This is a genomic window from Haemophilus sp. SZY H35 (genome assembly GCF_018829705.1).
Classification (GTDB): domain Bacteria; phylum Pseudomonadota; class Gammaproteobacteria; order Enterobacterales; family Pasteurellaceae; genus Haemophilus; species Haemophilus haemolyticus_K.
The window spans coordinates 1-57671 of record NZ_JAHKJZ010000001.1; the positions used below are offsets into that span (position 1 = coordinate 1).

Below are 57671 nucleotides of genomic sequence, written 5' to 3' on the forward strand. Positions count from 1 at the left end.
GTATCTGATGTGTTGAATGCAGGTTGGAATTTACAAAACAATGGTGAAGCGAAGGATTTTGTAAAACCTTATGACACTGTAAACTTTGTAGATGGCAAAGGCACTAAAGCAGTTGTTGAATCAGATAATGAAACCAGCAATGTAACGTTTAATGTTGATACTGTTGACATGACTTCAAACCCAAATGGTACAGTTGAGAACCCGATGGGTGGTAATGCTAAACAGTTATTAGACGATTTAGCTGCAGCGAAAAAAGCAGTGGCAGACAATCCTGATGATGAAGCAGCAAAAGCAAAACTTAAAGATGCGGAAGATGCTGTAAATAAAGCAGGTGGCAACAAAATTGCAACGGCACAAAACGTTGCTAACATGATTAACAACTCAGGCTTTACATTAAAAGCGGATAAAGTCGAAGGTGGTGAAAATACTACTGATGGTGATAATGCTAATAATGAAAAACTGACTGAAAAAGGTGAGTTAATCAAACCAGGTTCAACCGTAACGATGAAAGCGGGTAAAAACATGACCGTTAAGCATGAAGCAAACGGCAATATTACCTATGCAACAAAAGACGATGTTGAATTTAATACAGTAAAAGTTGGTAACAAAGAAGACGGCAAATCACCAGTTGAGTTTAAAACTGAAGCGGCTAAGCCAGCGACTAATAATGTTGCTGGAAAACAACCAACAACTGCGTTAAACGTGACTTCTGCTGATGGTAATCCTACACAAATTACAGGTGTAGCTTCATCATTAAATAAAGCGCCAGTAACAACTGCACCAAATGTTAATTTAGTTGACTTAAATTCTCCGAATGTGAATTCAAATGCTGCTGCGACAGTGGGTGATTTACAAAATATGGGTTGGGTTGTTTCAACTAAAGATGGCAATGGGTATATTGCTGATGTGAAGAACGCAAATCATGTTGATTTTAAAGCTGGTCCAGGTATTTCTGTAACAGGTAAAACAACTGACGATGGTATTCGCGAAATTACTATTGGTGTTAAAGATGGTGAAGTAGTTAAACCAAATCAATTTACAGCTAAAGTAAATGGAGTAGATACACCAGTAACCAAAGTAGGAGATGAATATTACAATACAGCTGATATCGATCCGAAAACAGGAAAAGCGAAAGATGGTGTAAACCCTGTTACCCCTGATGCAGGAACTACACCGACTAATGCCGGTGATGGCTATGTAACAGGTAATAAAGTAGCAACAGCGATTCAAAAATCTGGTTTTGTTGTAGGTAAGCAAAAAGAAACATTATCTGCTGCAGACTTCAAAGATGAAGATGAAAAAGTGAATCCTGATGATGAACTTCGTTTTGCAGATGGTAACAACACGAAAGTGAAGTTAGCAACGAAAGAGTCTATTGATAAAGATGGCAATAAAGTAACTACCACGACAGTAAAAGTGGATGTAACAGGCTTACCAGTTCAATATACTGATAAGAATGGCACACCAGTGACTAAAGTGGGTGATAAATACTTTACTGTTGATGATAAAGGTAATCCAACTACAACAGAAGTTGCTCCTGCGGATTTAACTACTAATATGGTTAATCCTGCAGCTGCACCTAATGAAATTGGTGCACCAACGACATTAGGTAATGTTAAATCTAATCTTCCATCTGTAAATGATGAAGATAGAACAGTTACCATGCCAGATGGAACTGTGGTTGATGCAGCACCGGAAAATGTGACTAAAGCACCAATGACAGCAGAAGAAGCAGCGGATATGGTAAAAAATGCAGGTAATAATGCCGCGACTGTATCTGATGTGTTGAATGCAGGTTGGAATTTACAAAACAATGGTGAAGCGAAGGATTTTGTAAAACCTTATGACACTGTAAACTTTGTAGATGGCAAAGGCACTAAAGCAGTTGTTGAATCAGATAATGAAACCAGCAATGTAACGTTTAATGTTGATACTGTTGACATGACTTCAAACCCAAATGGTACAGTTGAGAACCCGATGGGTGGTAATGCTAAACAGTTATTAGACGATTTAGCTGCAGCGAAAAAAGCAGTGGCAGACAATCCTGATGATGAAGCAGCAAAAGCAAAACTTAAAGATGCGGAAGATGCTGTAAATAAAGCAGGTGGCAACAAAATTGCAACGGCACAAAACGTTGCTAACATGATTAACAACTCAGGCTTTACATTAAAAGCGGATAAAGTCGAAGGTGGTGAAAATACTACTGATGGTGATAATGCTAATAATGAAAAACTGACTGAAAAAGGTGAGTTAATCAAACCAGGTTCAACCGTAACGATGAAAGCGGGTAAAAACATGACCGTTAAGCATGAAGCAAACGGCAATATTACCTATGCAACAAAAGACGATGTTGAATTTAATACAGTAAAAGTTGGTAACAAAGAAGACGGCAAATCACCAGTTGAGTTTAAAACTGAAGCGGCTAAGCCAGCGACTAATAATGTTGCTGGAAAACAACCAACAACTGCGTTAAACGTGACTTCTGCTGATGGTAATCCTACACAAATTACAGGTGTAGCTTCATCATTAAATAAAGCGCCAGTAACAACTGCACCAAATGTTAATTTAGTTGACTTAAATTCTCCGAATGTGAATTCAAATGCTGCTGCGACAGTGGGTGATTTACAAAATATGGGTTGGGTTGTTTCAACTAAAGATGGCAATGGGTATATTGCTGATGTGAAGAACGCAAATCATGTTGATTTTAAAGCTGGTCCAGGTATTTCTGTAACAGGTAAAACAACTGACGATGGTATTCGCGAAATTACTATTGGTGTTAAAGATGGTGAAGTAGTTAAACCAAATCAATTTACAGCTAAAGTAAATGGAGTAGATACACCAGTAACCAAAGTAGGAGATGAATATTACAATACAGCTGATATCGATCCGAAAACAGGAAAAGCGAAAGATGGTGTAAACCCTGTTACCCCTGATGCAGGAACTACACCGACTAATGCCGGTGATGGCTATGTAACAGGTAATAAAGTAGCAACAGCGATTCAAAAATCTGGTTTTGTTGTAGGTAAGCAAAAAGAAACATTATCTGCTGCAGACTTCAAAGATGAAGATGAAAAAGTGAATCCTGATGATGAACTTCGTTTTGCAGATGGTAACAACACGAAAGTGAAGTTAGCAACGAAAGAGTCTATTGATAAAGATGGCAATAAAGTAACTACCACGACAGTAAAAGTGGATGTAACAGGCTTACCAGTTCAATATACTGATAAGAATGGCACACCAGTGACTAAAGTGGGTGATAAATACTTTACTGTTGATGATAAAGGTAATCCAACTACAACAGAAGTTGCTCCTGCGGATTTAACTACTAATATGGTTAATCCTGCAGCTGCACCTAATGAAATTGGTGCACCAACGACATTAGGTAATGTTAAATCTAATCTTCCATCTGTAAATGATGAAGATAAGAATGCCAAAGATGTTGCGGGCAATCCGATTGCAGGTAAAGACAACAAGTCTGCGCCGATTACGGCAACTGAAGCAGCTGACTTGTTGAATCCTAAAACGGCAGATGGAAAAGCTAATCCTAAATTTGCGGGTAACAATGCGGCAACAGTATCAGATGTGTTGAATACGGGTTGGAATTTACAAAATAATGGTGAAGCGAAAGATTTCGTAAAACCTTATGACACTGTTAACTTTGTAGATGGCAAAGGTACCAAAGCAGTGGTAGAAACCACACCAAACGGTACAACAAGTAATGTGAAGTTTGACATTGATACAGGCAGCATCACTAATAATGCTGATGGTAGCGTTCAAGGCCCAGTTGTGACACCAGAAATGACTAAAGCATTAGAAGATGCGACAAATGCATTAAATAGCTTGCCACCGACGGCACCAGCTGCAGTTATTGATGCTGCTAAAAAAGCAGTTGCAGATGCGGCAAATAATATTGCAAATGTTGCAAATAAAGTGGCGACTGCACAAGATGTAGCAAATGCAATTAACAAGTCTGGCTTTACATTAAGCACTTCAGCAAATGGTGGAGAGAAAATTTCAGGTACACCAGAAATGATCAATCCAGGTAAGAAAGTTGAAATGGTTGCAGGCAAAAATATGACCGTGAAACAAGAGTCTAACGGTAAAGTGACTTACGCAACTGCTTCTAATGTAACCTTTGACAGTGTTCAGTTTGGTGATAAAGGGCCTAAGATCACTAATAAGGCTGGAAATATCAACGTAAGTGGTCCAGATGGTAAAACACCTACTAAAGTTACAGGTGTGGCTCCAGGTGAAATTTCAGCAACTTCTAAAGATGCTATAAATGGTAGCCAGTTATATGCTGTAGCTGCAGGTATTGGGCATAAACTTGGCGACTTGGATAACAAGATCAACAAAGTTGGAAAACGTGGTGATGCAGGTACTGCAAGTGCATTGGCAGCGGCGAATATTCCGCAGGCTTATACACCAGGTAAGAGCTTAGTTGGTATTGCAGCGGGTAGCTACCAAGGTCAAAATGGTCTTGCAGTAGGGATGTCTCGTATTTCTGATAATGGTAAGATCATCATCCGTTTATCTGGTACGGCAAATAGCCAAGGTAAAACTGGCGTTGCAGCTGGCGTAGGTTATCAATGGTAATTATCTGATAGCAAAAACATAATGAAAAAACACCGCAAAGTGCGGTGTTTTTTTATATCGGCTTTAAAAATATGCTTTAATTAACATTAAAAGAGGGGAAAATATGCCCGTTATTATGTCATACCATTTCACTTGCAATGCTTTATTAAAGATTGTTTAATAAGATTGTTCTCATAATAAGCTTAAAAAAACATAATGAACTAGTTTACTAGTACAAAAAATAAGTGTAGAGTAACAACATAATTAAACACAACATTTGAAAGCAAGAGAGTGATGTATGGCTAAAGAAAAAATTGAAATTGTCGTGGCAAACGATGATACGCGTATTGAGAAAGTCGATCAGGTTTTACCGCCCATTGCCTTATTAGAAAAATACCCCGCTAGTGAATATGCGGCTAAATTAGTAAAACAAACGCGTCATGAAGCACATAATATTATTCATGGTAAAGATGATCGTTTATTAGTGATTATTGGTCCTTGCTCTATTCATGATCCTAAAGCGGCAATTGAGTATGCAAACCGTTTAAAACCATTACGTGAAAAATATATAGATAGCCTTGAAATTATTATGCGTGTGTACTTTGAAAAACCACGTACAACGGTGGGCTGGAAAGGTTTAATTAACGATCCGTATTTAAATGATACTTATCGTTTAAATGATGGTTTACGCATTGCACGAAAATTACTTTCTGATATTAATGATTTAGGTGTGCCATCTGCTGGTGAATTTTTAGATATGATCACGCCACAATATGTTGCAGATTTTATGAGCTGGGGCGCAATTGGGGCGCGTACGACTGAATCACAAGTTCACCGTGAGTTAGCTTCAGGTTTATCTTGTGCTGTTGGGTTTAAAAATGCAACTAATGGGGGAGTGAAAGTCGCTTTAGATGCAATTGGCGCAGCAGAAGCCCCTCATTATTTCTTATCTGTAACCAAATTTGGTCATTCTGCGATTGTTTCTACAAAAGGGAATGAAGATTGCCATATTATTTTACGCGGCGGTGATAAAGGACCAAACTATAACGCTGAAGATGTGGCAAAAGTTTGTGCGGATATTGAGAAGTCTGGTCATATTCCACATGTTATGGTTGATTTCAGCCATGCAAATAGCTGTAAACAATTTAAAAAACAAATGGACGTTTGCCAAGATGTATGCAATCAGATTGCATCTGGTTCTAAACAAATCTTTGGCGTAATGGTGGAAAGTCATTTAGTGGAAGGCCGTCAAGATTTAGTTGATGGTAAAGCGCAGACTTATGGACAAAGTATTACAGATGCTTGCATTGGATGGGAAGATTCTGAAATTCTTCTTAAACAGCTTTCTGATGCGGTGATTGCTAGACGTAAAGTGAAGAGTAATTAATTGAAATATAATCTAGATACTAGATAGAAGTGCGGTTGATTTTCACCGCACTTTTTTATTCGCCTTTAACTACGCAGCCCATTTCATTTTATCGCGACGTTTCATTTGATGAATCGTATTGGTTACGGTGCCGACAATGGGTAAATTCGACCAATCTTTGGTATTTATATTTGGTGTAGTGGAATCCAATGCCATGAAAAGGTAATTGCCGCTATGCGCCATAAATTCATAGACATGAAATTCGTTATTTTCTTCTAGCACAACAAGATCACCTGAATAAAGATCGTCATTTTTTTCAACGACTAGCATATCTCCACTTTCAATCCCCCAAGCTAACATATTTGGATTGGTTACATGAATAAAACAGGTTTGCTTTGGACGTTTGATACAATAAAGATTCAAGTCTAGTTTTTTATTGAATTTAAGGCTGTCATCCATATCACTGAAAAAAGGCAGTGGATTATAAGAAAAATCCATTTCATATTGCGCAGTCAAAGTTTGGTTGTTCATTTTCTTATCTCCTGTTAAATAATATGGATAAATAACCTTTTACCTTGTTTTTTTGTACAGTTAAATTTTACTGGTGTTTCATACAGGGTGTCAATAGCTTAAATAAAAAATTTTTTTATCAGTATGTTTTTAGAAAATATCTAACAAATTTAGAAAAAAGTTCATTTATTGGATGACAAATAACAAAAAATATTTTCTTTCGATAAGAATTTACGCTATCTTTAATCTCCTCATAGGTGGATTGGCGACAATCTGAAGTTAAATTTATTAAAAAGAAAGATAAAAGTATGAACACATCTCGTTTATTTCGTCTGTTATTCCAGGGCAATTTAGTAAAAAGAATTGCAACTGGTTTAGTTCTAGGGATCATTATTGCGCTCGTTGGACCGGCACTTGAAGGTGCTTTAGGTTTTAATATTGCGGAAAAAGTAGGCGTTTTAGGTACCATCTTTGTTAAAGCATTGCGTGCTGTTGCGCCAATTTTGATTTTCTTCCTTGTTATGGCTGCGCTTGCAAACCGTAAGATTGGTACGAAAAGCAATATGAAAGAAATCATTGTGCTTTACCTTCTCGGTACATTCTTAGCAGCGATTGTTGCAGTTATTGCAGGTTTCGTATTCCCAACGGAAGTGGTTCTTGCAACGAAAGAAGATGCAAGCTCAGCGCCACAAGCTGTTGGCCAAGTTTTATTTACCCTTATTTTAAATGTGGTAGACAATCCATTAAATGCGATTTTCAAAGCAAACTTTATTGGTGTATTAGCATGGTCTATCGGTTTAGGTTTAGCGTTACGTCATGCATCTGATGCAACTAAAAACGTGTTATCTGATTTTGCAGAAGGTGTATCAAAAATTGTTCATGTCATTATTTCTTTTGCACCATTTGGTGTATTCGGTTTAGTGGCTGAAACCTTATCTGATAAAGGTTTAGTCGCATTAGGCGGTTATGCGCAGTTACTTGCAGTATTAATCGGTACAATGTTATTTACTGCTTTTGTTATTAACCCAGCATTAGTTTATTGGAAAATTCGTCGTAATCCGTACCCATTAGTATGGACTTGTGTACGCGAAAGTGGTGTAACCGCATTCTTTACACGTAGTTCTGCGGCAAATATTCCAGTGAATATTGAATTAGCAAAACGTTTAAACCTTGATGAAGAAACTTATTCTGTTTCTATTCCATTGGGTGCGAACATCAATATGGCGGGTGCTGCAATCACGATCACAATTTTAACGTTAGCTGCAGTACACACATTAGGTGTGGAAGTCTCTTTTGTTAGTGCGATTTTATTAAGTATCGTCGCTTCTCTTTGTGCTTGCGGTGCATCTGGCGTGGCGGGTGGTTCATTATTATTAATCCCATTAGCATGTAGTTTATTTGGTATTTCTGATGATGTAGCAGCACAAATGATCGGTGTTGGTTTCATTATCGGTATTTTACAAGACTCAACTGAAACCGCATTAAACTCATCAACTGACGTATTATTTACTGCGGCAGTATGTATGGAAGAAGAACGTAAAAATGCAGCATAATGATGATGCAAATAATAGAGCGGGCTATGCCCGCTTTTTTTATGTGATTTTATATGCAAAGTGCGGTCTATTTTGATAGACTTCTGCCACCTTTTATTTCCTTACAAGTAGATAAGAAAAATGAACCACTTAATTATTTTTGCTCATCCTAATTCAGCGCGTAGTTTTGGACGATCGATTGCCAATCGTATTGAGCAAATTAGTGAAGAAAATGGTGTAAATGTATTTTTTCGTGATCTTTATGAAATAAATTTTAATCCAATTTTATCTCATGAAGAATTGCAGAATGCTAACAAAGGTATTATTCCAGAAGATATTCAGCAAGAGCATGATTTTATTCTTCAAGCGGATTTAATTACGTTGGTTTATCCCCTTTGGTGGATGGGATTTCCATCAATTTTGAAAGGCTATTTAGATCGCGTATTAAGTCACGGTTTTGCCTATAAAACTGAAAACGGTGAATCAGTGGGATTACTCAAAAATAAGCAAATGCAGCAATTTATTACCATTGGTAGCAATCTCGATAAATATAGAGAATTTGGTGTGGATAAATCTCTCAACCATTGTTTAATTAATGGATTATTTAATTACTGTGGTATTGAAAATGTCGAGTTTGAATTATTCGGTGATATTCATTTAATTGATGATGAGGCGCGTAAAGCAATGATTGAACTTGCCGCTCAAAAAACAAAAGAAAAATTGACCGCACTTTTAAAGGAAAAAGCGTAATGTCTGAAAAACAAATTAATAATTTTTCATTAATTAGTCGATTATTCGGTAATCTTTTTTATCGTTCTCCTACCGATGAAGTACTTGCAGGCGCGTTTGCTTGGTTACAACAAAAAGGTTTGAGTCAAGTTTGGGCGTTAGATACTGATAAAGAAAGTGAATTAGCGCTGAATAGCCTACAAGCTAAAATTGATCTCGATTTATTGAACGAAGAGTATCAAAAATTATTTGGTACCAATGGTAAAGTTATGACCTCTATTTCAGCTTATGGCATTGATGTTGAAGAATTTATGAATTTTCGCCTTGTACGCAATATGTCAGAAGTGGAAAGTGCGGATCATTTTGCTTTATTATTGCTTACCGCCTCTTGGCTTGAAGATAATTTGGATTCTTTAGTGGCTCAGCAAGAATTCTTTGAAACCTTTTTATTGCCTTGTGCAGCGAAGTTTTTAACTCAAGTAGAAACGCAATCAACATTGCCTTTTTATCGTGCATTAGCCCTTCTTACACGAGAAATATTGGCAGCGATGGCGGATGAATTGGAAGAAGAGTTGGGCAATATCTTGCTTTCCTCTAAGTCTTGAGGAAAGCAAGGAATATTTTATAGATAGGTTACAAAATCTTTTGTATCGATAATTCGGCATTCACGTTCGGCTTTTTCCATGCCTGTGCCAATCATGACTAATGCAATTACACGATCCTGTTCACGACATCCGAAAGCTTCTCGTAATGCAGTGCCATTAACCCATTTCCCTGAAATCCAAACATTATCAAATCCTTGTGCTTGTGCAGCCAGTTGTAACCCATAAGTTGCACAACCTGCACTCAACATTTGTTCCCATCCAGGTACTTTAGCGATAGTTGGATCGATCTTTGCTATGACACCAATAACCATAGGTGCTCGATGTGCTAAATTTTCAGCTTTCTTTAATTTTTCTTCACCTAAATCAAATTCCACAACGGCTGCTTTAAGTAGCGTTTCTAATTTATTTAATCCATCATTTTCCATTACAACAAAATGATAAGGATGTAATTTTCCATGATCAGGTGCACGCATTGCTGCTTGAAAAATTTGTTCTAATTGTTCAGCATTGGGCGCTGGTGCGGTTAATTTTTTATTTGATTTTCTTGTGGTTAAGAGGGTAAGTGCATCCATTGTATTATTCTCTGTCAATAAAAGTGCGGTAGATTATAGCATAGTTTTTGACAAGGCTTTGTGATACGCTAGCGCAAATTTTTTAAAGGTAATTCGTATGTTTCGAGTATTAAAATTATGTTGGAAAGCGCTGTGTTTCATTCGTGATCTCGTGATGAATGTGGTGTTTCTAGGTTTTGTCCTATTGCTAATGGCGATTATTAGCTTTTCAAGTGGTGGAAAAAAATCTACAACATTAACAGAGGAAGGTGGCTTATTGCTAAATTTAGATGGTTATTTAGCGGATAATCGTGATGAAACACTTCGTTGGCAAGATGCGCTAAGTGAATTGAACGGTGAGTATGTACCAAGAAAAATTTCAACATTTGATGTTGTGTCAGCGATTGAGTATGCGCAACAGGATCCTCAAATTAAAGGATTAGTGCTCGATCTTAATCATTTTGAAGGAGCTGATTTACCTGCTTTAGATTTTATTGGTGCAACGATTAATCGCTTTAAAGAAAGTGGAAAACCTGTTATTGCTTATGCAGATAATTATACACAGGGGCAATATTATCTAGCCAGCTTTGCGAACGAGATTTATCTTAATACAATTGGTCAGGTGGATATACATGGGCTGTCGCAAGAGAATTTATATTTTAAAGATATGCTTGATAAATTGGCTGTGACACCACATATTTTCCGCGTAGGAACTTATAAATCAGCGGTAGAACCTTTTATGCGCAACGATATGTCAGTTGAGGCAAAAACGAATATGCAGCGCTGGTTAAATTTAATGTGGAATCACTATACCTCAATGGTAAGCGAAAATCGTCATATTAAATCAAATGAACTGTTGCCTGCGGCGAAACAATATTTAGCTGAATTGAAAACATTGAAAGGGGATTCGACACGCTATGCGCAAAAACGTGGTTTGGTGACCCATTTGACAACACGTTTTGATTTAGAGAAAAAATTAACTGCACTTTTTGGCAAAAATGCAGATGGGGAAGCTAATTTAGTCGCATTTGATGATTATTTAACACAATTCCCTGATCGTTTAACACCACAGGATAATTCGCCAAATAAAATTGCCGTAGTGAATGTGGAGGGCACGATTATTGATGGGGAAAGTGATGAAGAAAATGTCGGAGGAGATACCATTGCGCGTCTTTTACGAAAAGCTTATGACGATAAAGCTGTAAAAGCGGTGATTTTACGCGTTAATTCTCCAGGTGGAAGTGCATTCGCTTCGGAAATTATTCGACAAGAGGCTGAAAATTTACAGAAAATTGGTAAACCTGTTATCGTATCTATGGGAGCAATGGCCGCGTCGGGTGGTTATTGGATTTCATCTACTTCAGATTATATCATTGCCGATGCAAACACCATTACGGGTTCTATTGGTATTTTCGCGATGTTCCCGACTTTCGAAAATAGCATTAAGAAAATAGGCGTGAATGCTGATGGTGTGTCAACTACTGAATTAGCCAATACATCCGCTTTTTCTCCGTTAGCAAAACCTGTGCAAGATATTTATCAAACAGAAATTGAGCATGGTTATGACAGATTTTTGGAAATTGTCAGCAAAGGCCGTCAAATTTCAAAAACACAAGTAGATAAACTTGCTCAAGGTCAGGTTTGGTTAGGCAGTGATGCATTCCAAAATGGTTTAGTAGATGAGATTGGTTCTTTTAATGAAGCAATCAATAAAGCTGAACAATTAGTGAATCAACGTCAAGAAAAAGCAATGGAATCTTTTAGCGTAGAATGGTTGATAGATGATGATAGCAATAGTTTTGTAAAGACATTATTACACGATACGAAAAAAACAACGCAACGTGCTTTTGCTAGCTGGATAGGGATACCAGCTCCAATTCAAAAATTACAAAAGGAATTGAATGTATTAACTAAATTTAATGATCCTAAAGGACAATATTTGTATTGTTTGAATTGTGGAAGCGTGAAGTAAAATTTACGTTTATTATGTTAACAGCACAAGTTTAATACCTGTGCTGTTATTTTTTTGAAGTAAAATTATTCCACGATGCTTCCTTTCAACCACTTTCTCACCCAAGCTCGGTTAGCTGAAAGGTTATGTAATATAGCTTCGCTTATTGGTAATGGCTCGCCATAAATGATTGAAGCTAAGGTTTCACCTAATAGAGGGGCGGAGGTAAGCCCACGAGAACCTAAGGCTGCCGTTAAGAAAAGATTATTAAAATTGGCCGCACTTTGAATAGGTTGTTTACGACGGCGGAGGTTGAATAAATTGTAATAATCCGCTTGTTGCTGCTCAAAATGGGGCACGTTTCCCACCATTGGGGCAAGATCTCTTACAGAGCAGCGGATGCCTACCCGAGCGAGATTACCTGATGTATCCACATCTTGAGTCCAAGCTTGAGCGATATTTTGTTGGAGTTTTTGTTGATTTTCTTGTTGTTCTTGCTCGCTAAAATGGCGATCAACGTTATCACGAACATGGCTTGCTCCGATGCAATGTGAGGTTTTTAATTGATCGGCTGGGGTGAGATAACCATCATAACAAAGCACAGATTTCAGTTTGAGTAAGTTTTCTGATGTTGGAATTTGGCTGACTTGCCCGCGGATAGGATAGAGCGGTAGCTTTTCTGTTTGAACAAAATCAGTAATTTTATATCCATTCGCAAGAATGACGACTTCATGGCAGTATTTTTGACCTTGCGTATTTTCTAGTTCCCAACCATTTTCTTGTTGAGAAAGTGCGGTAATTTTTTGTGAGGTTTTAATGACAACACCCTGCTTTTCAAGAAATGAAAAGGCATTTTGAACAAATTGTCTTGGTGCAAGCCAAGCCCCTTGTTCAATCCAACCTCCTTCGCAATTAAGCGGTAATCCCACTTTTTTACTGAGTTGTTCAGCATTCAGCATTTGGAAGATTTCGTTCGGTAAACCAAGTTGAGAAATTTTTGTTAATTTAACCGCACTTTTTTCGTTGTAAGCACATAGTGCTACGCCACAAAATTCGTGTTCAAACGCTATGTTTTGTTCGATTGCCCAATCAAGTAATTGGCGACCGTAACTGAAAGCGTGCAGGTAAAAATCAACGGTGAGCCCATTATCATCGCTAAGTTGCGGATAAAATGCGCCTTGTTTATTGCCTGAGGCATTGAGTGCGAGCGCGTCATCCTCACAATAAATAGTGACTTTTGCCCCACGTTTTACTAAGGAAATAGCTGCACAAAGGGAAGCAACACCTCCGCCGATAATAGCGACATCTTGTTTTTCCATTTTCGCAGGCTGAGCGAGATACCAAGGTGTCGAAAGTTCGGTCGATTTTGATTCTATTTTTAGCCCACTTAAGCATTCTCGTTTCTTGCCGAAGCCTTTACGTTTTGTCACATTAAAGCCTGCGGATTCAAGTCCTTTTCTGACCGCACTTGCTGCGGTGAAGGTGGCAAAAGAACCATTGGGTTTCGTGAAACGAAACATCAGATTATAGAGATCATCATTCCACATTTCGGGATTTTTGCTTGGCGCAAAGCCATCTAAAAACCACGCATCAATACGTTCATTCATATAATCGCCAAGTTGTGGCAAGTTTTCTGATACATCACCAAACCATAAATCTAACGTTGTCTCTCCAAAATGAATACGATGGCAACCTAGAATCAATGAAGGCCAATAACGTTGCAAATGAACGCTTAAATCTTCAAACTGTGGATAGGCAAGGTGCGCTTGCGAAAGTGCGGTTATTTTTAGCGGATATTTTTCAAAGGAAATAAAATTAAGGCGTTTTAAAGGATGATTCTCGTGTTGCTGGCGAAATTCACGGAATAATTGGGTTACCGCAAAGAAATTTAATCCTGTACCAAATCCCGTTTCAGCGATGATAAAATTAGCTTCTTTGTGTGTTATCCAACGTTCCCAAAGTTGATTACCTTGTAGAAAAACATAATCTGTTTCTGCTAATCCATTTTCGTTAGAAAAATAGACATCATCGAATTGATCAGAGATGGGAATATGGTTTTGATTGAAGTGAATCTCAGCATGTTGGACGCTAAAAGTCATTTTTTATTCCTTCCTTGCCTAATGAAATTTGCATATAATAACGCGATTTTCTGAACTGGTCGAACAAATGAATTATTGCTTGAAATATTTTTATTTCGTAGTAATTTTGAGCCGTTATTTTTATATATAAAACAATAAGGAAGAAGCAATGAGAAGAGCTGTAATTACAGGCTTTGGGATTATTTCAAGTATCGGTAACAACAAAGAAGAAGTATTGGCTTCATTAAAAGCAGGGAAATCAGGTATTGAAGTTGTGCCTGAGTTTGTTGAAATGAATATGCGTAGCCATGTTGCCGGAACAATCAAATTAAACCCAAGCGAGCACATTGATCGTAAAGTGTTCCGTTTTATGGGTGATGCAGCAGCTTATGCTTATCTTTCTATGCGTGAAGCGATTGAAGATTCTGGCTTAACAGAAGATCAAGTTTCTAATGATCGTACCGGTTTAGTGATTGGTGCAGGTACGGGTTCTGCACATAATCAGTTAGTGGCGTGTGATGCAGCTCGTGGTCCTCGTGGTGTAAAAGCGATTGGTCCTTATGCGGTAACGAAAACCATGGCATCAAGTGTTTCAGCTTGTTTAGCTACACCTTATAAAATTCGTGGTGTGAACTATTCAATCAGTTCTGCTTGTGCAACTTCTGCGCATTGTATTGGTCATGCGGTTGAGTTAATTCAATTAGGCAAACAAGATGTGGTTTTTGCGGGTGGTGCGGAAGAATTATCTTGGGAATGTGCTACTGAGTTTGATGCGATGGGGGCTGTTTCAACTAAATATAATGAAACGCCAGAAAAAGCATCTCGTGCTTATGACGCAAACCGTGACGGTTTCGTGATTGCTGGTGGTGGTGCTGTTGTAGTGGTTGAAGAATTAGAACATGCACTTGCTCGTGGTGCAAAAATCTACGCTGAAATTGTCGGTTATGGTGCAACTTCTGATGGTTACGATATGGTGGCACCAAGTGGTGAAGGCGCTGAGCGTTGTATGAAACAAGCAATGGCAACTGTCGATACCCCAATTGATTACATCAACGTACACGGTACATCTACACCAGTAGGGGATGTGAAAGAATTAGGTGCAATCAAAAATGTGTTTGGCGATAAAATTCCAGCGATTTCTTCAACTAAATCAATGACTGGTCACTCTTTAGGTGCGGCGGGTGCACACGAAGCAATTTACACGTTATTAATGTTGGATAATGATTTTATTGCACCAAGTATTAATATCGAAACCTTAGATGAAGCTGCTGAAGGTTGCAATATCGTTACTGAGACGAAAGAAAATGCAGGATTACAAACTGTCATGTCAAATAGCTTTGGTTTTGGTGGTACGAATGCAACATTAATTTTTAAACGTTATAACGGTTAAAATTAACCTATGAAAAAAGCCACTTTCAATTGAACGTGGCTTTTTTGTATAAATTAAAAAGAAAAATTAAGCAACGATACCAAATTGTTCTTTCATTAATGCTTCAAAATCAGTGCAACCACCGATTGGTTTTTCATCAATAAAGATTTGTGGTACGGTTTCTACTGGTTTACCAACAGATTTTGATAAATCTTCTTTAGTAATGCCTTCTGCGTGAATATCCACATAACGATAGTCAAAATCAGCAACTTCGCCTTTTAATTTTTCAGCAAGGTTTTTTGCACGCACACAGTAAGGGCAGCCAGGACGACCAAAAATAACAACGAACATAATATTTCCTTTTTTGAGTTAAAAATTCTAGGCAATTCTACCTGATTTTTATCGTCTACATAAAGTGTTTTTATTCGTGTAATATACGGAACATCGTAGACAATGAGTTAAATATTATGAAATTACTAATGCTTTGCCGCGAACCTCGTCTTTACAGTTGCCAACGCTTAAAAGAAGCTGCGAAACACCAAGGGCATGAGATGGATATTTTAGATCCGAATCGTTGCTTATTAAAACTCTCACAAAATCCACCGCACTTTCAGATTTTTTATCAAGAAAATTCCGAGTCGAAACCTTATTTATTGCCTGATTATGATGCCATTTTGCCTCGATTTGGCACAACGAGTACGCAAATGGGATGTGCAGTCTTACAGCATTTTGAAGGCAAAGGGGCTTTTTGTTTAAATTCATCTCAGGCATTTTTAAATGCGCGTGATAAATGGAAAAGTTTGCAAGTGTTGTTGAATGCAGGTGTTCGAGTTCCCAATTCACTTTTAAGCGGCGGTGAAGTGTTGGCTCAGGCGACGGTATCTCATATCAGTTCACCGACAATTTTAAAAACGCTAAATGGTTCACAAGGAATTGGGGTAATTTTGGCTGAAAAACCACAAAGTGCGGTGAGCATTATGGAAGCTTTTAAGCAAAGCAATATATCTATGTTGCAGCAAGATTTTATCGAAGAAGCGGGCAATGCGGATATTCGTTGTTTTGTGATTGGTGATCAAGTTGTGGCAACGATGCAGAGAATTGGACAAGATGGTGAGTTTCGGGCAAATTGTCATCGTGGCGGAAAAACCGAAAAAATTACCCTAAGCGATGACGAGAAACAGATAGCCATTAGAGCAACAAAAGCTATCGGTTTAGATGTAGCTGGTGTGGATTTAATTCATTCAAAAAATGGATTATTGGTTTTAGAAGTGAATGCAAGCCCAGGCTTAGAAATGATTGAAAAAACAAGCGGGATTGATATTGCCACTCAGATAATTGTTTATGTCGAAACGGCTATAAGCTGTCATGTGAAATAGTATTACTGCTATATTTGATAATAAAAGCGCGTGTTAGTATTCCACGCGTTTTTTATTAGTCAGATAAATTTGCGACTATCATTGCTTGCCCTAAACTCAACCCGCCATCGCCCATAGGGTATTGATGGGCACTTAACACATTAAATTCTGCTAAATTTTCTTTTAATAGTTTGCGTAAGAGTTGATTATGCATCACGCCACCAGAAAGTACGATAGTTTTACAATGATGATATAGTGCTTGTTTCCGTGCTAATTCTGAAAAGCCTTGTGCTAAGGCATAATGGAAAGCAAAGGCTTTATTAGCTTTAGATGTGTCGTAAGCAAGCCAGCTTTGCCAGAAAGTTGATAAATCTAATTGATTATCTTTAATTGCCATTTTAACGGGAATATTCATCGTGCTTTTGTTTTCTTTAATAAAATCAGATTGTGTAGCAAGCGCTTCTAAATGGCAAGCTGCCTCTCCTTCCCAAGAGAGTTTAGTCTCTGTAATCCCTAAACCATAGGCGACCGCATCAAATAATCTTCCTGCTGATGAGATGAGAGGTGAGTTAAGTTTTCGTTGAATGGCGTTGGTAAGGGGCTCCCAAGGTAAATGAGAGCAAGTTTTTGTTGCAAATGTTTGCCAATGAGGAACAAATTGTTGTAAATGGGCGATCCAATTACGCCAAGGTTGAGTTGCTGCAAGATCACCGCCAGGTAACGCCACGGCAGGTAATCCACCAAGATGTTGGCAAGTTTCTCCCTCTACAAGCAAACATTCTCCGCCCCAAAGTTGTCCATTCGCGCCCATACCAATACCGTCTAATGCGATGCCAATAACTTTTTCCTTGCAATGATGTTCGGCTAATACGGCTGTAATATGTGCATGATGATGTAAGACAGTGACATAAGGAATAGAAAATTTTTTTGCCAGATTTTTGCCTACTTTTGATGAAAAGTAGCCAGTATGAGCATCAATCGCAATTAAATCTGGTTTAAATTGATAAATTTGACAAAATAAATCAATGTTATTTTCTAATTGTTGTTGTATCAGTTCATTCGCTGTGTCTCCAATATGTTGGCTGACAATGGCTTTATTTTGTTTGAGTAGGCAAAAGGTATTTTTAAGATCGGAACCCAATGCCAAAATATTTTTTTCAGTTTGGGTATTTAGGACGATTTCATCGGGTACATATCCTCTTGCTCTACGTAAGGTTTCCACACCGTCAAAGGCTACGCGAACTAAACTATCATCTGCGCGTTGTAAAATATCACGATTATGGCAAAGATAGAAATCAGCCAAATGACTTAATTTTTTTACCGCACCTTGGTTATCTAGTACGGGCGGTTCTCCACTCGGATTGGCAGACGTCATTACAAGTGGTTGATTTATCTCTCGTAAAAGTAAATGTTGTAATGGATTACTTGGTAACATAATGCCGATTTCATTTAGATTGGGTGCAATATTTTCTGCTAAATTCGGCACTTTATATTTATTTAATAAGACTATTGGTGCAGCTGTGCTAGTGAGTAATTTAATTTCAGCTGGCGTTAGGTTTTGTAGAAAATCTAAACTAGGCACCATTACGGCAAGTGGCTTGCTAGGTCGATGTTTACGTTCACGTAATAATTGAACGGTATGAAAAGCTTGTGCATCACAGGCTAAATGGAAACCTCCAATGCCTTTTATCGCAATAATTTTACCTTTTTTGAGTAAATCAGCAGTTTGTTTTAGCGCATTTTCATGCATTGAAAGTTGTTGATATTGATTTTGTAACCAAATGTGTGGTCCACAAACGTTACAAGCGTTAGGTTGGGCATGAAAACGACGATCTGCGGGATTTTTGTATTCATGCTCACAATCAGGGCAAAATGGAAAATCAGACATAGATGTATTTTTACGATCGTAAGGGATTTTTTTTATGATCGTAAAACGTGGGCCACAGTGAGTACAATTTGTAAAAGGGTAGTGATAGCGACGATTTTGAGTGTCAAACAAATCAGCGATACAAGCAGAACAGGTTGCTGCATCAGGTACAATTTGTGTATCCATGTCATTATTTTCACTTTCACGGATAACAAATTCTGAAAAGTGCGGTAAATCCTCCCAATATTTTTCTTGCTGTTGGATATCCGTAATTAATGCTAAAGGAGGAAGTTTTGTCTGTAAGTCCTGTAGAAACGCAGTAAGACTCTTTTCCTCTGGTTCGATAAAACGGATGAGTACGCCTTGGCCATCATTATTGACATCGCCTTTTAATCCATATTCATTGGCTATAAGCCATACAAACGGGCGAAATCCCACGCCTTGTACTTTTCCTTTTATACGTAATTCGATTCCTTTCATCATTTTTCCTGATGTGATATTGAGTGTATTTATAGTAACTTGAAATAGAAAAGTGAAATCTGATCTTTGTCAAAATTTGTTATTTTTAAATCCACCACACTGGCAATGCCACCAAATCTTCTGCAAGCCATAATTTTTGCGGATATTGATTAATAATCACGCCGTTCCCTATTTGGATTTCATCGGGCGGGAGATTATCTTTCAAAATACCAAAAGCTTTTGTCATTTTCTTGTTGGGGCTGGCAGTAGTCTTAATTTCGATGGGGTAGAGTGTGCGATTATGTTCAATCAAAAGATCGATTTCTTTTTGATTGGTATCGCGATAAAAATAAATAGGTGGCTCAATGCCGTTATTGTAGAAAGATTTAATGACTTCACTTACTACAAAAGTCTCAAAAAATTGACCGCTCTTTGCCCCTTGTTGAATAGTTTCCGGTGTCAACCATTTAGTTAACCAAGCCATTAAACCAGTATCCATCATATAAACTTTCGGTGTTTTGATTGCACGTTTTAGATGATTATTGTGATACGGCTGAAGCAGATAAATGATGCCTGATGTTTCGAGAATTGTCGTCCAGCGTTTAATGGTATCAACGGAAACACCAACTTCTTGCGCAACATTGCTGTAATTTAGTAATTCACCACTTCGTGCGGCGATAGCGATCATAAATCGCGTGAAATCAGTGATGTTGGTGATATTGGTGAGTGTGTGTACGTCTCGTTCAATATAGGTAGAAACATAGGATGCATAATAAATATCCCAGCTGGTTTCTTGTTGATATAGGCGTGGCATATAGCCTCGATGAATAATTTGCCAAATATTTTCTACAGGTTTAATAAGTCTTTCGCGCGTGTTGAGATAATCCATATTAGGCAGAAAAGGCGAATAAAACACCACTTCTTGAATTTCACGCAGAGAAAATCCTTGTAATTTTAATACTGCAATACGACCCGCTAAGGTTTCGGTAACATTTTGCATCAGTTGAAAAGCTTGTGATCCGGAGAGCAAAAAGAGCCCATTGATTTTTTGTTTATCAATGGCAAGTTTTAAACTGGAAAATAATTCAGGCGCATATTGTACTTCATCAAGGATTAATTTGCCTTGATGGTTGAGCATAAATAAGGTGGGGTCGTTACGTGCTTGAGCGAGCAAGATAGGATCATCAAAGGTAATATATTGATGTTCTTTGCTGATATGCTGTAACAACGTGGATTTTCCTACTTGGCGTGGGCCAGTAATGAGAATTGCTGGAAATTGTTTTATCAAAGTTTGCAATAAAGGTTGTATTTGACGTGAATAAAAATCTGACATGATAAAAATTAAGTTTAATTTAAGATTACATAGTAAATTAAACTAAAAAATAGATAAGAAGTAAAGATAAAATTAGTTTAATTTAAGATTGTGTAGCAAATTAAACTTAAAATTGCCGCACTTTCATATTTAAGTATCGACCTAAATGAAACATTATCAACAGCATTTTAACATTCCATTAATAATTATAACGCTAATTAATTCAATTGCTTACAATCATAACCTATGGAAATAAGAGTCAATCTCAATAATTATTTTACGCATTAAAAAATCGAAAAAATTTATGATCTCAGTCAATAAAACAATTGTTTTACTCTAGTCTGGGTAACTCCGAAGGAGTATCCTTATTTCCAGAGTGGTTATTGGACGTTTGGGTGTAATGCCCTCCACTTACTTTCTGTTTCTATCTATTATAATTTGGGGGAAAATATGAACCGTTTTGTTATAGGTGATCCGAAAGATTGCATTGGATGCAATACCTGTATGGCTGCTTGCAGCGAAGTACACAAAGCTTTTGGATTACAATCCTTTCCGCGGTTACAAGTAATGCGCAACGACGATATTACTGTGCCGATCTTATGTCGTCATTGTGATGATTCACCTTGTGCTACAGTATGTCCTGTGCACGCGATAAAGCATGATAATGACACCATTCAACTCAATGAAAGTTTATGCATTGGCTGTAAACTTTGTGCTATCGCTTGTCCATTTGGGGCGATTACACAGCATGGTAGCGCACCATTAGATGCACCAAACCATTATGACAGTTTTTCTTTCACTGATGCGGTAAAACGTGATATTCGCACTGCACCGAATAATACCGATGTTCACAATATGCTTGCATGGGAACCAGGTGTAAAAGCCATTGCGGTGAAATGCGACCTTTGCTATTTCCGTGAAGAAGGTCCTGCTTGTATGCAAACTTGCCCAACAAAAACTTTATTCTTAATTAGTGATGAGAGTATCGAACAAGCAAATCGCAAAAAACGCGAAATGGCAATGATGGGTTCTCCTGTCGTGCCAAGATAAAAATTTATTGTTTGTTTACTCGTTAATCAATGGAGTGAAATTATGAGTTCTTCAATCAGTTTACTCATCACGTCCTTGTTGATTTATGTCATTGGTGCGTTTATTTCTCTCGCTGTGCGAAAAAATGAACAACTTTCAATCAATATATCCGGCGTGACCGGTGTACTTGGTGGCTTGTTAGGCATTGTTGCCTGCATTCCCGTGCTTATCAGCAACGATACGGTCGTTGATGTGTTTTCAACCCCTTTTGACTTCGCCCAATTTTCAATCCGTATTGACGGATTAGCTTCGTTTATGGTGTGTGTCATTTCTTTAATGGTTATTATCACCGCACTTTATTCCTTTTCCTATGTGAAAGAATACATTGGCAAAGGCGCTGGCACGATGGGTTTCTTTATGAATTTGTTTATCGCCTCAATGGTTGCGTTAGTCACCAGCGATAACGCTTTCTACTTTTTAGTGTTTTTTGAAATGATGTCTTTGGCATCTTACTTCTTAGTACTGACTGAACAAGACGACAACGCAACCAATGCGGGCTTGTTGTATTTCTTCATTGCTCACGCTGGTTCTGTGTTGATTATGATCGCTTTCTTTATTTTCTATTGCTACGCAGGTAGCTTTGAATTTGAAGGCTTCCGTCACACCGAGCTTTCAATGCCTTTAGCCTTTACGGTATTTATTTTGGCATTTCTTGGTTTCGGTGCAAAAGCAGGGATGATTCCATTGCATAGCTGGTTACCAAAAGCTCACCCTGCTGCACCTTCTCATGCTTCTGCAATGATGTCTGGTGTGATGGTTAAAATCGGTATCTTTGGGATTATCAAAGTTGGTATTGATCTACTTGGCGCACACAATATGTGGTTTGGTGTGATTGTGCTTGCTTTTGGCGCAGTTTCTTCTGTGCTTGGCGTACTTTATGCCTTAGCAGAACATGACATCAAAAAACTTTTGGCGTATCACACCGTAGAAAACATCGGCATTATTATGATGGGTGTAGGTGTCGGTATGATTGGTATGGCAATCCATAATCCTGTACTTGCTATTGTCGGTTTACTTGGCGGTTTATATCACTTACTTAACCATGCGATATTCAAAGGCTTATTGTTCTTGGGTGCGGGTTCTGTGATGTACCGTTTACATTCAAAAGATATGGATTTAATGGGCGGACTTGGCAAACTAATGCCATTTACTGCTTTCTGTTTCTTGATTGGTACCATGGCAATTTCTGCATTACCTCCGTTTAATGGTTTTGTGAGTGAATGGTTTACTTATCAATCTTTATTCAGCCTAAGCCAACACAATGATGTGGTATTACGCATTGCAGGCCCTGTTGCAATCATTATGCTTGCTTTAACTGGTGCACTTGCCGCACTTTGTTTCGTGAAAGTGTATGGTATTAGCTTTGGTGGTGCACCTCGCAGCGAAAAAGCAGCACATGCACGAGAAGTGCCAAAACCAATGGTAATTGCGATGGCAATCTTGGCATTATTCTGCGTGCTTTTAGGCGTGGGCGCATCTGTTGTTACTCCAATAATTGCCAATATTGCAACCGCACTTTCTCATAATGACATGCTTAATTTAGCAGAAAATGGCGTAGTGGTAGCAAGCAATACACCGAATACTGCACTTTCTACACCAATGGTGAGCATTATGTTGATTGCATTCTTTGTGTTGCCGTTTATGTATTACGCTTACACCAAAGGCAATCGTATGGCAGATCGTGCAAAAGGCAATCCTTGGGCTTGTGGTTATGCTTACGAAATGGATATGGCAGCATCTGCGGGTAGTTTTACTCGTCCGCTTCGTATTATCTTCAAACCACTTTATACCTTGCGTCAAGTGCTTGATCCTGCGCCTGCTGGTGCAAAAGGTATCAATGCATTAATTTCAGGTGCAACCAAAACAGAACCATTCTGGGAAGAAAAAGTAACAATGCCGATTGCGCATTTTATCCCATGGTTAGGTCGTAAAATTCAATGGCTACAACAAGGCGACTTCCGCGTTTATTGCGTGTACTTCGTGATTGCCTTGGTTGTGTTATTACTTTCCATTGCGTTGATGTAGGAGGAAATTATGATTTCATTACCTTCAGAAATTTCCACTTCCGCTGGAATGTTCCTTTTAGCCATTGTGCAAGCGTTAATTCTTCTCGCTTTAGCACCGCTCTTTTCAGGCATTTCACGGATGATTCGGGCTCGTATTCAATCTCGTCGTGGCCCGGGCTTGTTACAAGATTATCGCGACATTGCAAAATTAATGACGCGTCAAAATATTTGGCCAGATAATGCGGGTTGGGTATCCCGTGTTATGCCTTATGTGTTAATTAGCACAGTCATGGTGGTTGCGATGAGTTTACCCATGTTTACTCATCACTCACCGTTTGGGGCAGGCAGTGATTTAATCACCGTTATTTATTTGTTCGCATTATTCCGCTTTTTCTTCTCAATTGCGGGTTTGGATTCTAACAGTACGTTCTCAAGTTTAGGTGCAAGCCGTGAAGTGACATTAGGCGTACTTGTTGAACCAATCTTAATGTTGGCATTCATTGTGATCGCTTTAATTGCAGGTTCTACAAATTTTGCAGTGATTAGCACCGCACTTTCTAGCCAACCTTGGCAATATCCTGTTGCAACAGTAATTGCCTTAGTTGCCGCTGCTTTTGCGATCTTTATTGAAATGGGCAAAATTCCATTTGACTTGGCTGAAGCGGAACAAGAACTTCAAGAAGGCCCACTTACTGAATATTCAGGCCCGTCTTTCGCCTTATTGAAAGTCGGTTTGAGTTTAAAATCAATGGTGGTTGCCTCTATCTTTGTGAGCGTGCTTTTCCCATTCGGTGCAGCACAAGAGTTCACGGTAAGTGCGGTCATTTTAGGCATCGTTTCTTTCTTTGTGAAATTGCTCGTGGTATTTATCGCCGCATGTGTGTTTGAAAACACATTGGCTCGTACCCGTTTTATGCTAACAGGACGTTTAACTGTGGTCGGTTTCGGCATTTCAGTGTTGGCGTTTGTGTTTTACTTCACAGGATTGTAAGGAGGAAATATGGAACGTTTAGCACTAATTACAATCATTTTGCCGTTTGTCGGTGCGTTTATTGTGGGGTTGAACAAACAATCTTTCCCAAAAATCGCCACAATTTTTGCCGCACTTGCTACCCTTGGCACACTTGCTGTGGCAGCACAGTGGTATGCAAATGGCGCACAATCTGTCACCTATGATTTAGTTAAATTTGGTGATACAGCAATCTTCGGCGTGACCTTAGATGCAGTAAGTACGTTAATTGCCTTTGCCGTTGTGGGTTTAGGTTTCTTAATTTGCTTATATTCTTGTGGTTATTTAACCGATAAAAACCGCGAACATCCGCATAACGGATTACCTCGTTTTTATGCTTTCTTATTGATTTTCATCGGTGCAATGGCAGGCTTGGTGTATTCATCAACTTTAGCGGGTCAGTTGCTTTTCTTTGAAATCACTGGGGGATGTTCTTGGGCATTAATCAGCTATTATCAAAGCCAAAAAGCAATGGCGGCTGCGATGAAAGCGTTGATTATCACTCACGTAGGTTCATTAGGTTTATACCTTGCTGCGGCTTATTTATTTAGCCAATCTGGCACATTCTCTATCACGGCGTTAGAGCATCTTGCGCCAGAAGCGAAAACTATCGTGTTGTTTGGGGTGATGTTTGCCGCATGGGGTAAATCAGCGCAACTTCCAATGCAAATTTGGTTACCAAATGCGATGGAAGCACCAACACCGGTCAGTGCGTATTTGCACGCGGCATCAATGGTAAAAGTGGGCGTCTATATTTTCGCTCGTTCCGTGATGTCAGCTGGTGAAATTCCGCACATTGTGGGTGAAGTGGGAATTGTGATGGCAATGATTACATTGATTTATGGTTTCTTAATGTACTTGCCACAAGCAGATTTAAAACGCTTACTTGCGTATTCAACTATTACTCAACTTTCTTACATTTTCATCGGGCTTTCTCTTGCAGCATTAGGTTCTAAATTAGCCTTTGTTGCAGCGATTGCTTATATCTTTAACCACGCCTTTGCGAAAAGCTTATTCTTCTTGGTTGCAGGTTCATTGAGTTATGCCACAGGTACACGTTCAATGCCTCGCTTACAAGGGATTATGCGCACCATGCCTGTGGTTGGTACAGGATTTGGTATTGCCGCGTTGGCTATTGCTGGTGTGCCACCATTTAATGGTTTCTTCAGTAAATTCCCATTATTTGCCGCAGGTTTCGACCTTGGACAAGAATATTCATGGGTAACTTGGTTAATGGTGATTGCGTTGATTGAATCTACGGCAACATTTGTTTGGTTGCTTTATAAATTTGGTCAATGTGTTATCGGTAAACCATCTGAAGATGTGCAAAATGCGCAACCATTGCCATTCTCTATGACATTTGTTTTAGTGATTTTAATGGTGATGTCTGTGTGTTCTAGCTTTATCGCTGCCTATTGGTTAGGCCTTGCGGGTTAAGGAGAGAATTATGTTAATGATCAATGTATTAGCGAGTTTACTCATCATTACATCGCTTTGTGTCATTATGGCAAAAACCGCAAAAAAATCCGCGTTGTGCTATGGCTTACAGTCTCTTGTATTGGTGGTATTATTCGTTTATTTGGCATTTGAAATGCAAGCTCACGAACTTTATATGTGGTCCATTAGTGCATTCATCACGAAAGTATTATTAGTGCCAGGAATTTTAATCTTTTCTTTACGAAAAATTGACGAAAGTCAAACTCCTGCAGGAATGAATGTCGCTTGGTTGATCCCGATCACATCTATCATCGTTTGCTTATGTTACTTTGTTGTCATTCCAGTGAACTTACCGTTAGTTGAACATTTAAAACCAGCGTTGTCAGTCTCACTTAGCCACTTCCTTTTAGGTTTAGTGTGTATTGTGAGCCAACGCAATATTATGAAACAAGTTTTCGGTTATTGTTTAATGGAAAACGGTGCGCATTTAACTTTGGCTTTACTTGCCAACAATGCGCCAGAATTAGTTGAAATCGGCATTGCCACCGATGCGATTTTTGCGGTCATCATTATGGTGGTGTTGGTGAATAAAATTTACCGCACTTTCAACACTGTTGATGCTAAACAACTTATGAGTTTGAAGGGGTAACGCTATGTATGAACAATGGATAATTGCGTTATTAGTCGCACCTTTAGTCATCGCTTTTGAAAGCTTTGCACTACGCGGAACAAAAAATCGGACAGTTTGTACCGCATTCCATATTACCGGGTTAATTTTGATGTTGTTCTTTTCTGTACAGGTCATTTCTGGCGTGTTGGAAAAAGGCAGTATCAGTGCATTTAACAACTGGGTGTATGTTGATAGTCTTTCTGCCATTTTCTTAGGCTTAATTGCTGTCGTGGGTTCACTTGCTGGGGTGTATTCTATCGGTTATATGAACACAGAATTGGAAGAAGGGCATATTGATTTTAAAACCTATGCTCATTACCACGGTTTTTTACACTTGTTCTTCTTTACGATGATTGTGTCAGTTATCACCAATAACTTAATTTTAATGTGGGTTGCCATTGAAGCGACAACATTAAGCTCTGCGTTTTTGGTCGGTACTTACAAACAAAAAACATCCCTTGAAGCCGCGTGGAAATACATCATCATCTGTTCTGTGGGCGTTGCCTTCGGTTTATACGGCACACTTTTAACCTTTGCTAATGCAAATGGCGTGCTTGCCGATCCAAGCCAAGCGATTTTTTGGTCAGCCGTGAATCAACAAGCCACTGGTTTAAATCCAATGTTGATGTATATCGCATTTGCTTTCGTATTGATTGGTTTCGGCACGAAGTGCGGTCTATTTCCAATGCACACTTGGTTATCTGACGCACACAGTGAAGCACCAAGCCCAGTGAGTGCAATTTTATCAGCGGTGTTATTAAACTGTGCAATGCTTGTGGTGTTGCGTTACTACACATTGGTTTCAAAAGCAGTTGGTGCAGAATTTCCACAAACTTTAATGTTGATCTTTGGTTTACTTTCAGTGCTTGTGGCGGCGTTATTTATCATCGTGCAATTTGATATTAAACGTTTGCTTGCTTACTCAAGTATCGAAAATATGGGCTTAATCAGCTTCGCTTTCGGTCTTGGTGGCCCAATTGGGGTATTTGCAGGTTTACTTCACACCATCAACCACAGTCTTGCGAAAACCTTATTATTCTGTGCATCGGGTAATATTCTATTGAAATATAAAACTCGTGATATGAATCAAGTGCGTGGATTATGGCGTGTTGCACCAGTGAGTGCGGTGCTTTTCGCTGGTGGTGCGTTGGCATTAGGCGGCATCCCTCCATTTAACGTGTTTGTGAGTGAATTTAGTGTTGTGGTCGCGGGGATTACAGCAGGTAAAACTTGGTTAGTTATTTTATGCTTAATTTTACTTACCATCGTGCTTGCAGGACTTGCCTTAATGCTATTAAAAACAGTGCTTGGCAAACAACCTGATAATGTAGAAGCAGGCGAAGTCAGTAAAGTCTCTTTGGCGGCAATGGCCATACTATTGTTGTTAATGTTTGTAATGGGTATCCATATTGCAGAGCCAATCTTGCAGTTACTAAAAAGTGCGGTAGGAATTGTGCTTGGATCTGAACATGTGTCCTTTGGCGATATGCTAGTTTTACCTTGGCAAAGTTTAGCGAAATGATCGACAATTGGGGGAAAAAATGGAATTAACTAAAAATACATCGGTCGATCCGGTAAAAATGCTCGGCAAAAATTATATTGAAGCCGTTAATGCAAAATTTCCGAATACAATTTTAGATGAGGAGTGGTCTACACCAAATCAAGTGACTTTAACGGTGAAAACGAATATGTTACCTGATGTGGTGGAATATCTTTACTATCAACATGAAGGCTGGTTGCCATTAGTTTTTGGTAACGATGAACGTTCAATTCATGGTCATTATGCCGTTTATTACGTGCTTTCTATGGAAGGTGTCGTCAAAACTTTTGTGACGATTAAAGCACTCGTGGATCCTGTCACACTGGAATTTCCTTCCGTGACACCGAAAGTCAAAGCTGCGGTGTGGGGCGAACGTGAATTGTTCGATATGTACGGTTTAAAAGCTGTCGGTCTTCCCGATCAACGTCGTTTAGTGTTACCAGATGACTGGCCAGATGATCTTTACCCATTACGTAAAGATTCTATGGACTACCGTTTGCGTCCAGATCCAACTACGGCAACGGAAACCTATGAGTTTATTAACGAAAAAGGTGAAGCGCGCATTGTGCCTATCGGCCCTCTCCATATTACATCAGATGAACCGGGACACTTCCGTTTGTTTGTTGATGGGGAAGATATTATTGATGCAGACTACCGTTTATTCTATGTACACCGTGGTATGGAAAAATTGGCAGAAACCCGAATGGATTACGATCAAGTCAATTTCTTGGCTGACCGTGTGTGTGGTATCTGTGGTTTTACCCATAGCGTTGCTTATGCTAACTCTGTCGAAAATGCATTAGGTATTCAAATTCCTGAACGGGCACAATGGATTCGTGCAATTTTGTTGGAAGTTGAACGCTTGCACAGTCATTTATTGAACTTAGGTTTATCTAGCCACTTTACTGGTTTTGATACTGGCTTTATGCAATTCTTCCGTGTTCGTGAAAAATCAATGACACTTGCGGAAGTGCTTACTGGTGCACGTAAAACCTATGGTATCAACTTAATCGGTGGTGTACGTCGTGATATGTTGAAGCACCAACGTGAACAATGTATTAAGCTTATTGCAGAAATGCGTGAAGAGCTTAAAACTTTGGTAGATATTTTACTCAATACGCCAAATATGGAACAACGTACTGTAGGCGTAGGAGTGCTTGATCGTCAAGTTGCGCGTGATTTCAGCCCAGTCGGACCGATGATTAGAGGTTCCGGCTTCGCACGTGATGTGCGTAAAATTCACCCCTTCTCTGGCTATGGTGATGTACCATTCAATATGTTCACCGAACAAGGTGGCGATGTCATTTCTCGTGTGAAAGTGCGGGTAAATGAAGTATTTGAATCCATGAATATCATTGATTATATGGTGGATAATTTGCCTACTGGTGCGATTATCACTGAAGGTTTCAATTACACCCCTGGACGTTTTGCCTTAGGTATCACGGAAGCGCCGCGTGGTGAAGACATTCACTGGTCAATGCTTGGTGATAACCAAAAATTATATCGCTGGCGTTGTCGTGCAGCGACTTATGCAAACTGGCCAACTTTACGTTATATGTTGCGTGGCAATACAGTATCAGATGCGCCGCTTATCATTGGTAGCCTTGACCCTTGCTATTCTTGTACTGACCGTGTGACTGTGGTGGATGTACGTAAACGCAAAGCACAAACGGTTTCTTACAAAGAAATCGAACGCTACGGCATTGAACGTAAAAATTCACCATTAAAATAGGGGGCGCACAATGTTTAAATTACTTAAAACCGTATTAAATGCGGGGGATGTTACCACTAAATATCCGTTTAAACCCTACGAAGTTGATCCTGATTTCCGTGGTAAACCAGAACTGAACTCTGATCAATGTATTGTTTGTGCAGCCTGTACAATGGCATGTCCAGCTAATGCGCTTACCATGCGTACCGATCCAGAAACAGGCGAACGTACTTGGTCATTATTTTTAGGCCGCTGCATTTTCTGTGGCCGTTGTGAAGAAGTTTGCCCAACAAAAGCCATTCGTTTAAGCCAAGATTTTGAATTATCAGTCAGCAATAAACAGGATCTTTACCAAGAAACAACCTTCACTACAACGATTTGTCATCAATGTGGTCAGCCTTTTGTTTCTCATAAAGAACTCAATTATGCCGTGGATTTATTTAAACAAACGTTGGATAACGATGAACTGGTAAAACATAAATTAGCGGTGCTCAACACTTGCCCAACCTGTAAACGCCAAAACAGTTTGGAAAAAACCGCCGATATGGAATCCAATATGCGCGTGAAATTGGCGTTATTTGATCACGTTAGGGAGATTGCAAGATGAACACACAAATCCCAATGCCCGTGAATGGTATTTCAACGCCATTTAGTGTGGATGAAAACATTGCGAAAATGAAACAAACTTTGTTGAAAAAGATTCAACGTTCCGCTTATGTTTACCGTGTTGACTGTGGTGGTTGTAATGGTTGTGAAATTGAAATTTTTAGTACCATTACACCAACCTTTGACGCTGAACGTTTCGGGATTAAGGTTGTTGCATCACCTCGCCATGCGGATATTTTATTATTTACTGGCGCGGTAACTCGTGCAATGCGTACACCTGCAATGCGTGCTTATCAAGCTGCACCCGATCCAAAAATCTGTATTTCTTATGGAGCGTGCGGTTGTGGTGGCGGTATTTTCCATGACTTGTACTGCGTGTGGGGCGGTAGCGATCAAATTGTGCCAATTGATGTGTATATTCCTGGATGTCCTCCAACTCCAGCTGCGACTATTTATGGTTTTGCAATGGCACTAGGTTTACTTGATCAAAAACTCAAAGGTAAACAAGAAATTGCCGATCCTAATGCTGAGGCTAAATTACGTTTCCCAAATATTCCATTAGATTTACGTGTGGAATTAGAACGTGAAGCGCGTCGTTTGGCGGGCTATCGACAAGGTGGAGACATTGCTAATCAATTTATGAGTATGATGTCTGAAAAAGATCAGGTTCCATTTGGTGTTCGTCTTGGCGAATTTTTGGAACGTGAAGCGGATCCTCGTTTGAGTGAAATCGTAAACCGATTACATGCAATTAGTATGCCGTTTTCGGGATAGTCTAACGATTGCTAAATAAACTAATAGCTCCGTTTTGATTTCTGCCAAATCTCCCCTTCCCCCTCTTTGCTAAAGAGGGGAATAGGAGCGGTCAATTTCAATCTAGTTTTCGGCACTAACAACAGAAAACTAAAATGAGAGAGACGATACTTTATCGCTAAAGAAGAATCTTCTCTTTAGCAAAGAGAGGAATAAGAGCCTCAACCTCAATCTAGTTTTCTGCATTAACAACAGAAAATTAAAATAAGAGAGAAGACACTTTATTGCTAAATAGAAATCCCCCTCTTTAGCAAAGAGGGGTAAGGGGAGATTTGGCAGTATTGATTAGCGAAGAAATTACTTTACAAGTTTTATAGGACGTACCATGACAACCCAAGTTTTTTTCTATTTACTCAATGAGCGTTTTGTTGAAAACGATGAACAAGTTCCAGAGCAAGCCAAGCAAGTAATGTATTATTCCCTTGCGATTGGTCACCACGTTGGAGTAATTGACTGCTTTAAAAAATTGCTAATTTGTGATTATGCAGATTACCAACGTTTTGTAGATACCTTCCCTGAAGGCGATGCAAAACGTAAATTTGCGGGCTTAATGAAATTTGGTGAAATAGTGATTGATTCAAGTCATGTGAATTTATTGGCTAAGGCACTATATGAAAATAGAGCCAATTTTTCGCCTGAACATCAAAAATGGATCGATATTTTAATGGACACGCTTGCTTCCATCCAGCGTGAACCTGTGATGTATATTATGGTGAAACGTCGTGATGAATGAAAATGTAATCCTAACTGTTGGTAACACAATGATGGGCGATGATGGGGCTGGCCCCTATCTTGCTCAGCTTTGTAGTGAAAATCCGTTGACAAATTGGATCGCACTTGATGGTGGTTCTGCACCGGAAAATCTTGTGCATCAGATCCGTGCCATGAAACCAAAGCGTTTAATTATCTTTGATGCCACAGAAATGGAATTGCCCGTTGGCAAAATTCGTATTATCGACAAAGAACTTATCGCCGAAATGTTCTTCGTCAGCACGCATAATTTGCCACTTAATTTTTTAATCGAGCAATTAGAGGAAGATATTCCTGAGGTTATTTTTATTGGTATCCAGCCCGATCTTGTTTCTTTTGGTTTTCCGATGAGTGAAGCTGTGAAAAGTGCGGTAGAATTTTTCTATGGATTTCTAAAAGAGGATGGTTCGTTAAACGAAATTGCAAGATTATAAAGTACATCTCAACGAAAGTGGGAATTTCACAAATATTGTTGAAATTCCCATAATTCTTAAAGATCATTGTCTAGCATTTTAATTTAATTAAACATAGCTGAAATTGACTCTTCATTACTAATACGACGGATAGCTTCAGCAAGCATTGCAGACAGAGTAAGTACGCGTACGCGACCTAATGCTTTAATTTCCTCAGAAAGTGGGATTGTATCTGTTACAACGATTTCATCAATAGCGCCACTAGCCAAATTTTTCGCAGCAGCACCAGAGAATACAGCATGAGTCGCATAAGCAAATACGCGTTTTGCACCACGTTCTTTTAATGCTTCAGCTGCTTTGCAAAGCGTACCGCCTGTATCGATCATATCATCGACAAGAATACAATCACGACCTGCGACATCACCGATAATATGCATTACTTGTGCTACGTTTGCACGTGGACGACGCTTGTCAATAATAGCCATATCAGTATCGTTTAATAATTTAGCTACCGCACGAGCGCGAACAACACCACCAATATCTGGAGAAACAACAATTGGATTTTCAAGATCAGATTTTTTCAAAATATCGTGAATTAAAACTGGAGAACCAAACACATTGTCTACTGGTACATCAAAGAAGCCTTGGATTTGTTCTGCGTGTAGGTCGCAGGTTAATACGCGGTCAATACCAACAGTTGAAAGTAAATCTGCCACAACTTTAGCGGTAATAGGTACACGTGCTGATCGTACGCGACGATCTTGACGAGCATAACCAAAGTAGGGAACAACAGCCGTGATACGACCTGCAGATGCACGACGTAATGCATCTACCATCACAATTAATTCCATTAGGTTATCATTGGTTGGAGCACAGGTTGATTGTATAATGAATACATCTGCACCACGCACATTTTCATTGATTTGAACTTGGATTTCACCATCACTGAAACGGCCAACAGTGGCATCGCCTAGTGAAATATATAAACGTTCAGAAATGTGTTTTGCAAGTTCTGGTGTTGCATTACCCGCGAAGAGTTTAATGTCAGGCATTTTATAAAACCTCAGGTTTAGATTGTCGATGAGTATGAATTGGTGATAGCTGCTTCAACATTGCGTGCAAGGGAGAAACATTGAGTCCTTTAGCGATAAAGCCAAAAAATTCTTCTGGTTTTTGTCTAAATACCGCTTGTGCTTCTGCTTCATGATCAAATTCAGCAAAAACACATGCTCCCGTTCCTGTTAATCTTGCCGGCGCATATTGTAGCAACCAGTTTAGCGCTTTTTCAACGTTTGAATAATGATTTATCACAACTTTTTCGCAATCGTTTACATAAGGTTCACTCAAAAGTTGTTCTAGGGATTTTTTCGGTGTATTACGTGGTAAATTTGGATCTTGAAATATGACAGCCGTCGATATTGAATCATCGGGTTTTAATACAACAAACCATTTTTCAGCAGGTTCACAATAAGTGATTTTTTCCCCGACACCTTCAGCAAAAGCAGCGTGTCCATGTACAAATATTGGCACATCAGCGCCTAGTGTTAAGCCTAATTTTGCCAGTTCATCAATAGATAAATTGGCTTGCCATAAATAATTTAATGCGACCAATGCGCTTGCTGCATTAGATGACCCCCCACCAACACCGCCTCCCATTGGAAGAATTTTATCTAAATGAATATTTGCACCCAATTGAATATTGGCTTTTTCTTGTAAAAGTTTTGCAGCTCGATAAATTAGATTATCTTCTGTTTTTAGATTTGGAATTTCTGGCGTTAAAACAATTCGATTATCTTCTTCACGGATACTCATTTCTAACCAATCGCCGAAATCTAAAAATTGGAAAAGTGTTTGTAATTCATGATAGCCGTTCGGCAATTTTCCGTTGATATAAAGAAATAAATTCAGTTTGGCTGGGCTAGGGAAGCGCAATGGCTTCCCATTTGATTGCGTTGTATTTTGAGAAAGTGCGGTAGAAAATTGATGTGATTTCATTAATGTATTCATTAGTAAATCCACTCATCTACGCGAATCTTTAGAGTTTGTTTCGTGCTGTCATTTTTTAGTAGAATATTTTCAGGCATCGAATTATTTGAGTGATAAGTTAGATAATCTGCTGTCCATTGAGAACCATCCACATGATAAGTAAATGCGCCAAGTAAATGGTTGGTACCGACTTGATAATCTGCATTTATTGCAGGTTGACCTTTTAACCAATAAGCTAAATGCTCTAATGGCACATCCATGCCAATGATCTCTTGTAATAGTAGTTTAGCATTGGCTGCAGATTGTTGATTGCCGTTGTTATCGGAAATTGTCATTCCACTTTGATGCATTTGAATCCAAAGAGTAGATTTACTGATTAAAGAATAGAGTTTAAGCGTATAAGATTTTGGATTTTGGTATTGCCATTCAAAGCGGCTAGAAAAACGTTCTGTAGGACTGATATAACCAATTTGTCCTTTAGCTTGATAGGATTGAATTTTTTGAATCTTTTGTAAATGCTGTTGCCATGTGGCGTCGGTTTTATCGATATATTGCACGTTAACTGGGCGTTCAGCATCCATCGTACAGGCTGTAAGTATGCTGGTTACAAAAAGTGCGGTGAGAAATTTAAACGTTTTCATATTATTCATCAAGTTAATAAGCTCGCGTATTTTAAGGATTTAGTTGAATTGAGTAAAGTTACTTTTATTTGTTAATTTTTGGGGTAATTTGCTTTTGTTTGTTTAACCGCTAAGATTCTTCGTTTCGTCAATTCATTTCTGATTTCTTGTTTCTCAAATCCATCTGCAATAACTTGCTGGACATCTACTTCATTGGCCGCTTGTAATAATTGATTGACGTAATCTATTTGTGGATAGTCTTTATTTTCAAAACCTGTTCTACCTCGAGTATCAGCTAGACATACTTGTAGAAATTCTTGAAAGCGTTGAGGTTTTCTCCACACATCAAAACGATTAAACAGCGTTATGACGGTTTCAGCTCGAAGCTCAAAGGCCTTGTGAATATGCGTATGAAATTCACAAGTCAGTTCTGCAAGTTCTTGAAAATAACTTGGGACTTTCAAGCGTTTGCACAATGATCTAGTCGGTTTTATGCCAGCTTGTTCATGCCCATAATGATGAGGAAGAATATTTTGAGGTGTAAGAGCCTTGCCAAGATCATGACAAATTGCGGCAAAACGGACCGCACTTTTATTTAGGATAGGGTTATTTTCAGTCAAATTAACCGCTTGTTCTAATACCAACATGGTATGAATAAAACTATCCACTTCTGGATGATGTTTTACTGGATTTGGCACGCCATAAAGGGCATCGATTTCAGGAAATAAAACTCTTAATGCGCCTGTTTTATGTAAGGTTTCAAAATAAATTTCAGGATTTTTTTCGTTTAAGGCTTTTTCTGTTTCTAACCAAACTCGTTCCGCCGTGAGATGTTGTAATTCTCCTGATTGGGCAAGTTCTGCCATTAGGGATATCGTTTCCGATGCAATTTTGAAACCGAGAGAATGATAACGGGCAGCAAAGCGTGCCACGCGTAATACTCGTAAAGGGTCTTCTGAAAAAGCGGGAGAAATATGGCGCAAAATTCGATTTTCTAAATCTTGTTTTCCTCCATAAGGATCGATAATTTCACCGTCTTCGCTTTGAGCCATGGCGTTAATAGTGAGATCTCGTCGAATTAAATCTTGTTCTAATGTAATTGTTGGGGAGAAATCACAAATAAAGCCAGTGTAACCTGCGCTAGATTTACGTTCTGTTCGGGCAAGCGCATATTCTTCTTTTGTTTTAGGATTGAGAAAAACCGGAAAATCTTTGCCTACTTGTTGATAACCGAGAGAGAGTAGCGTAGCGGGGGTTGCATCTACCACAATCCAATCACGATCTTTTACCGGTAAACCCAATAATTGATCGCGAACAGCCCCACCAACTAAATAAACTTTCATTCGTGATTATGCCCAGCCATCGCGACGGCGACGTTTTGGTAAAACATAAGGAATAAGTAAGCCGAAGAGTAAGCCTACGCCCAATACTGAACCGCCATAAATAAACCATTGGATAGCAATTTCTCGTTTACCTGCATCAAGCATCGCTTCTAAATCACGATTTTTATTTTTGGTCATTTCAAGTTCACGTTTCAATTGTGAATTTTGTTCTAAAAGATCTGCACTTTGTTGCTCAGCTTGTTTGGTTCGACGTTGCATTTCGACAGTACGTTGTTGCCAATCGCCATCTAAACGACTAAGTTTTAAAGTTAATTCTTGAACTTGAGCTTTTAATTTTGGATTTTCTTCTTTACTACTTGGCGTGTTGCTTAAGTCTGAATTTAAAATCCAAGCTTCACGATTTTTATTGTCGCGAATGAGTGTGTATTTGCCTTGGCGATCTAATACATTCACCGCTTCTCCAGCTTGAATTGAACCTGCAATTTTAAATTGTTCACCAGCACCACGGCGTAAGAAGGTACTGAGATTTTCAGTAACATATTGCGTTTCTGCATGAGCAGTTGCAATACCTGTACCAAGTAAAGCGCAAGATAAAAGTGTATTGTAGATTTTTTTCATGCTTTCTCCTTAAAAACAAAAACAACAAAAGTGCGGCTAAATAAACCGCACTTTTTGTTGCAATAAATTAATTAAACACCGCACGCAATAAATAGAAGATAATAATTGCGAAGAATGCGCCGGCTGGTAACGTGATTATCCAAGAACTAATGATGTTTCGGATAACCGTTAAATTGAGTGCCGCGATACCGCGAGCAAAACCGATACCTAAAATTGCCCCAACAAGTGTTTGTGTTGTTGAGATCGGTAAGCCTGTACCTGATGCAACTACAACAGTCATCGCAGTAGCAAATTGAGCAGCAAAGCCACGGCTTGGCGTTAAATCGGTGATCCCAGATCCAACAGTCGCCATTACTTTTTGCCCCATAGTAATTAAGCCTACAGCAATACCTAATGCACCTAGTGGTAAAATCCACCAAGTTAAGGCTCCACCTGAAACAATTTTACCGCCTTGTTCAACGATAGATACAACCGCTGAAAGTGGGCCAATTGCATTCGCTACATCATTCGAACCATGAGCGAAAGCCATCGCACAGGCGGTTAATAACATTAAAATGCTGAAGACTTTTTCTACCGCACCAAAAGTCCCTTTGCTTGCAGATTGGGTGAATGTTTTGCTTTTAAAATAGAAGTGGAAAAACAGCATGCCTACAAGGCTAATGACAAGTGAAATGACCAAAGTTTCTTTATTGGAAAGATTTAAACCAACATGTTTTAAACCTTTTGTCATTGTTACGATACACAGTACAAATACGGTTATCCCCATGTAATAAGGACCATATTTTTGTGCGTTTTTCAGAGGATATTCGGTATCAAAAATAAGCTTTTGCGTACTTGCAAAGATTGCATAGGCGAGAATACCTGCAATGACAGGCGTGATGAACCAGCTACCAACGATGCTACCAATATTTGACCAATCTACTGCGCCAGGGCCAATCGTAATGCACGCAAATCCAATAATTGCACCGATGATAGTGTGAGTACCTGAAACCGGCCATCCCATTTTTGTTGCGATAAATAACCAAGCACCAGATGCAAATAAAGCAGAAAGCATACCCAGTGCTAAAATATCGGGCGTATCAACAAATTGCATTGGATCGATTACGCCACTTTTAATGGTTTCTGTTACTTCACCACCGGCTAGATATGCGCCAGCAGATTCAAAAATTAACGCGATAATAATTGCTTGTTTGGCTGTTACAGTACCGGAACCTACGGATGTACCCATTGAGTTTGAAACATCATTGGCTCCAATACCGAAAGCCATAAAAAAGCCGAAGGCTGCTGTAATCCACACCAACCATGAACCATATTGACTAATAACTTCCATAGTTAATTTCCTATGTTTTGTTGATTATGAACGCGCCAGCATTAATTCGATGCGTGAGCCAACACGTTGTGCTTGGTCAGCTAGCACGCCAACCCATTCAATAATTTTATATAAGAACATCACATCAATTGGGTTATAACGGCTTTCGATGGTGTAAAGCATTTTACGCAATTTGATCTGCATTTGGTCGGTATCGTCTTCAATGGCATCGAGTTCTTGAATCATATCGTTAACTAATTTTAGTTCACGGCCTTTAAAACCGGTTTCTAAAAGTTGATCCATTTCTTCGATTACTCGATGTGCTTGGTGAATCGCGTCTAAACTACGTTTTACGTAATGTAAGAATTCTTCCTGCATTTCTTCAGGTATACCAAATTGACGGCCAATCATACGGCCTGCAATATCTTTAGCAAAATTTGCTAATTTATCTTGTTGCGTGACTAATTCTAAGAGATCAGTACGATCAATAGGTAAGAATAAACCACGTGGCAATTTCAAACGAATCTCACGTTTCAAGCTATCCGCTTCACGTTCACACTGAGAGATTTCTAAGCGTTTTTCTTCCGCTTTTTCCCAATCCTTTGAGAAGGTGGTTTCAAAAAAAGGAATTAAAAGATCGCAACATTCAGTGACTTTTTCCGAATGCTTTTGTAATGGTTTTAAAGGCGAATGGGCAAATAATCCGAGAATATTATTCATTGCCATAAGTGATTTACTCCATAAGGGGTTAAAAATTCGTGCGCATATTACCCGATTTTTATTAATAATTAAATGTATTTTAGGGGGCGATTCCTTCACTGAAAAGGAAAAGCCGAATTTTTCATCTTTTCAATGTATCATTAATATTTCTTACAACGCGATGAGCCGTATTTACTACCGCCAGGCAAGCATTCACAGGCTTCACCATCGCGATCTCGATCCAAATGATAAGCATGGTGGTTTTCATAATAGCGTTGTGCTTCTTCTTGTGTATTAAAATCTGAACAACGAACGCCAGCATTTATAGGCAATGTGATGGTTAGAAGCATAGAAAATAGAAACAATTTTTTCATAGAGATCTTTTATTAATTGGTTATTTAAAATTAAGTCAAATTATATCCCTTTATATCTATTTTTTGATGTTTAATTTTAAGGAATATAAAATGCTTGATTTATCTATTTTTATCTGTATATTTAAACAGTTTTAAGTTAAAGGGAGCATAATTTTATGAGTAATGAAATTGAAATTAAATTAGCGGTATCTGACCAAGCGTTTAATGAATTAGAAGAACATTTAAAAAACTTTACTTGTTTAGCGCATAAAAAACAGTTTTTGAGCAATACTTATTATGATTATCCTGATCATTTTCTTGCTAAACAAAAGATGGGATTACGTATTCGTCAGGAAGATCAGGAACTTACATTAACGCTTAAAACTAACGGTGAAGTTGTTGGTGGATTGCATAGTCGCCCAGAATATAATTTACCATTAACCGAAAAAGAAACGCCAACTAATGCCCAATTAAGAGAACTTTATTCTTTTGAACAATTACCTAGTTCTACACTACAACCTATTTTCTCCACAGATTTTAACCGCACTTTTTGGTTAGTTGAATTTCAACAATCCAAAATTGAAGTGGCGTTCGATCAAGGTAAAATTATTGCAGGCGAATCTGAGCAACCAATTTGTGAAATTGAGTTTGAATTGAAATCTGGCAATGTGCAGGATCTTTTTGATTTTGTGGAAACTTTGCCGTTCGAAAGAGATATTTATTTTAGTAGTGCAAGTAAAGCAAAGCGTGGTTATTTGCTGAGTTCAAAACAATTTTTAACAGATTGGTTAAATAAATGGCGTGATTTCTTAAAAGAAGAACGAGAAGAAAGTGCGGTAGATTTTTGTGCAAAATTTAATTCCGTGTTGAAAATGGAACAGAAACTTTTGGAAGAAACCTTATCCTTTTCTCCCGCACTTTTTAGCCAAGATTTTATGAAAACAGTGGAGCGAGTTGGGGCATTTTTTAATCTTTATCATTATTATGATGAAAATGGAAAAATCCTAGAAGTGGTGGCAATAGAGAAACAAAAAGAAGCGCTATTACCAGCTTTGTTAGAAAGCAATCAGAAAATTTTTGCTGAAATTCGCGATTTGATTCGTTTTCATAGTGAAACGAAAGACAATGAAAAAACTATTGAAAAATTGACTGCACTTTTGAAAAGTCGAGTTTATTTTGAGCGAATGATCAAATTAATGAGATTCTCGGCATAATACGAATCAACCGTGCAAATGGGTAAGCTATACTTCTAGGTATTATGTCAGCTTGCCCTGAATAATATAACGATATTTAGCCGTAGGTATATGAATACTCGGTTAAAGAATGAGAAGGATGAAAAATGGCTAAAGCCCCGAAAACAGCTTATGTATGTAACGATTGTGGTGCAGAGTTTTCTCGTTGGCAAGGGCAATGCTCGGCTTGTAAAGCGTGGAATACAATCACCGAAGTGCGGTTAATTTCCACGGCAAAATCAAAAAATGATCGTTTTAGTGGCTACGCGGGGGAAACTCAGGCAAAAATTCAAACGCTCTCTGAAATTAGTTTGCAAGAAACACCACGTTTTTCCAGTGGCTTTAATGAATTAGATCGCGTACTGGGTGGCGGGATTGTACCGGGAAGTGCGATTTTAATTGGTGGACATCCTGGTGCAGGGAAAAGCACCTTGTTATTACAAGTCATGTGTGGTTTAGCGAAAAACATGACCGCACTTTATGTGACGGGAGAGGAGTCGTTACAACAGGTTGCGATGCGTGCAAGTCGATTGGGGTTACCAAACGATCAATTAAAAATGTTGTCAGAAACCTCTGTGGAACAGATTTGTAATTTGGCGGATCAGTTAAAACCGCAAATTATAGTGGTAGACTCGATCCAAGTAATGCATCTGGCGGATATTCAATCATCGCCAGGTAGTGTGGCACAAGTGCGTGAATGTGCTTCTTTCCTCACTCGTTATGCGAAAACCCGACAAGTTGCCATTATTATGGTGGGGCATGTAACGAAAGACGGTACGCTCGCAGGGCCGAAAGTGTTAGAGCATGCGATTGACTGTTCATTACTATTAGAAGGCGAAGCCGATTCTCGCTATCGCACTTTACGTAGTCATAAAAACCGTTTTGGTGCGGTGAATGAATTAGGCGTATTTGGTATGACCGAGCAAGGTTTGCGAGAAGTAAAAAATCCATCGGCGATCTTTTTAAGTCGCGGGGATGAGATTACATCGGGTAGTTCCGTTATGGTACTTTGGGAAGGCACTCGTCCTCTTTTAGTGGAAATTCAAGCTTTAGTGGATCATTCAATGCTAGCAAATCCTCGCCGTGTTGCGGTGGGATTAGAGCAAAATCGCTTAGCACTATTATTGGCGGTGTTACATCGACATGGAGGCTTACAAATGGCTGATCAAGATGTCTTTGTCAATGTCGTTGGTGGTGTAAAAGTCAGTGAAACAAGTGCAGATTTGGCTTTGTTGCTTGCATTAATTTCTAGTTTCCGTAATCGCCCCTTGCCACAAGATTTAGTGATTTTTGGTGAAGTTGGATTAGCGGGAGAAATTCGCCCTGTGCCAAGTGGACAAGAACGTATTAGTGAAGCGGCAAAGCATGGCTTTAAACGCGCGATTGTTCCTTTTGGGAACAAGCCGAAAAGTGCGGTCGAAAATATGCAAGTTTTTACGGTGAAGAAACTTTCCGATGCGTTAGCTGTGTTGGATAATTTCTAAATACTTCCATTAGAGATAATTAATAGCCTCAATGGAAATGAATTATCTAATTCCGTTGTACTGAAAACATTAGCAAAATTTGTTAAAATAAACATACTTTTTATTCAAAGAAAAATAAGAAAATGGAAAAAAAACTGAATAAAGCGCTGGATGCGATTGATATAAAAATTCTTAATGAATTACAACGCAACGGTAAAATTTCTAATATTGATTTGTCAAAAAAAGTAGGGCTTTCACCTACGCCTTGTTTAGAACGTGTGAAACGTTTAGAAAAACAAGGTGTCATTATGGGATACCGAGCTCTACTCAATCCAGAATTATTAGATGCGCCGTTACTTGTAATTGTTGAAATCACTTTAGTACGTGGTAAGCCAGATGTATTTGAAGAATTTAATGCGGCGATTCAAGAGTTAGATGAAATTCAAGAATGCCACTTAGTGTCGGGTGATTTTGATTATCTTCTAAAAACTCGAGTTGCTGATATGGCAGAGTATCGTAAATTGCTTGGTTCAACTTTATTGCGCTTACCGGGTGTAAATGATACGCGCACTTATGTGGTGATGGAAGAAGTAAAACAAACTAATTATCTTGTATTGAAATAATAAACTATATGATTAAACGAATTACAGAACGCTTTACACCAAGACAGTATTTAGCTGAATTATTATTAGCATTAACCGCACTTTTGGGACTTTATTTAATTATTGCTTGGTCTAGTTATACACCTTTAGATAATTCTTGGGCAACGGCTGCATCTCATGATGGAACAATTAACAAGGCTGGAGCATTCGGCGCTTGGGTAATTGATCTCCTTTTTGTCTTTTTCGGATATGTTGCACATATTTTTCCTTTTGCTACGTTTTTAGTACCAGTTTATCTATTAAAAATTAAAGCGGTTAAACAGCTTTCATGTACGCGAATTATTTTACGTAGTTTTGGTTTTTTTACTTTAATCATCGGTCTTTGTGTGATGAGCATGTTGCTTTTATCAAGTAATTCTTTTTATTTGAGTGGCGGTGTGCTTGGTGGTTCACTTGTAGTGAATTGGATTTATCCTGTACTCGGTAAATTAGGTGCAATATTAATTGGGTTGGTCTTTGCTGTCATTGGATTCATTTTTTGTTCTGGTGCCTCATTTATTCGATTGCTTGTGACGTTTTATCATTGGCTTACTATGAAAAATGAACAAACTGAAGATGTTAAACAAGATGAATCGGGAGAGGAATTAGAGCAAATTTTGATTCAGAAACCAGATTTTATTCAAAATATGATATTGCCAGAAGTTGCGGAACAAAATGAACATAATCCAAAACTTGTGGAAGATAAGAATGATCGTGAGCTTGGAGAAAACGAAAAGTTATCTAATGAGCAAATGATAAATATTAGTGGATTAACACAGAATATCGCTATTCAAACAGATTATAACGAACTTAATTCACAAAATATTGATGAACAATTTATTTCTGATTTAGGTATGGAAAAATTGCCTAGTGTTCATATTTCAAATGAATTAAATCATCAAATGCCGAATGAAAATGATTTTGTCCCGGTGTGGATTAATAATAAAAAAGAAAAGGGACAGTTGAATAAATCAGAACATGAAATAAGTGCGGATAATTTTTCAGAAATTTCTTTACTACAAGATGATGAAATCCCAACGGTTTCCTTGCGTGAAGGTTTAGCGCATCAGAATGATGAAGAAAATAATTTTTCACATCTTGCTGAAGAATTTGCAGCTCGTGAAGCAGTACGTTTTGCTCAAGCTGATGAACAAGTTCGTTTAGCGGATAATAATTCAGAAATGATGGTTTCTTTACAGAATGAAGTGACTGAAGAACAAGTTAAAACCACAGAGAATACACCTCATTATCAAGGTTATAGTGGTTCACTAATTCATCCAGCATTCCAACAGCCGACAACTAAACGTGAAAAGCCTAGCACGCCATTGCCAAGTTTAGAGTTATTGTCAAAACATCCAGCAGTGGAACAAAATATTACGCAAGAAGAAGTTTTGGAAACATCTCAACGTATTGAGCAACAATTACGTAATTTTAATGTGAAAGCGACTGTAAAAGATGTGCTTGTTGGCCCTGTTGTGACGCGTTATGAATTAGAATTACAACCTGGGGTGAAAGCGTCAAAAGTCACGAGTATTGATACCGATTTGGCGCGTGCATTAATGTTCCGCTCGATTCGTGTGGCTGAGGCTATTCCTGGCAAGCCTTATATCGGTATTGAAACACCTAATCTTCATCGTCAAATGGTGCCATTACGTGATGTGTTAGATAGTAGCGAATTCCGTGATACTCATGCCACTTTGCCAATGGCTTTAGGTAAAGATATTAGCGGAAAGGCTGTGATTGTTGATTTAGCGAAAATGCCACATTTGTTGGTAGCAGGTTCAACAGGATCAGGTAAGTCTGTTGGCGTGAATACGATGATCTTAAGTTTACTTTATCGTGTTCAACCAGAAGATGTGAAATTCATCATGATCGATCCAAAAGTCGTCGAACTTTCTGTTTATAATGATATTCCGCACTTGTTGACGCCTGTTGTAACAGATATGAAAAAAGCCGCTAATGCGTTGCGCTGGTGTGTAGATGAAATGGAACGCCGTTATCAGCTGCTTTCTGCTCTCCGTGTACGCAATATTGAAGGCTTTAACGAAAAAATTGATGAATATGAAGCAATGGGAATGCCAGTGCCAAATCCAATTTGGCGACCTGGCGATACAATGGATACGATGCCACCTGCATTGAAAAAGTTGAGTTATATTGTGGTTATTGTCGATGAGTTTGCTGATTTAATGATGGTAGCGGGTAAGCAAATTGAGGAACTTATTGCTCGCTTAGCACAAAAAGCGCGAGCTATCGGTATCCATTTAATTTTAGCGACGCAACGTCCTTCTGTAGATGTAATTACCGGTTTAATTAAAGCGAATATCCCAAGTCGTATTGCCTTTACGGTTGCAAGTAAAATTGACTCACGAACTATTCTTGATCAAGGTGGGGCAGAGGCGCTTTTAGGTCGTGGTGATATGCTTTATTCTGGGCAAGGTTCATCGGATTTGGTGCGTGTTCATGGTGCCTTTATGAGTGATGATGAAGTTATTCGTATTGCGGATGATTGGCGAGCACGTGGTAAACCTGACTATATTGATGGCATTTTAGAAAGCGCAGACGATGAGGAAAGTGCGGAAAAAGGAATATCAAGCGGTGGAGAATTAGATCCACTTTTTGATGAAGTAATGGATTTTGTTATTAATACCGGTACAACTTCAGTATCTTCTATTCAACGTAAATTCAGCGTAGGCTTTAACCGAGCCGCGCGTATTATGGATCAAATGGAAGAGCAAGGAATTGTTAGCCCAATGCAAAATGGTAAGCGTGAGATTTTATCGCGTCGTCCAGAATACTAATTTAAAAGGAAAGTAAAATGAAAAAAACAACGTTAAAATTTGCCGCACTTGCCTTACTTGGTTTGAGTAATTTGGCATTGGCTGATGCGGCAAGTGAATTGCAAATGCGTTTAGCTAAAGTCGATGTGTTAAGCGCTGAATTTGTGCAAACAGTGACCTCAGGAAGTGGCAAAAATGTTCAACAAGGAAGTGGAAAACTTCAAATTAAACGCCCGAATTTATTCCGTATGGATACTAAAACTCCTCAAGAAACCCAGATTATTTCTGATGGTAAAACCTTGTGGTTCTACGATCCATTTGTGCAACAAGTGACCGCGCAATGGGTGAAAGATGCGGTGAATAACACACCATTCGTATTGCTTACAAGTAACGATAAAAGCCATTGGGATCAATATTCGGTTATGCAACAAGTGGATACTTTCGTATTGAAACCTAAATCTTCAAAAAGTAATATCAAGCAATTTGATATTCGCGTTGATGCTAATGGCGTATTAAGAAATTTCAGTACGACCGAGAAAGATGGGCAAACCAATCTTTATGTTTTACGTAATATTACGAATCAGACGTTGTCTGACAGCTTGTTCCAATTCAAGCCAGAAAAAGGTGTTGAAGTGGATGACCAACGTAAAAAATAACAAATGATTATTTGAAATAAGGGCGTAGAAATACGCCCTTCAATTTTGTGAGAAATAAACATGTCGAACCTCAACTTTGATTTTGCCGAAAATGATTTTCGTCCACTGGCAGCCAAGATGCGCCCAACGAGTCTAGAGCAGTATTTTGGGCAAACTCATCTTATTGGTGAAGGTAAGCCGCTGCGTAAAGCTATTCAAGCTGGGCATATTCATTCTATGATTTTCTGGGGGCCACCAGGTACAGGAAAAACAACGCTCGCAGAAATTATTGCGCAACGTATTAATGCTGAAGTTGAGCGAATTTCTGCGGTGACGAGTGGTATCAAAGAAATTCGTGAAGCCATTGATCGTGCAAAACAAAATCGTCTTGCAGATCGTAAAACTATCTTGTTTGTGGATGAAGTCCATCGTTTTAATAAAAGCCAGCAAGATGCATTTTTACCGCACATTGAAAATGGAACCGTTATTTTCATTGGGGCGACAACAGAAAATCCCTCTTTTGAGCTAAATAATGCGTTGCTTTCTCGTGCACGAGTGTATGTGATGAAATCACTTACAACGGCTGAAATTGAACAAGTTTTGCAGCAAGCTGTAGAAGATCCTGAACGTGGATTGGGTAAAGAGCGCTTAATTTTAGAAGAGAATTTACTGCAAGTACTTGCTGAATATGTTAGTGGGGATGCACGATTAGCTTTGAATTGCCTCGAATTAATGGTGGATATGGCGGATGAAACGGAAAATGGAAAGAAAATTGACCGCACTTTATTAAAAGAAGTCTTAGGCGAACGTCAAGCAAGATTTGATAAACAAGGTGATCGTTTCTATGATTTAATTTCTGCTCTACATAAATCTGTTCGAGGTTCTGCACCAGATGCGGCATTGTATTGGTATGCACGAATTTTAACGGCAGGTGGTGATCCTTTATATGTTGCGCGCCGATTACTTGCTATTGCTTCAGAAGATGTGGGAAATGCGGATCCTCGCGCTATGCAAGTGGCATTGGCTGCATGGGATTGCTTTACTTGCGTGGGGGCTTATGAAGGAGAGAGAGCCATTGCCCAAGCCATTATCTATCTTGCAGTTGCGCCAAAAAGTAATGCGGTTTATACCGCATTTAACACCGCCAAACAGCAAGCGAAAGATTTACCCGATTATGATGTTCCACCACATTTACGTAATGCACCAACTAATTTAATGAAAGAACTTGGCTACGGTGCTGAATATCGTTATGCCCACGATGAACCTAATGCTTATGCAGCAGGTGAAAATTATTTCCCGCCTGAATTAAAAGACACTCAATATTATTTTCCGACGAATAGAGGTATGGAAATTCAGATTAAGGAAAAATTAGAACGATTACGTGAGCAAGATAAAAGTGCGGTGAAAAAACGGTATAAATAATCTTTATTTAGGATATATAAATGCAAAAAACAAATTCAAAAGCCTTTTTAGTGATTTTACTTGGTGTACTTTCTGCCTTTGGACCATTTGTTGTCGATCTTTATTTGCCATCATTGCCACAGCTTGCACAATTTTTTGATACAACGGCTTCCATGACGCAATTAACGCTCACAACGGCAATGATCGGTTTAGCCGTTGGGCAGCTATTACTTGGCCCGATGAGTGATAAATTTGGACGCAAAATACCGCTGATTATTTCACTTTTAATTTATATCATCAGTACGATTTTACTGATTTTCTCACCGAATATTGAAACGATGATTGTATTAAGAGCGGTACAAGGGCTTTCCTCTGCTGGAAGTGTAGTAATTTCTCGTGCGATAGCGACGGACTTATATCGTGGTCGTGAAATGACACGTTTTTTTGGGCTATTAATGACGATTAATGGTATCGCACCGATCATTTCACCTATTTTAGGCAGCTTATTATTAGAATATATTGGTTGGAAAGGCGTATTTTTCTTTTTAGCAATTATTGGTATTGTTGTATTACTATTTTGTCTTCGTTTAAAAGAAAGCCTAATTATTGAAAAACGTTTGAAAGGTTCTGTACTTTCCACATTCTTTACATTTGGCAAGATTATAAAAAATAGAATGTTTATGAGTTATGTTGGTATTGAAAGCTTTTTGCTTGCTGCCATGTTTGCGTATATTGCCGCTTCACCTTTTATTTTGCAAAGTTTTTACGGATTAAGTGTGTTTACCTTTAGCTTATGTTTTGGAGCAAATGGTGCTGCATTAGTTATGGGAGCAAATATAGGTGGTAAGTTGTCAAATCGTACTGCACTTTCTTTTGGGGTATTAGGTTTTGGGATTGTCGTTCTTTACACCATTTCGACACTTATTATTCAACCTAACTGGTTTTTAGTTGAAATTGGCTTCTTTCTTATGCTATTGATGATGGGGCTTACCTTTCCTGCAATTTCTTCATTGGCAATGGAAAGTGAACGTCAATATGCCGGAAGTGCTTCTGCATTACTTGGTTTTACTCCCTTTTTTCTAGGGGGCGTTGTTTCACCATTAGTCGGTATTGGTAATATTTTCTATGCAACAGCTGTGGTGATTTTAGTTTGTGCTTTCATCAGTTTGATAATTTATTTTTTAATTCGTACTAATATTAAGGCATACACAGAATAAAATTTAAATGCGATTAATTTCAAAAAATTAATCGCATTTTCTTTATTTTTTTAATGTAGGAACAAGTTCAGATAAGTTTTTTATATCCTCTTCACTTAATTGGCTTTTTATCCTATTGCCCGCTCCTTCAATTTTTCCACTTTTTCGCTCAGAAAGTGCGGTATAAATTTCTTGAGGAGTCAGGTTATTGATAATTCTTGATTCTCCCATAGCAGATTTCTCACCAGATTTTCCATGGCATGTAGTGCAGCTTCGTTTGTAGAGTTTTTCGCCTTGGGCAAGATTAGTATCAGCAAAGGCCACTTTAGTTAAGCTAAGGCCGAAAATCATAATCAGAATTATTGGGTTAGTTTTTTTCATTGTTTATCCTTTAAACAATTTATCTAAATCATTAGATGGAATTGCGCCTTCATATTTAGCTTGAATGTTTCCTTCAGGGCTAATAATAAATGAAGTGGGCGTACCCATAAGCTGATAACGCTCTGCGGTAATTTTCATTTGATCTTTAATTACAGGCAAGTGGAGTTCACGTTTAGCCACTACGGCTTTGGTGTCCATTTTATCGCCATCCACATTAATTGCAATGAGCGAAACTTTGCCAGGATTGTCTTCTACGAGTTTTTCAAATTCTTTTAACTCTGCAATACAATGTCCACAGGTTTCTGACCAAAAAACTAATAATCGTGTGCCTTTCCAATTCTCAAGGTTTGCAGGATTGCCTTGAAGATCATAGGCGGCAATATCAGGCGCTTTTTGCCCTACTGAGGCAACTTCATCTTTACAAGAAACAGCACCAAAAATAACCGCACTTATGGCAACTAATTTCAATAGTTTATTTGTTCGCATGATTTTCTTCCTTTACAAATTTTCCGTGATGTAAATAAATAACACGATCGGTGAGTTCACCTAACTCTGGATTATGTGTCACCATCACAATGGTGCGCCCTTGTTGATTTAGTTTTGTGAGCAAATCTAGCACTAAAGATTCGTTTTGTTCATCTAAATTTCCTGTTGGTTCATCAGCAAAGATAACGGGCGGTTGATTAACTAACGCACGCGCAATGCAAACACGTTGTTGCTCGCCGCCTGAAAGTTGGCTTGGTCGGTGATCAATGCGATGGCCTAAGCCTACTTGTTCCAATACCGCTTTGGCGGATGCTTCATCAATCACGCTGTGATAATGTTGTGCCAGCATAACGTTTTCAAGTGCGGTCAAATAAGGGATTAAATGGAATTGTTGAAATACCAAGCCGATTTTTTCAGCGCGGAAACGTTGTCGACCGACTTCATCTAATTGAGCGGCATCCACGCCATCTAAAATGACTTTACCTTCACTAGCGGTATCTAAGCCTGTTAAAATATTCATCAGTGTGGTTTTTCCAGAGCCTGAAGCCCCCATAATCGCCACAAATTCCCCTTGTTTAATTTGAATATTAATGTCTTCCAGAGCGGTAACTTGCCCGAAGCGTTTATATAAATGTTGGGTTTCTATTACAAAGTTGGTCATGGTTTTTCTCTTTTATTATCTAATTTATAGGCGTTTCAGTTTTACTCACCCTTCAACACATTCGCAACATTAATACTCAATGCTCGACGTGTTGGAATAATAACAGCTACAAATGCCACTAATAACGAAAGTACAACCGTAATTGGTAACACTGGTAATCGCATATCAATATAAGATTTGAACACGGTTATTCCTAATACTTGAGCTAATAAATACCCCAAGCCAAGCCCGATAATAATCGCACAAAACGCGATAATTAAAATTTCGGTGCTGATTTGGCGAATGATGTCAAATTTTTTTGCACCTAGTGATTTTTGTAAGGCAAATTCTTTGGATCGTTCACCGACAATTGCAATTAATGTAGTGTTCACACATAAGGTTGCAAGCACCAAAATCACAAGGGAAATTAAGCCCATTAAGCCTTTAATTTTTTCTAAAATTTGTCCTTCTGAGGCGGAAACTTTACGGATCGGGCGAGCGGTTAAATCGGGATATTGTTGCATGATTTTTTCGGCAAATTGATCCACTGTATTAGCGCCTTGCTCATTTTGCACATTGAGTAATGCGTTGTTGACTACGCCTTCTTTATCTAACCAATTTTGTGCAAATTCAACATTCACAATAAGCATATTGTCAGTTGCATCACCAGCTTCTACAATTCCTTTAATGTTAAAACTATGTTTTTCTACGGCATTTTTAGACAGTTGTAGGCTATCTCCCACTTTAACATGTAATCGTTCAGCAAGGGTTTTCCCAATCATTGCATTGCGGTCGTCAAAGTTTACGTTGATTTCGGATCCCGTAACTTGCCAGTAAGGGGCGAGGATGCGCATGGCATCAAAATTTACGCCCATCAGAACAATTTTTTCTAAATCACTGCGTGTGACGCCATAAAGGTAAGGACTGGCAGCCGTGATAAAACCATCTGGTGCTTTTTGCAAAATTGCGTTTAATTCTGCTTGATTCATCATTCCGCCATCGGCTGAACCAATGTAGAAATTTGCTCCGAAAGTACGCAGTTCTTGGCTCATTTTGGTATTGATGTCGAAGTAAACGGCAGCCATTGCAGTGACAATACTTGCGCCCACAGTAAGTGCAGTGAAAATAATCAATACTCGTTGGAGGCGTAGTCGCAATGCGCGGAAAATTAATCGCCAGAACATGCTTTGAGTATTCGCGCTTTTATGCTCTGCCATAAAGCACCTCGACAGGGTAAAGTTTAGCGATTTTATGCGCAGGGAACCAAGTGCCAATTACAGCAATAAGAATGGAGAGTACGAGAACACAAGGTACGACGATCCAAGCAAAATCAAGAGGTGCACCAAATAGTGCAGCACCGATAAATTTGGCTAATCCCCATCCGGCTAAACAGCCAAATATTCCGCCTACTAATGCACTTAACACCGCTTCGCAGTAGAACAGTAAGGTAATTTGCCATTGATAAGCGCCTAGTGCTTTCATTAAGCCAATTTCTTTTGAGCGTTCTATAATTCCTGCACTCATTAAGGAAGCAATACCCATTGCTGCGGCGATTAATGCCGCGAAGGTAACGACCGCTAGTAAGAGTTGGATTTTACCAATCACTACACCTTCAGAAGCTGCAACTTGCCAAATTGGGCGAACCATTGCGCCAGAAATTGCTTCTTCTAATTGATGAGAAATTGAAGAAACATAAGCGGTGCAATACCAACGGTCATAGGCTTCCGCATCTAAGGCATCCGTATTGGCGCGCGCTTTACGGGAAAGATCGTTTTCTGGCACAGTGAGGGCAGATACGCGGACGGATTGCACTTTGCCTTCTAAACCTAGCAAATTTTGCACCGCACTGAGGGGCATCACAAGCTGATTATCTTCTGTTCCCCCCGTACTTAAAATGCCTTTAATTTCTACCGCACTTTGTTGGCTTTCGCCGTTATCGTTTGTGTAGCTTAAGCTAAGTTTATCGCCAATTTTCCAACCATTACTTTTGGCAAGTTGTTCGCCAGCAAGAGCAGGGGCGATTTCTCCAAAGTCATTGTTTAAATCATCAACCCATTCCCCTTCTACTTTCCAGTAAGGGCTAATGATTCGTTGTCCTGTGTGGTAATCTTCTTCATCAGGCACGGCAATATTATGATCAAAGAAGGTACCAAGCACATTAATCGTTTTCGGCGCTGAAAGTGCGGTGGAATTTTGTGAAGATTTTGTCACCTGTACATTTGCTGAAAGCAATGGGGCAAAACCCACGATATTATTTCGCCAGAAAATATCTTTGATATTGGGAAGCTCTTTTTCATCTAAAAAATCTTGGCTAGATAATGAAGCACTATGACTGAGTTCATCAGGCAATGCTGCATTGCTGGCTGGCTCCACCAAAATATTGGCACCGTAAGATTTCAGCTCTTTTGCCATTTTGTCACCAATATCAATGGAAACGGCAAGCAGCGCGGAGACTAAGCCAGCGGCTAAGAAAATAGTGATAATGGCGAGCAATTTACGTTTGATACCAAATCGCCAAGATTGAAATAACATTCGAGCAAGCATTGTTATTCCCCTTTTGGATTTTCGTTTTTGTTAATACCGAGATAGTTATCGGGATTATCGCGGAATAAATCGAGATTTTTTTCGTTCTCAAAGAAATAAGTATGCCCTTCGTGGCTATATTTATATTCAGTTTTAGTGTTTTTGAGTTTGGCGCCACTAATCGGATCTTGCACTTCAATTTCCACAATCGTACTGAATAGATTTAAGCCATCTTCAAGGCTTTTACGAGAAATCACGATTTCATTGTCAGTTTGTTGCCAATTTTCAATCGGTACAGGGTTGCAACCGCCCGGTTTACCGATAGATGGAATAAAGAGATGCACGCCACAACCAACACAGACTACTTGATTGCCTTGCATGACATAGCCTTGATCGCCGCAGAGTAGGCAAGCATCGAATACTGCCGCCATACTGACTTTATTCGGTTGGCGATTGATAATGAAAAAGCGTACGGCTTTGCCATCATCAGCAATCCAAACAAAGCGGTGAAGTTTACCGTCTTTAAGTGGCTCTAGAGCTAAATGCACTTCATTTTTGTCATTAAGTTGTACTGGAACTGCTTCAGAAAGCTGTGGTGGTTGAGAGGCAACTTTTTCCCAATAAAGTTGGCTTGCAGCAACAAATAAAATACCCAATATGCCCCAGTAAATGGTGCGTTTTGATGTTTGTACGAAGGCTAATTTTTTGCGTTTTTCAATCAGATCTTTTTCGGCTTTAGCTTCTCTTAAACGTTTTGAATGTGTTTGAATGGTAAAAATACACAAAACAGCGAGCATTAACACAACACAAATGATATTGAGCCAAGCGGTGATTTCCCCTGATTTTGCCACAAAACTTAACCGCACTTTGGTGAGTTCAATGAGTTGTAATTTCATTAGGGTAAGCAGTAGTTCTGCTACAATCGGAAGAATTAACGCGATAAAAAGTAAAAAGCTGAGTGCTAAAAGTGCGGTAGATTTTCCTTGTGTTTTTTGTTGCTGTTTAAGTAAGAAATAGAGCCATGCACTTGAGGCTAAACTAAAAATTACGCCAAAAATGACCGCACTTATATTTAAAATAAAATCAGTGTTGATGACATCTGTGTTGGTGAGTGCGGTGATGTTTGGATCTTTCGCCCAAGTTGCTCCCGCGATAAGCATTAATGCAAATTGCCAGAATGCGGCAAGGTTTGATGATTTGCTCCATTGGCTGATTGCAAAAAGTAAAAAGATAATTAAAAAGCCGATGGTTAGAATAAGATTGGTGGTTTGTCCATTAGGAATATTTAGTCGTAGGACAACACCCAAAGCCAAGCCAATAAGGCTTAACCAAATAAGCGTTTTAGGCGAAATATTGCCTTTTTTAATTGCCCAAGATGCACCGAGTAAAAGCGAAATTGGCAAAAGAGCTTGCAAAACAAAAATGAAAAAATAAGTCATAGAAAGCGGATTTTTAAATGGTAGGGTGGGCTTTAGCCCACCGTTTTTTTATGTCTGATTGTTAATTGGTGGGCTGAAGCCCACCCTACAGCACTATTATTTTAAACCAGTAAATTTAAATTCATAATTTACATCAAATGGTTTCCACCAACGACCCACGCCAGTTTCTTCGTCAGTGTGGCGGTGCATACCAGCTTTTGGTGGCGGATCGATATGGTAAGTTAATTTGTAGTTACCCACGCCCATCATTTTGATGTTTGCGCCATAGTGTGGGCCATCGCCAGCAACCATTGGCATGAAGGTACCTTCTTGTTTAGCACCAGTATCGGTATTAACTAAGGTATAGTTGATGGTTAAATAAGGCATCCATTCACCTTCACCAAAACCGTTTTTGTTACCTTTCACTGCATGAATGTCTGCTTCTAAGTGAATGTCAGATTTTGCTGCAGGTAAGCCCATGCCGCGAGGTTCCATATCTACTGGTTTTAAGTAAACCGCTGCAATTTCCATGTCATTCATAGTAACTGCTTCACCGATTGGATATTCTTGGAATGCGTAAGCAGAAGTTGCTGCAAACATTCCTGCTAATAAACTTGCGCTAAGAAGTGCTTTTTTCATAGTTTCTCTCCTGAGATGAGTTTTGAGTTAATTTGAAACCGCTTTTTTGCTTTGATATTTCATAACAAACAAAGCAAAAATAGCAGCAAGAATTAAGATTGCTTGTGGTACAAGGGTTTCCACATAAGGATAAACACCTAACCACGAGATTTCTGGTACACCGTTAATTAATGTCGGTTCAAACAGTTTACCTTCAATAAGTTCAAGTACAGATTTGCCAGCGAATACAAATGCCATTAAATACATAAATGAACCAGTAAACATAAAGAATGGTTTTAATGGCAATTTAACCACGGTGTAACGCATTATAAAGTAGCAAATCGCGAGTAAAATCACCCCGCAAATAAAGCCGGCAAAAAGATAGGCTAAACTAACCGCACTTTTCGCATCGCCAACTAGGGCATAATAGAACAATACGGTTTCTGCGCCTTCACGATATACAGCAAGGAAACTGGTCAGCCATAAGCCGAATAGAGAGCCTGCTGTTAATGCCGTTGATAGTTTACCTTCGAGATAGCGTTTCCAGTTTTGTGCTTCGACTTTAGAAAGCAACCAGTAACTCATACTAAACAACATGAAGACTGCAATAATCATTGTGAAACCTTCAAGCAATTCGCGGTTTTGGCCTGAGTTTTCAAAAATAAGTTGGAATATGAATGCGGTAACGACGCTTGCCCCTAACGCCACATAAACGGATTGGCGAATAAGTGGCAATTTATCGTGATGATTATTTTTTACCATATAAGCCACAATAGCGGCAACAATTAATAATGCCTCTAAGCCTTCACGTAAAATAATAAGCAAGCTATATAAGAACATGGACCAATCACTTTGTTCTCTGCCTTGTAATATTTGAACGGCTTTCGCTAAGTTTTGGCTTAAACCTGTAGCTTGTTCCTGTAATTTGTCGCCATTTCCCGCTTTCATCAGACTGACTAAACGGGTGAAATAACCTTCTAATTCTGCTTTAAAATTGCTATCGCGCGAGCCCACTTTATTTTCCATACCAGAATTTTCAAATACATCAAAGTAAGTGTCTTGTACAGAAAGCATGGCTTTTTTTGCATCGCCTTGTTCATAAAGGGCAATAGCTTGTTGAATACGTTGGTTGATTTCAGTCGTAATTTTTGCCCAATCTTGCTCCGCAACGTTATCTGAAGTTTGCGCTTGTGATTGTGTCGCTTGAGCGTTTTGTTCATCGCGAGTGGTAGGCAAATTAGGAAGCTGCTCTTCAATATCTTGCAAGAGTTGTGTGCTTTGGTAAGCAATTTCTGTCATTTGATCAGGTTGTTCACTCAAACGAATCAAATTATAGAATTGTTGATTGATCGCGGCTGAAATTTCAGAAGAGCGGTTAGTTCTAACCGACATTTCCATTTCAGAGTTTTTGTAGCCGTCATATTGAGCTTGTTGGAATGCTTTTTTAGCATTGGCAAAATCACCGCTTTCATAAGCGGTAATGGCTTGTGCAATAAAATCATCAATGGTTTTGAAACTTTGTTGCCAATAAGGTTTGATGGCTTGATTATCATAAACGCCGTGCTGACTATCAGCATTGAGTTGATGCCCTTCAACAAGAGAAGGTAAAACTTGCTGTAATTCATTTTTTAAACCGTTGATTTTGGCTTGAACCTCATTCATTGGTTTACCTTCGCCAATCATCTTGCGAATCTCACCAAAAGTGGCTTCCATTTGATAGCTTTTTTGCGCTGAAAAATTAATGCGAATCGGACCTTCTAAATTTTCAAATATTTCAAAATAGGCCATTTGTACTTCTGTTTTGGCATCATCAATTTTGTTTTCTTTAAGAAGTTGTTCGGTGTGATTCAAGCGTTGAGTGATGTCATCTACCCATTTTTGATAGTTGTTTGCAAAAACAGATTGAGACAAAAGAAAGAGGAAGGGAATCATTACGTAACGAAAAACGCGAAACATAAGAGTTAATCCTTTAAATGAAATTTATTCTTATTTAGAGGTTATATTAAATAATAAAAAACCGCAATAATGAAATCGTATTTTTGTGATGGAAATCAATTTATGCTGAAATATTTAGGATTTTTATACAGTGTTTTTGTATAATTTGACCGTTTTTTTATTGATGTACGGAGATTTTTATGACTGCGCAAACGGGTATTTTACTTGAATCTTGTAAAGCAGGTGTATTTTTAGAAGCAAATATTACGGATTATTCTGTTGCCTCTAAAGCTATTCATCAATTCCTTGATAGTCTTGAACAGTTACAACAAGCGTATCCTGATGCTCGTCTAGGTGCTGTGCTCGCTTTTGGTGATAGCGCATGGAAAAAGTTAGGTGGTCAAAGTGCGGCAGAGCTTAAACCTTTCGTAACCTTAGGCAAAGGTGATCTATCTGCGCCTAGTACGCAAACTGATCTTTTAGTGCATATTCAATCGTTACGCCCTGATGTTAATTTTTCTGTGGCACAAGCTGCAGTGAATGCTTTTGCTCAAGCTATTGATGTTCAGCAAGAAATTCATGGTTTCCGTTGGGTGGAGGAACGAGATCTCACCGGTTTTATTGACGGAACTGAAAACCCAAAAGATGCAAAGCGAGCAGAAGTTGCCTTAATTTCAAATGGCAATGATAAAGATGGGAGTTATGTGTTTACTCAACGTTATGAACATAATCTCGCTAAATGGGAAAAATTAAATACAGCAAAACAAGAAAATGTGTTTGGACGCACTAAAACGGATAGCGTAGAAATGGAAGACAAGGCGGATACTTCTCATGTTGGTCGTACAGATTTGAAAGAGAATGGCAAGGGATTAAAAATCTTACGTCAAAGCTTACCTTATGGTACAGCGAGCGGTACGCACGGATTATTCTTTATTGCTTACTGTGCAACGCTTTATAACATTGAACAACAGTTGCTTAATATGTTTGGTGAAAAAGACGGAAAAACTGACCGCATTTTAGGTTTCACCAAGGCTGTAACGGGCGCTTATTATTACGCACCATCTATTGAGCAGTTGAATAAACTTTAATTTATG

At 38.8% G+C, this 57671-nt stretch carries 49 protein-coding genes; 27 read left to right on the forward strand and 22 right to left on the reverse strand.

Annotated elements, in window-relative coordinates; genetic code table 11:
• Positions 1 to 4596: YadA-like family protein (locus KP710_RS09375; RefSeq protein WP_288144770.1), on the forward strand; the 4596-nt coding region annotated here is incomplete at its 5' end.
• 277 nt (positions 4597 to 4873) lie between these two features.
• A complete protein-coding gene (gene aroG, locus KP710_RS00020; RefSeq protein WP_252346342.1) occupies positions 4874 to 5962 on the forward strand; it encodes a 3-deoxy-7-phosphoheptulonate synthase AroG in 1089 nt (362 codons plus the stop codon).
• A 69-nt stretch (positions 5963 to 6031) separates the two neighbouring features.
• Here the strand turns inward: aroG and KP710_RS00025 are convergent, their stop codons facing one another.
• Positions 6032 to 6472: a LexA family protein gene (locus KP710_RS00025; protein WP_048953553.1), complete on the reverse strand. Its 441-nt coding sequence runs from the start codon at positions 6470 to 6472 to the stop codon at positions 6032 to 6034.
• Between the two features lie 287 nt (positions 6473 to 6759).
• On the opposite strand from KP710_RS00025, the gene sstT reads away from it, so the two are divergent.
• The 3 genes from sstT to KP710_RS00040 all read left to right on the forward strand — a co-directional run bounded on the left by sstT (position 6760) and on the right by KP710_RS00040 (position 9317).
• The gene (sstT, locus tag KP710_RS00030; RefSeq protein ID WP_048953555.1) at positions 6760 to 8004 is read left to right on the forward strand and encodes a serine/threonine transporter SstT; all 1245 of its coding nucleotides are present in this window, start codon (positions 6760 to 6762) and stop codon (positions 8002 to 8004) included.
• 120 nt (positions 8005 to 8124) lie between these two features.
• Positions 8125 to 8733 (forward strand): NAD(P)H-dependent oxidoreductase, encoded by a 609-nt coding sequence (locus tag KP710_RS00035; protein WP_048953556.1) that lies wholly within the window; start codon positions 8125 to 8127, stop codon positions 8731 to 8733.
• Entirely contained in the window at positions 8733 to 9317 is a 585-nt protein-coding gene (locus KP710_RS00040; RefSeq protein WP_140524330.1) for a TorD/DmsD family molecular chaperone, read from the forward strand. Before KP710_RS00035 ends, KP710_RS00040 begins: the two co-directional genes overlap by 1 nt.
• 17 nt (positions 9318 to 9334) lie before the next feature.
• On the opposite strand, the gene KP710_RS00045 is transcribed toward KP710_RS00040, so the two are convergent.
• Positions 9335 to 9889 carry an NAD(P)H nitroreductase gene (locus tag KP710_RS00045; RefSeq protein WP_140524328.1) on the reverse strand — a complete coding sequence of 185 codons (555 nt, stop codon included), beginning with the start codon at positions 9887 to 9889 and terminating at the stop codon, positions 9335 to 9337.
• Between the two features lie 97 nt (positions 9890 to 9986).
• Between KP710_RS00045 and sppA the strand changes: the two genes are divergently transcribed.
• Entirely contained in the window at positions 9987 to 11840 is a 1854-nt protein-coding gene (sppA, locus tag KP710_RS00050; protein ID WP_140524326.1) for a signal peptide peptidase SppA, read from the forward strand.
• A 65-nt stretch (positions 11841 to 11905) separates the two neighbouring features.
• Here the strand turns inward: sppA and mnmC are convergent, their stop codons facing one another.
• Positions 11906 to 13918 (reverse strand): bifunctional tRNA (5-methylaminomethyl-2-thiouridine)(34)-methyltransferase MnmC2/FAD-dependent 5-carboxymethylaminomethyl-2-thiouridine(34) oxidoreductase MnmC1, encoded by a 2013-nt coding sequence (mnmC, locus tag KP710_RS00055; RefSeq protein ID WP_140524324.1) that lies wholly within the window; start codon positions 13916 to 13918, stop codon positions 11906 to 11908.
• A gap of 148 nt (positions 13919 to 14066) precedes the next feature.
• Here mnmC and fabB point away from each other — a divergent pair, with 148 nt between their 5' ends.
• Positions 14067 to 15287, forward strand: a complete 1221-nt coding sequence (gene fabB / locus KP710_RS00060) for a beta-ketoacyl-ACP synthase I (protein ID WP_048953564.1) — start codon at positions 14067 to 14069, stop codon at positions 15285 to 15287.
• 66 nt (positions 15288 to 15353) lie between these two features.
• Here the strand turns inward: fabB and KP710_RS00065 are convergent, their stop codons facing one another.
• A complete protein-coding gene (locus KP710_RS00065) occupies positions 15354 to 15617 on the reverse strand; it encodes a GrxA family glutaredoxin (RefSeq protein ID WP_005628952.1) in 264 nt (87 codons plus the stop codon).
• 116 nt (positions 15618 to 15733) lie between these two features.
• Here KP710_RS00065 and KP710_RS00070 point away from each other — a divergent pair, with 116 nt between their 5' ends.
• The gene (locus KP710_RS00070) at positions 15734 to 16642 is read left to right on the forward strand and encodes a RimK family alpha-L-glutamate ligase (RefSeq protein WP_048953566.1); all 909 of its coding nucleotides are present in this window, start codon (positions 15734 to 15736) and stop codon (positions 16640 to 16642) included.
• 55 nt (positions 16643 to 16697) lie between these two features.
• Here KP710_RS00070 and hypF read toward each other — a convergent pair whose 3' ends face one another.
• Together hypF and KP710_RS00080 are read right to left on the reverse strand one after the other, a co-directional pair.
• Positions 16698 to 18968, reverse strand: a complete 2271-nt coding sequence (gene hypF, locus KP710_RS00075) for a carbamoyltransferase HypF (protein ID WP_140524322.1) — start codon at positions 18966 to 18968, stop codon at positions 16698 to 16700.
• 85 nt (positions 18969 to 19053) lie between these two features.
• On the reverse strand, positions 19054 to 20280 hold the full coding sequence (locus KP710_RS00080; protein WP_140524320.1) for an ATP-binding protein: 1227 nt from the start codon (positions 20278 to 20280) through the stop codon (positions 19054 to 19056).
• A gap of 429 nt (positions 20281 to 20709) precedes the next feature.
• Between KP710_RS00080 and KP710_RS00085 the strand changes: the two genes are divergently transcribed.
• From KP710_RS00085 to hycI, 11 genes are all read left to right on the forward strand, one after another.
• Complete coding sequence (locus KP710_RS00085) at positions 20710 to 21309, forward strand: 4Fe-4S dicluster domain-containing protein (RefSeq protein ID WP_046938549.1); 600 nt, start codon at positions 20710 to 20712, stop codon at positions 21307 to 21309.
• A gap of 42 nt (positions 21310 to 21351) precedes the next feature.
• Entirely contained in the window at positions 21352 to 23373 is a 2022-nt protein-coding gene (hyfB, locus tag KP710_RS00090; RefSeq protein ID WP_215770821.1) for a hydrogenase 4 subunit B, read from the forward strand.
• 9 nt (positions 23374 to 23382) lie between these two features.
• Complete coding sequence (locus KP710_RS00095; RefSeq protein WP_005631964.1) at positions 23383 to 24345, forward strand: respiratory chain complex I subunit 1 family protein; 963 nt, start codon at positions 23383 to 23385, stop codon at positions 24343 to 24345.
• 9 nt (positions 24346 to 24354) lie between these two features.
• On the forward strand, positions 24355 to 25800 hold the full coding sequence (locus KP710_RS00100) for a hydrogenase 4 subunit D (protein ID WP_215770822.1): 1446 nt from the start codon (positions 24355 to 24357) through the stop codon (positions 25798 to 25800).
• 10 nt (positions 25801 to 25810) lie between these two features.
• Positions 25811 to 26449, forward strand: a complete 639-nt coding sequence (hyfE, locus tag KP710_RS00105) for a hydrogenase 4 membrane subunit (RefSeq protein WP_140450159.1) — start codon at positions 25811 to 25813, stop codon at positions 26447 to 26449.
• Between the two features lie 4 nt (positions 26450 to 26453).
• Positions 26454 to 27992, forward strand: coding sequence for a hydrogenase 4 subunit F (locus tag KP710_RS00110; RefSeq protein WP_005636980.1), 1539 nt, complete (start codon positions 26454 to 26456; stop codon positions 27990 to 27992).
• Positions 27993 to 28011: 19 nt separating this feature from the next.
• Positions 28012 to 29742, forward strand: a complete 1731-nt coding sequence (locus tag KP710_RS00115) for a hydrogenase large subunit (protein ID WP_005634689.1) — start codon at positions 28012 to 28014, stop codon at positions 29740 to 29742.
• Between the two features lie 10 nt (positions 29743 to 29752).
• Positions 29753 to 30328, forward strand: coding sequence for a formate hydrogenlyase complex iron-sulfur subunit (locus tag KP710_RS00120; protein WP_005626087.1), 576 nt, complete (start codon positions 29753 to 29755; stop codon positions 30326 to 30328).
• Positions 30325 to 31101, forward strand: coding sequence for an NADH-quinone oxidoreductase subunit B family protein (locus KP710_RS00125; RefSeq protein ID WP_065246297.1), 777 nt, complete (start codon positions 30325 to 30327; stop codon positions 31099 to 31101). The genes KP710_RS00120 and KP710_RS00125 overlap by 4 nt, the downstream gene beginning before the upstream one ends.
• Before the next feature lie 364 nt (positions 31102 to 31465).
• On the forward strand, positions 31466 to 31873 hold the full coding sequence (locus KP710_RS00130) for a formate hydrogenlyase maturation HycH family protein (RefSeq protein ID WP_048953583.1): 408 nt from the start codon (positions 31466 to 31468) through the stop codon (positions 31871 to 31873).
• Entirely contained in the window at positions 31866 to 32324 is a 459-nt protein-coding gene (gene hycI, locus KP710_RS00135; protein ID WP_048953585.1) for a hydrogenase maturation peptidase HycI, read from the forward strand. Before KP710_RS00130 ends, hycI begins: the two co-directional genes overlap by 8 nt.
• 83 nt (positions 32325 to 32407) lie before the next feature.
• On the opposite strand, the gene KP710_RS00140 is transcribed toward hycI, so the two are convergent.
• From KP710_RS00140 to KP710_RS00175, 8 genes are all read right to left on the reverse strand, one after another.
• Positions 32408 to 33355: a ribose-phosphate pyrophosphokinase gene (locus KP710_RS00140; protein ID WP_048953587.1), complete on the reverse strand. Its 948-nt coding sequence runs from the start codon at positions 33353 to 33355 to the stop codon at positions 32408 to 32410.
• Between the two features lies 1 nt (position 33356).
• A complete protein-coding gene (gene ispE, locus KP710_RS00145; RefSeq protein WP_048953688.1) occupies positions 33357 to 34298 on the reverse strand; it encodes a 4-(cytidine 5'-diphospho)-2-C-methyl-D-erythritol kinase in 942 nt (313 codons plus the stop codon).
• An 11-nt stretch (positions 34299 to 34309) separates the two neighbouring features.
• The gene (lolB, locus tag KP710_RS00150) at positions 34310 to 34930 is read right to left on the reverse strand and encodes a lipoprotein insertase outer membrane protein LolB (protein ID WP_032825167.1); all 621 of its coding nucleotides are present in this window, start codon (positions 34928 to 34930) and stop codon (positions 34310 to 34312) included.
• Positions 34931 to 35001: 71 nt separating this feature from the next.
• Positions 35002 to 36252: a multifunctional CCA addition/repair protein gene (locus KP710_RS00155; RefSeq protein WP_048953589.1), complete on the reverse strand. Its 1251-nt coding sequence runs from the start codon at positions 36250 to 36252 to the stop codon at positions 35002 to 35004.
• A gap of 6 nt (positions 36253 to 36258) precedes the next feature.
• Complete coding sequence (locus KP710_RS00160) at positions 36259 to 36870, reverse strand: TIGR04211 family SH3 domain-containing protein (protein ID WP_005641802.1); 612 nt, start codon at positions 36868 to 36870, stop codon at positions 36259 to 36261.
• 67 nt (positions 36871 to 36937) lie between these two features.
• The gene (locus KP710_RS00165; RefSeq protein WP_111407871.1) at positions 36938 to 38200 is read right to left on the reverse strand and encodes an inorganic phosphate transporter; all 1263 of its coding nucleotides are present in this window, start codon (positions 38198 to 38200) and stop codon (positions 36938 to 36940) included.
• A 24-nt stretch (positions 38201 to 38224) separates the two neighbouring features.
• Positions 38225 to 38905, reverse strand: coding sequence for a TIGR00153 family protein (locus KP710_RS00170; protein ID WP_111407872.1), 681 nt, complete (start codon positions 38903 to 38905; stop codon positions 38225 to 38227).
• Between the two features lie 134 nt (positions 38906 to 39039).
• Positions 39040 to 39252: an excalibur calcium-binding domain-containing protein gene (locus tag KP710_RS00175; protein WP_111407873.1), complete on the reverse strand. Its 213-nt coding sequence runs from the start codon at positions 39250 to 39252 to the stop codon at positions 39040 to 39042.
• Between the two features lie 155 nt (positions 39253 to 39407).
• Between KP710_RS00175 and KP710_RS00180 the strand changes: the two genes are divergently transcribed.
• From KP710_RS00180 to KP710_RS00210, 7 genes are all read left to right on the forward strand, one after another.
• A complete protein-coding gene (locus KP710_RS00180) occupies positions 39408 to 40445 on the forward strand; it encodes a CYTH domain-containing protein (protein WP_111407874.1) in 1038 nt (345 codons plus the stop codon).
• A gap of 125 nt (positions 40446 to 40570) precedes the next feature.
• On the forward strand, positions 40571 to 41947 hold the full coding sequence (gene radA / locus KP710_RS00185; protein ID WP_005644699.1) for a DNA repair protein RadA: 1377 nt from the start codon (positions 40571 to 40573) through the stop codon (positions 41945 to 41947).
• A gap of 122 nt (positions 41948 to 42069) precedes the next feature.
• Positions 42070 to 42549 carry a leucine-responsive transcriptional regulator Lrp gene (gene lrp / locus KP710_RS00190; RefSeq protein WP_048953599.1) on the forward strand — a complete coding sequence of 160 codons (480 nt, stop codon included), beginning with the start codon at positions 42070 to 42072 and terminating at the stop codon, positions 42547 to 42549.
• A gap of 8 nt (positions 42550 to 42557) precedes the next feature.
• Positions 42558 to 45365 carry a DNA translocase FtsK gene (locus tag KP710_RS00195; RefSeq protein ID WP_048953600.1) on the forward strand — a complete coding sequence of 936 codons (2808 nt, stop codon included), beginning with the start codon at positions 42558 to 42560 and terminating at the stop codon, positions 45363 to 45365.
• Between the two features lie 17 nt (positions 45366 to 45382).
• Positions 45383 to 46000 (forward strand): outer membrane lipoprotein periplasmic chaperone LolA, encoded by a 618-nt coding sequence (gene lolA / locus KP710_RS00200; RefSeq protein WP_005633722.1) that lies wholly within the window; start codon positions 45383 to 45385, stop codon positions 45998 to 46000.
• Positions 46001 to 46060: 60 nt separating this feature from the next.
• Entirely contained in the window at positions 46061 to 47401 is a 1341-nt protein-coding gene (locus KP710_RS00205; protein WP_111407875.1) for a replication-associated recombination protein A, read from the forward strand.
• A 20-nt stretch (positions 47402 to 47421) separates the two neighbouring features.
• Complete coding sequence (locus tag KP710_RS00210) at positions 47422 to 48597, forward strand: multidrug effflux MFS transporter (RefSeq protein WP_111407876.1); 1176 nt, start codon at positions 47422 to 47424, stop codon at positions 48595 to 48597.
• Positions 48598 to 48639: 42 nt separating this feature from the next.
• On the opposite strand, the gene KP710_RS00215 is transcribed toward KP710_RS00210, so the two are convergent.
• The 8 genes from KP710_RS00215 to KP710_RS00250 form a co-directional block, all read right to left on the reverse strand.
• On the reverse strand, positions 48640 to 48927 hold the full coding sequence (locus KP710_RS00215; RefSeq protein ID WP_373454881.1) for a c-type cytochrome: 288 nt from the start codon (positions 48925 to 48927) through the stop codon (positions 48640 to 48642).
• A 33-nt stretch (positions 48928 to 48960) separates the two neighbouring features.
• Positions 48961 to 49443, reverse strand: a complete 483-nt coding sequence (locus KP710_RS00220) for a TlpA family protein disulfide reductase (RefSeq protein WP_111407877.1) — start codon at positions 49441 to 49443, stop codon at positions 48961 to 48963.
• On the reverse strand, positions 49430 to 50104 hold the full coding sequence (locus tag KP710_RS00225) for an ABC transporter ATP-binding protein (RefSeq protein WP_005636775.1): 675 nt from the start codon (positions 50102 to 50104) through the stop codon (positions 49430 to 49432). Before KP710_RS00225 ends, KP710_RS00220 begins: the two co-directional genes overlap by 14 nt.
• Positions 50105 to 50145: 41 nt before the next feature.
• Complete coding sequence (locus tag KP710_RS00230) at positions 50146 to 51300, reverse strand: ABC transporter permease (protein WP_111407878.1); 1155 nt, start codon at positions 51298 to 51300, stop codon at positions 50146 to 50148.
• Positions 51287 to 52627, reverse strand: coding sequence for an ABC transporter permease (locus KP710_RS00235; RefSeq protein ID WP_111407879.1), 1341 nt, complete (start codon positions 52625 to 52627; stop codon positions 51287 to 51289). Before KP710_RS00235 ends, KP710_RS00230 begins: the two co-directional genes overlap by 14 nt.
• A gap of 2 nt (positions 52628 to 52629) precedes the next feature.
• Positions 52630 to 54045: a Fe-S-containing protein gene (locus KP710_RS00240; protein WP_048953616.1), complete on the reverse strand. Its 1416-nt coding sequence runs from the start codon at positions 54043 to 54045 to the stop codon at positions 52630 to 52632.
• Between the two features lie 96 nt (positions 54046 to 54141).
• On the reverse strand, positions 54142 to 54663 hold the full coding sequence (locus tag KP710_RS00245) for an iron transporter (protein ID WP_005626197.1): 522 nt from the start codon (positions 54661 to 54663) through the stop codon (positions 54142 to 54144).
• 27 nt (positions 54664 to 54690) lie between these two features.
• A complete protein-coding gene (locus tag KP710_RS00250; protein ID WP_226385893.1) occupies positions 54691 to 56574 on the reverse strand; it encodes an FTR1 family iron permease in 1884 nt (627 codons plus the stop codon).
• Between the two features lie 203 nt (positions 56575 to 56777).
• Between KP710_RS00250 and KP710_RS00255 the strand changes: the two genes are divergently transcribed.
• Entirely contained in the window at positions 56778 to 57665 is an 888-nt protein-coding gene (locus KP710_RS00255; protein WP_111407881.1) for a Dyp-type peroxidase, read from the forward strand.
• Positions 57666 to 57671 lie beyond the last annotated feature (6 nt).

Bases quoted from the DNA above. Each gene is read 5' to 3' on its own strand.
- aroG (WP_252346342.1), top strand. From the start codon at position 4,874: ATGGCTAAAGAAAAAATTGAAATTGTCGTGGCAAACGATGATACGCGT.
- KP710_RS00025 (WP_048953553.1), bottom strand. From the start codon at position 6,472: ATGAACAACCAAACTTTGACTGCGCAATATGAAATGGATTTTTCTTAT.
- sstT (WP_048953555.1), top strand. From the start codon at position 6,760: ATGAACACATCTCGTTTATTTCGTCTGTTATTCCAGGGCAATTTAGTA.
- KP710_RS00035 (WP_048953556.1), top strand. From the start codon at position 8,125: ATGAACCACTTAATTATTTTTGCTCATCCTAATTCAGCGCGTAGTTTT.
- KP710_RS00040 (WP_140524330.1), top strand. From the start codon at position 8,733: ATGTCTGAAAAACAAATTAATAATTTTTCATTAATTAGTCGATTATTC.
- KP710_RS00045 (WP_140524328.1), bottom strand. From the start codon at position 9,889: ATGGATGCACTTACCCTCTTAACCACAAGAAAATCAAATAAAAAATTA.
- sppA (WP_140524326.1), top strand. From the start codon at position 9,987: ATGTTTCGAGTATTAAAATTATGTTGGAAAGCGCTGTGTTTCATTCGT.
- mnmC (WP_140524324.1), bottom strand. From the start codon at position 13,918: ATGACTTTTAGCGTCCAACATGCTGAGATTCACTTCAATCAAAACCAT.
- fabB (WP_048953564.1), top strand. From the start codon at position 14,067: ATGAGAAGAGCTGTAATTACAGGCTTTGGGATTATTTCAAGTATCGGT.
- KP710_RS00065 (WP_005628952.1), bottom strand. From the start codon at position 15,617: ATGTTCGTTGTTATTTTTGGTCGTCCTGGCTGCCCTTACTGTGTGCGT.
- KP710_RS00070 (WP_048953566.1), top strand. From the start codon at position 15,734: ATGAAATTACTAATGCTTTGCCGCGAACCTCGTCTTTACAGTTGCCAA.
- hypF (WP_140524322.1), bottom strand. From the start codon at position 18,968: ATGAAAGGAATCGAATTACGTATAAAAGGAAAAGTACAAGGCGTGGGA.
- KP710_RS00080 (WP_140524320.1), bottom strand. From the start codon at position 20,280: ATGTCAGATTTTTATTCACGTCAAATACAACCTTTATTGCAAACTTTG.
- KP710_RS00085 (WP_046938549.1), top strand. From the start codon at position 20,710: ATGAACCGTTTTGTTATAGGTGATCCGAAAGATTGCATTGGATGCAAT.
- hyfB (WP_215770821.1), top strand. From the start codon at position 21,352: ATGAGTTCTTCAATCAGTTTACTCATCACGTCCTTGTTGATTTATGTC.
- KP710_RS00095 (WP_005631964.1), top strand. From the start codon at position 23,383: ATGATTTCATTACCTTCAGAAATTTCCACTTCCGCTGGAATGTTCCTT.
- KP710_RS00100 (WP_215770822.1), top strand. From the start codon at position 24,355: ATGGAACGTTTAGCACTAATTACAATCATTTTGCCGTTTGTCGGTGCG.
- hyfE (WP_140450159.1), top strand. From the start codon at position 25,811: ATGTTAATGATCAATGTATTAGCGAGTTTACTCATCATTACATCGCTT.
- KP710_RS00110 (WP_005636980.1), top strand. From the start codon at position 26,454: ATGTATGAACAATGGATAATTGCGTTATTAGTCGCACCTTTAGTCATC.
- KP710_RS00115 (WP_005634689.1), top strand. From the start codon at position 28,012: ATGGAATTAACTAAAAATACATCGGTCGATCCGGTAAAAATGCTCGGC.
- KP710_RS00120 (WP_005626087.1), top strand. From the start codon at position 29,753: ATGTTTAAATTACTTAAAACCGTATTAAATGCGGGGGATGTTACCACT.
- KP710_RS00125 (WP_065246297.1), top strand. From the start codon at position 30,325: ATGAACACACAAATCCCAATGCCCGTGAATGGTATTTCAACGCCATTT.
- KP710_RS00130 (WP_048953583.1), top strand. From the start codon at position 31,466: ATGACAACCCAAGTTTTTTTCTATTTACTCAATGAGCGTTTTGTTGAA.
- hycI (WP_048953585.1), top strand. From the start codon at position 31,866: ATGAATGAAAATGTAATCCTAACTGTTGGTAACACAATGATGGGCGAT.
- KP710_RS00140 (WP_048953587.1), bottom strand. From the start codon at position 33,355: ATGCCTGACATTAAACTCTTCGCGGGTAATGCAACACCAGAACTTGCA.
- ispE (WP_048953688.1), bottom strand. From the start codon at position 34,298: ATGAAATCACATCAATTTTCTACCGCACTTTCTCAAAATACAACGCAA.
- lolB (WP_032825167.1), bottom strand. From the start codon at position 34,930: ATGAAAACGTTTAAATTTCTCACCGCACTTTTTGTAACCAGCATACTT.
- KP710_RS00155 (WP_048953589.1), bottom strand. From the start codon at position 36,252: ATGAAAGTTTATTTAGTTGGTGGGGCTGTTCGCGATCAATTATTGGGT.
- KP710_RS00160 (WP_005641802.1), bottom strand. From the start codon at position 36,870: ATGAAAAAAATCTACAATACACTTTTATCTTGCGCTTTACTTGGTACA.
- KP710_RS00165 (WP_111407871.1), bottom strand. From the start codon at position 38,200: ATGGAAGTTATTAGTCAATATGGTTCATGGTTGGTGTGGATTACAGCA.
- KP710_RS00170 (WP_111407872.1), bottom strand. From the start codon at position 38,905: ATGGCAATGAATAATATTCTCGGATTATTTGCCCATTCGCCTTTAAAA.
- KP710_RS00175 (WP_111407873.1), bottom strand. From the start codon at position 39,252: ATGAAAAAATTGTTTCTATTTTCTATGCTTCTAACCATCACATTGCCT.
- KP710_RS00180 (WP_111407874.1), top strand. From the start codon at position 39,408: ATGAGTAATGAAATTGAAATTAAATTAGCGGTATCTGACCAAGCGTTT.
- radA (WP_005644699.1), top strand. From the start codon at position 40,571: ATGGCTAAAGCCCCGAAAACAGCTTATGTATGTAACGATTGTGGTGCA.
- lrp (WP_048953599.1), top strand. From the start codon at position 42,070: ATGGAAAAAAAACTGAATAAAGCGCTGGATGCGATTGATATAAAAATT.
- KP710_RS00195 (WP_048953600.1), top strand. From the start codon at position 42,558: ATGATTAAACGAATTACAGAACGCTTTACACCAAGACAGTATTTAGCT.
- lolA (WP_005633722.1), top strand. From the start codon at position 45,383: ATGAAAAAAACAACGTTAAAATTTGCCGCACTTGCCTTACTTGGTTTG.
- KP710_RS00205 (WP_111407875.1), top strand. From the start codon at position 46,061: ATGTCGAACCTCAACTTTGATTTTGCCGAAAATGATTTTCGTCCACTG.
- KP710_RS00210 (WP_111407876.1), top strand. From the start codon at position 47,422: ATGCAAAAAACAAATTCAAAAGCCTTTTTAGTGATTTTACTTGGTGTA.
- KP710_RS00215 (WP_373454881.1), bottom strand. From the start codon at position 48,927: ATGATTTTCGGCCTTAGCTTAACTAAAGTGGCCTTTGCTGATACTAAT.
- KP710_RS00220 (WP_111407877.1), bottom strand. From the start codon at position 49,443: ATGCGAACAAATAAACTATTGAAATTAGTTGCCATAAGTGCGGTTATT.
- KP710_RS00225 (WP_005636775.1), bottom strand. From the start codon at position 50,104: ATGACCAACTTTGTAATAGAAACCCAACATTTATATAAACGCTTCGGG.
- KP710_RS00230 (WP_111407878.1), bottom strand. From the start codon at position 51,300: ATGGCAGAGCATAAAAGCGCGAATACTCAAAGCATGTTCTGGCGATTA.
- KP710_RS00235 (WP_111407879.1), bottom strand. From the start codon at position 52,627: ATGCTTGCTCGAATGTTATTTCAATCTTGGCGATTTGGTATCAAACGT.
- KP710_RS00240 (WP_048953616.1), bottom strand. From the start codon at position 54,045: ATGACTTATTTTTTCATTTTTGTTTTGCAAGCTCTTTTGCCAATTTCG.
- KP710_RS00245 (WP_005626197.1), bottom strand. From the start codon at position 54,663: ATGAAAAAAGCACTTCTTAGCGCAAGTTTATTAGCAGGAATGTTTGCA.
- KP710_RS00250 (WP_226385893.1), bottom strand. From the start codon at position 56,574: ATGATTCCCTTCCTCTTTCTTTTGTCTCAATCTGTTTTTGCAAACAAC.
- KP710_RS00255 (WP_111407881.1), top strand. From the start codon at position 56,778: ATGACTGCGCAAACGGGTATTTTACTTGAATCTTGTAAAGCAGGTGTA.